The 57,671-nt window shown below is 38.1% G+C and carries 47 protein-coding genes, 29 tRNA genes, 2 rRNA genes, 1 riboswitch and 1 other annotated feature; of the genes, 58 read left to right on the forward strand and 20 right to left on the reverse strand.

Translation table 11 applies throughout. From position 1 onward, the window contains the following. Positions 1-377: 377 nt before the first annotated feature. From NKR20_RS02130 to NKR20_RS02285, 32 genes are all read left to right on the forward strand, one after another. Positions 378-3,295: ribosomal RNA gene (locus tag NKR20_RS02130) — 23S ribosomal RNA — on the forward strand. A gap of 132 nt (positions 3,296-3,427) precedes the next feature. Continuing rightward, a 5S ribosomal RNA gene (gene rrf / locus NKR20_RS02135) occupies positions 3,428-3,543 on the forward strand. Positions 3,544-3,556: 13 nt separating this feature from the next. Further along, positions 3,557-3,632 (forward strand) — tRNA-Val (locus NKR20_RS02140). Between the two features lie 5 nt (positions 3,633-3,637). Further along, positions 3,638-3,710: transfer RNA gene (locus tag NKR20_RS02145), tRNA-Thr, on the forward strand. Positions 3,711-3,718: 8 nt separating this feature from the next. Further along, a tRNA-Tyr gene (locus tag NKR20_RS02150) sits at positions 3,719-3,802 on the forward strand. Positions 3,803-3,815: 13 nt separating this feature from the next. After that, positions 3,816-3,889, forward strand: a tRNA-Trp gene (locus NKR20_RS02155). Positions 3,890-3,916: 27 nt separating this feature from the next. Further along, positions 3,917-3,992 (forward strand) — tRNA-His (locus NKR20_RS02160). 34 nt (positions 3,993-4,026) lie between these two features. Further along, a tRNA-Gln gene (locus NKR20_RS02165) sits at positions 4,027-4,101 on the forward strand. Between the two features lie 4 nt (positions 4,102-4,105). Beyond that, positions 4,106-4,182: transfer RNA gene (locus NKR20_RS02170), tRNA-Arg, on the forward strand. Between the two features lie 13 nt (positions 4,183-4,195). Then, positions 4,196-4,271, forward strand: a tRNA-Ala gene (locus NKR20_RS02175). A 173-nt stretch (positions 4,272-4,444) separates the two neighbouring features. Continuing rightward, positions 4,445-4,521: transfer RNA gene (locus NKR20_RS02180), tRNA-Met, on the forward strand. 3 nt (positions 4,522-4,524) lie between these two features. Next, positions 4,525-4,600: transfer RNA gene (locus NKR20_RS02185), tRNA-Asp, on the forward strand. Positions 4,601-4,605: 5 nt separating this feature from the next. After that, positions 4,606-4,679, forward strand: a tRNA-Gly gene (locus tag NKR20_RS02190). Between the two features lie 4 nt (positions 4,680-4,683). Continuing rightward, positions 4,684-4,760, forward strand: a tRNA-Ile gene (locus NKR20_RS02195). Between the two features lie 8 nt (positions 4,761-4,768). Further along, positions 4,769-4,843, forward strand: a tRNA-Asn gene (locus NKR20_RS02200). Between the two features lies 1 nt (position 4,844). Then, positions 4,845-4,916: transfer RNA gene (locus NKR20_RS02205), tRNA-Glu, on the forward strand. A 16-nt stretch (positions 4,917-4,932) separates the two neighbouring features. Continuing rightward, positions 4,933-5,008 (forward strand) — tRNA-Val (locus tag NKR20_RS02210). Between the two features lie 6 nt (positions 5,009-5,014). Next, positions 5,015-5,090: transfer RNA gene (locus tag NKR20_RS02215), tRNA-Thr, on the forward strand. A 7-nt stretch (positions 5,091-5,097) separates the two neighbouring features. After that, positions 5,098-5,172: transfer RNA gene (locus NKR20_RS02220), tRNA-Lys, on the forward strand. A gap of 10 nt (positions 5,173-5,182) precedes the next feature. Next, positions 5,183-5,267: transfer RNA gene (locus NKR20_RS02225), tRNA-Leu, on the forward strand. 29 nt (positions 5,268-5,296) lie between these two features. Further along, a tRNA-Gly gene (locus NKR20_RS02230) sits at positions 5,297-5,371 on the forward strand. 5 nt (positions 5,372-5,376) lie between these two features. Beyond that, a tRNA-Leu gene (locus NKR20_RS02235) sits at positions 5,377-5,465 on the forward strand. A gap of 61 nt (positions 5,466-5,526) precedes the next feature. Next, positions 5,527-5,603, forward strand: a tRNA-Pro gene (locus NKR20_RS02240). A gap of 28 nt (positions 5,604-5,631) precedes the next feature. Further along, positions 5,632-5,707: transfer RNA gene (locus NKR20_RS02245), tRNA-Ala, on the forward strand. A gap of 19 nt (positions 5,708-5,726) precedes the next feature. Next, positions 5,727-5,800, forward strand: a tRNA-Met gene (locus tag NKR20_RS02250). Positions 5,801-5,812: 12 nt separating this feature from the next. Then, positions 5,813-5,905 (forward strand) — tRNA-Ser (locus tag NKR20_RS02255). Between the two features lie 25 nt (positions 5,906-5,930). Then, a tRNA-Asp gene (locus NKR20_RS02260) sits at positions 5,931-6,006 on the forward strand. Between the two features lie 6 nt (positions 6,007-6,012). After that, positions 6,013-6,088 (forward strand) — tRNA-Phe (locus NKR20_RS02265). An 11-nt stretch (positions 6,089-6,099) separates the two neighbouring features. Next, positions 6,100-6,174 (forward strand) — tRNA-Asn (locus NKR20_RS02270). A 4-nt stretch (positions 6,175-6,178) separates the two neighbouring features. After that, a tRNA-Ser gene (locus NKR20_RS02275) sits at positions 6,179-6,269 on the forward strand. Between the two features lie 16 nt (positions 6,270-6,285). Beyond that, positions 6,286-6,357, forward strand: a tRNA-Glu gene (locus tag NKR20_RS02280). A gap of 461 nt (positions 6,358-6,818) precedes the next feature. Further along, the gene (locus NKR20_RS02285; protein WP_253423172.1) at positions 6,819-7,766 is read left to right on the forward strand and encodes an L-threonine 3-dehydrogenase; all 948 of its coding nucleotides are present in this window, start codon (positions 6,819-6,821) and stop codon (positions 7,764-7,766) included. A gap of 41 nt (positions 7,767-7,807) precedes the next feature. Here NKR20_RS02285 and trpB (NKR20_RS02290) read toward each other — a convergent pair whose 3' ends face one another. The 7 genes from trpB (NKR20_RS02290) to NKR20_RS02320 all read right to left on the reverse strand — a co-directional run bounded on the left by trpB (NKR20_RS02290) (position 7,808) and on the right by NKR20_RS02320 (position 14,426). Beyond that, positions 7,808-8,971, reverse strand: a complete 1,164-nt coding sequence (trpB, locus tag NKR20_RS02290) for a tryptophan synthase subunit beta (protein WP_253423174.1) — start codon at positions 8,969-8,971, stop codon at positions 7,808-7,810. A gap of 27 nt (positions 8,972-8,998) precedes the next feature. After that, complete coding sequence (trpA, locus tag NKR20_RS02295; RefSeq protein ID WP_253423176.1) at positions 8,999-9,781, reverse strand: tryptophan synthase subunit alpha; 783 nt, start codon at positions 9,779-9,781, stop codon at positions 8,999-9,001. Further along, positions 9,778-10,968, reverse strand: a complete 1,191-nt coding sequence (trpB, locus tag NKR20_RS02300; RefSeq protein ID WP_253423178.1) for a tryptophan synthase subunit beta — start codon at positions 10,966-10,968, stop codon at positions 9,778-9,780. Before trpB (NKR20_RS02300) ends, trpA begins: the two co-directional genes overlap by 4 nt. Next, positions 10,965-11,588, reverse strand: a complete 624-nt coding sequence (locus tag NKR20_RS02305; protein WP_253423180.1) for a phosphoribosylanthranilate isomerase — start codon at positions 11,586-11,588, stop codon at positions 10,965-10,967. Before NKR20_RS02305 ends, trpB (NKR20_RS02300) begins: the two co-directional genes overlap by 4 nt. Next, positions 11,588-12,385: an indole-3-glycerol phosphate synthase TrpC gene (gene trpC, locus NKR20_RS02310; RefSeq protein ID WP_253423182.1), complete on the reverse strand. Its 798-nt coding sequence runs from the start codon at positions 12,383-12,385 to the stop codon at positions 11,588-11,590. Before trpC ends, NKR20_RS02305 begins: the two co-directional genes overlap by 1 nt. Next, on the reverse strand, positions 12,386-13,420 hold the full coding sequence (trpD, locus tag NKR20_RS02315) for an anthranilate phosphoribosyltransferase (protein ID WP_253423185.1): 1,035 nt from the start codon (positions 13,418-13,420) through the stop codon (positions 12,386-12,388). Between the two features lie 96 nt (positions 13,421-13,516). Continuing rightward, positions 13,517-13,761: a binding site (T-box leader), on the reverse strand. A 182-nt stretch (positions 13,762-13,943) separates the two neighbouring features. After that, positions 13,944-14,426: a QueT transporter family protein gene (locus NKR20_RS02320; RefSeq protein WP_121215788.1), complete on the reverse strand. Its 483-nt coding sequence runs from the start codon at positions 14,424-14,426 to the stop codon at positions 13,944-13,946. 6 nt (positions 14,427-14,432) lie between these two features. Further along, a riboswitch (PreQ1 riboswitch) is annotated at positions 14,433-14,477 on the reverse strand. Between the two features lie 352 nt (positions 14,478-14,829). Between NKR20_RS02320 and NKR20_RS02325 the strand changes: the two genes are divergently transcribed. The 4 genes from NKR20_RS02325 (at position 14,830) to NKR20_RS02340 (ending at position 18,912) form a co-directional block, all read left to right on the forward strand. After that, complete coding sequence (locus NKR20_RS02325) at positions 14,830-15,840, forward strand: ABC transporter substrate-binding protein (RefSeq protein ID WP_253423187.1); 1,011 nt, start codon at positions 14,830-14,832, stop codon at positions 15,838-15,840. A gap of 28 nt (positions 15,841-15,868) precedes the next feature. After that, positions 15,869-16,900, forward strand: coding sequence for an ABC transporter permease (locus tag NKR20_RS02330; protein ID WP_121215790.1), 1,032 nt, complete (start codon positions 15,869-15,871; stop codon positions 16,898-16,900). Next, complete coding sequence (locus NKR20_RS02335; RefSeq protein WP_253423188.1) at positions 16,893-17,687, forward strand: ABC transporter ATP-binding protein; 795 nt, start codon at positions 16,893-16,895, stop codon at positions 17,685-17,687. The genes NKR20_RS02330 and NKR20_RS02335 overlap by 8 nt, the downstream gene beginning before the upstream one ends. Before the next feature lie 247 nt (positions 17,688-17,934). After that, a complete protein-coding gene (locus NKR20_RS02340; protein ID WP_253423190.1) occupies positions 17,935-18,912 on the forward strand; it encodes a nuclease-related domain-containing protein in 978 nt (325 codons plus the stop codon). A 95-nt stretch (positions 18,913-19,007) separates the two neighbouring features. Here NKR20_RS02340 and ilvA read toward each other — a convergent pair whose 3' ends face one another. Beyond that, positions 19,008-20,267, reverse strand: a complete 1,260-nt coding sequence (ilvA, locus tag NKR20_RS02345; protein WP_121215793.1) for a threonine ammonia-lyase IlvA — start codon at positions 20,265-20,267, stop codon at positions 19,008-19,010. 451 nt (positions 20,268-20,718) lie between these two features. Here ilvA and NKR20_RS02350 point away from each other — a divergent pair, with 451 nt between their 5' ends. Continuing rightward, the gene (locus tag NKR20_RS02350; protein ID WP_121216054.1) at positions 20,719-21,942 is read left to right on the forward strand and encodes an IS110 family RNA-guided transposase; all 1,224 of its coding nucleotides are present in this window, start codon (positions 20,719-20,721) and stop codon (positions 21,940-21,942) included. A 322-nt stretch (positions 21,943-22,264) separates the two neighbouring features. Here NKR20_RS02350 and NKR20_RS02355 read toward each other — a convergent pair whose 3' ends face one another. The 4 genes from NKR20_RS02355 to thiD all read right to left on the reverse strand — a co-directional run bounded on the left by NKR20_RS02355 (position 22,265) and on the right by thiD (position 25,918). Next, the gene (locus NKR20_RS02355; RefSeq protein WP_253423192.1) at positions 22,265-23,614 is read right to left on the reverse strand and encodes a YjiH family protein; all 1,350 of its coding nucleotides are present in this window, start codon (positions 23,612-23,614) and stop codon (positions 22,265-22,267) included. Between the two features lie 294 nt (positions 23,615-23,908). Further along, entirely contained in the window at positions 23,909-24,586 is a 678-nt protein-coding gene (gene bshB2 / locus NKR20_RS02360; RefSeq protein ID WP_253423194.1) for a bacillithiol biosynthesis deacetylase BshB2, read from the reverse strand. A 12-nt stretch (positions 24,587-24,598) separates the two neighbouring features. Beyond that, on the reverse strand, positions 24,599-24,949 hold the full coding sequence (locus tag NKR20_RS02365; RefSeq protein WP_121215495.1) for a YojF family protein: 351 nt from the start codon (positions 24,947-24,949) through the stop codon (positions 24,599-24,601). Between the two features lie 135 nt (positions 24,950-25,084). Next, entirely contained in the window at positions 25,085-25,918 is an 834-nt protein-coding gene (gene thiD, locus NKR20_RS02370; RefSeq protein WP_253423196.1) for a bifunctional hydroxymethylpyrimidine kinase/phosphomethylpyrimidine kinase, read from the reverse strand. A 181-nt stretch (positions 25,919-26,099) separates the two neighbouring features. Between thiD and NKR20_RS02375 the strand changes: the two genes are divergently transcribed. From NKR20_RS02375 to NKR20_RS02395, 4 genes are all read left to right on the forward strand, one after another. Then, on the forward strand, positions 26,100-26,774 hold the full coding sequence (locus NKR20_RS02375; RefSeq protein WP_253423198.1) for a uracil-DNA glycosylase: 675 nt from the start codon (positions 26,100-26,102) through the stop codon (positions 26,772-26,774). A gap of 263 nt (positions 26,775-27,037) precedes the next feature. After that, positions 27,038-27,337 carry a DUF5327 family protein gene (locus tag NKR20_RS02385; RefSeq protein WP_253423203.1) on the forward strand — a complete coding sequence of 100 codons (300 nt, stop codon included), beginning with the start codon at positions 27,038-27,040 and terminating at the stop codon, positions 27,335-27,337. A gap of 40 nt (positions 27,338-27,377) precedes the next feature. Continuing rightward, positions 27,378-27,749, forward strand: a complete 372-nt coding sequence (locus tag NKR20_RS02390) for a DUF423 domain-containing protein (protein ID WP_253423206.1) — start codon at positions 27,378-27,380, stop codon at positions 27,747-27,749. Between the two features lie 278 nt (positions 27,750-28,027). After that, a complete protein-coding gene (locus tag NKR20_RS02395; protein ID WP_121215489.1) occupies positions 28,028-29,206 on the forward strand; it encodes an amidohydrolase in 1,179 nt (392 codons plus the stop codon). A gap of 182 nt (positions 29,207-29,388) precedes the next feature. Here the strand turns inward: NKR20_RS02395 and NKR20_RS02400 are convergent, their stop codons facing one another. Next, entirely contained in the window at positions 29,389-29,844 is a 456-nt protein-coding gene (locus NKR20_RS02400) for a spore coat protein GerQ (protein WP_245987614.1), read from the reverse strand. Between the two features lie 399 nt (positions 29,845-30,243). Between NKR20_RS02400 and NKR20_RS02405 the strand changes: the two genes are divergently transcribed. Beyond that, a complete protein-coding gene (locus NKR20_RS02405) occupies positions 30,244-30,426 on the forward strand; it encodes a hypothetical protein (protein ID WP_121215488.1) in 183 nt (60 codons plus the stop codon). A 102-nt stretch (positions 30,427-30,528) separates the two neighbouring features. On the opposite strand, the gene hemQ is transcribed toward NKR20_RS02405, so the two are convergent. Beyond that, on the reverse strand, positions 30,529-31,284 hold the full coding sequence (hemQ, locus tag NKR20_RS02410) for a hydrogen peroxide-dependent heme synthase (RefSeq protein WP_121215487.1): 756 nt from the start codon (positions 31,282-31,284) through the stop codon (positions 30,529-30,531). Positions 31,285-31,499: 215 nt separating this feature from the next. Between hemQ and lipL the strand changes: the two genes are divergently transcribed. Then, positions 31,500-32,318, forward strand: a complete 819-nt coding sequence (gene lipL, locus NKR20_RS02415) for an octanoyl-[GcvH]:protein N-octanoyltransferase (protein ID WP_253423209.1) — start codon at positions 31,500-31,502, stop codon at positions 32,316-32,318. A gap of 17 nt (positions 32,319-32,335) precedes the next feature. Here lipL and NKR20_RS02420 read toward each other — a convergent pair whose 3' ends face one another. Next, on the reverse strand, positions 32,336-33,004 hold the full coding sequence (locus NKR20_RS02420) for an RsfA family transcriptional regulator (protein ID WP_121215485.1): 669 nt from the start codon (positions 33,002-33,004) through the stop codon (positions 32,336-32,338). 319 nt (positions 33,005-33,323) lie between these two features. Between NKR20_RS02420 and NKR20_RS02425 the strand changes: the two genes are divergently transcribed. Together NKR20_RS02425 and NKR20_RS02430 are read left to right on the forward strand one after the other, a co-directional pair. Further along, positions 33,324-33,551 carry a YuzB family protein gene (locus NKR20_RS02425; protein ID WP_097071633.1) on the forward strand — a complete coding sequence of 76 codons (228 nt, stop codon included), beginning with the start codon at positions 33,324-33,326 and terminating at the stop codon, positions 33,549-33,551. 192 nt (positions 33,552-33,743) lie between these two features. After that, entirely contained in the window at positions 33,744-34,994 is a 1,251-nt protein-coding gene (locus tag NKR20_RS02430) for an HD domain-containing protein (protein ID WP_121215484.1), read from the forward strand. Positions 34,995-35,515: 521 nt separating this feature from the next. Here the strand turns inward: NKR20_RS02430 and NKR20_RS02435 are convergent. After that, positions 35,516-35,701: a 2-hydroxymuconate tautomerase gene (locus NKR20_RS02435; RefSeq protein ID WP_253423212.1), complete on the reverse strand. Its 186-nt coding sequence runs from the start codon at positions 35,699-35,701 to the stop codon at positions 35,516-35,518. 69 nt (positions 35,702-35,770) lie between these two features. On the opposite strand from NKR20_RS02435, the gene NKR20_RS02440 reads away from it, so the two are divergent. Beyond that, the gene (locus tag NKR20_RS02440) at positions 35,771-36,289 is read left to right on the forward strand and encodes a YwhD family protein (protein WP_121215481.1); all 519 of its coding nucleotides are present in this window, start codon (positions 35,771-35,773) and stop codon (positions 36,287-36,289) included. Positions 36,290-36,920: 631 nt separating this feature from the next. Here the strand turns inward: NKR20_RS02440 and NKR20_RS02445 are convergent. Next, positions 36,921-38,978, reverse strand: a complete 2,058-nt coding sequence (locus NKR20_RS02445) for a transglycosylase domain-containing protein (protein WP_253423215.1) — start codon at positions 38,976-38,978, stop codon at positions 36,921-36,923. A 355-nt stretch (positions 38,979-39,333) separates the two neighbouring features. Between NKR20_RS02445 and speB the strand changes: the two genes are divergently transcribed. Beyond that, the gene (gene speB, locus NKR20_RS02450; RefSeq protein WP_121215478.1) at positions 39,334-40,206 is read left to right on the forward strand and encodes an agmatinase; all 873 of its coding nucleotides are present in this window, start codon (positions 39,334-39,336) and stop codon (positions 40,204-40,206) included. A gap of 24 nt (positions 40,207-40,230) precedes the next feature. On the opposite strand, the gene NKR20_RS02455 is transcribed toward speB, so the two are convergent. Next, positions 40,231-40,545, reverse strand: coding sequence for a hypothetical protein (locus NKR20_RS02455; protein ID WP_253423218.1), 315 nt, complete (start codon positions 40,543-40,545; stop codon positions 40,231-40,233). Between the two features lie 126 nt (positions 40,546-40,671). On the opposite strand from NKR20_RS02455, the gene NKR20_RS02460 reads away from it, so the two are divergent. The 9 genes from NKR20_RS02460 to NKR20_RS02500 all read left to right on the forward strand — a co-directional run bounded on the left by NKR20_RS02460 (position 40,672) and on the right by NKR20_RS02500 (position 51,628). Beyond that, positions 40,672-41,112, forward strand: a complete 441-nt coding sequence (locus NKR20_RS02460) for a YwiB family protein (protein WP_253423220.1) — start codon at positions 40,672-40,674, stop codon at positions 41,110-41,112. Then, the gene (argS, locus tag NKR20_RS02465; protein ID WP_253423223.1) at positions 41,112-42,779 is read left to right on the forward strand and encodes an arginine--tRNA ligase; all 1,668 of its coding nucleotides are present in this window, start codon (positions 41,112-41,114) and stop codon (positions 42,777-42,779) included. Before NKR20_RS02460 ends, argS begins: the two co-directional genes overlap by 1 nt. Before the next feature lie 158 nt (positions 42,780-42,937). Beyond that, positions 42,938-43,327: a MerR family transcriptional regulator gene (locus NKR20_RS02470; protein ID WP_121215475.1), complete on the forward strand. Its 390-nt coding sequence runs from the start codon at positions 42,938-42,940 to the stop codon at positions 43,325-43,327. Continuing rightward, a complete protein-coding gene (locus tag NKR20_RS02475) occupies positions 43,320-44,819 on the forward strand; it encodes a class I adenylate-forming enzyme family protein (RefSeq protein ID WP_253423227.1) in 1,500 nt (499 codons plus the stop codon). Before NKR20_RS02470 ends, NKR20_RS02475 begins: the two co-directional genes overlap by 8 nt. Beyond that, complete coding sequence (locus NKR20_RS02480; RefSeq protein WP_253423230.1) at positions 44,820-46,487, forward strand: acyl-CoA dehydrogenase family protein; 1,668 nt, start codon at positions 44,820-44,822, stop codon at positions 46,485-46,487. 744 nt (positions 46,488-47,231) lie between these two features. Next, entirely contained in the window at positions 47,232-48,425 is a 1,194-nt protein-coding gene (locus NKR20_RS02485; RefSeq protein WP_253423234.1) for an acyl-CoA dehydrogenase family protein, read from the forward strand. A 213-nt stretch (positions 48,426-48,638) separates the two neighbouring features. Further along, positions 48,639-49,589 carry a FecCD family ABC transporter permease gene (locus tag NKR20_RS02490; RefSeq protein ID WP_301285966.1) on the forward strand — a complete coding sequence of 317 codons (951 nt, stop codon included), beginning with the start codon at positions 48,639-48,641 and terminating at the stop codon, positions 49,587-49,589. A gap of 12 nt (positions 49,590-49,601) precedes the next feature. Beyond that, on the forward strand, positions 49,602-51,062 hold the full coding sequence (locus NKR20_RS02495; RefSeq protein ID WP_253423237.1) for an adenosylcobinamide amidohydrolase: 1,461 nt from the start codon (positions 49,602-49,604) through the stop codon (positions 51,060-51,062). A gap of 5 nt (positions 51,063-51,067) precedes the next feature. Further along, positions 51,068-51,628, forward strand: a complete 561-nt coding sequence (locus NKR20_RS02500) for a cob(I)yrinic acid a,c-diamide adenosyltransferase (RefSeq protein WP_253423239.1) — start codon at positions 51,068-51,070, stop codon at positions 51,626-51,628. A 364-nt stretch (positions 51,629-51,992) separates the two neighbouring features. Here the strand turns inward: NKR20_RS02500 and NKR20_RS02505 are convergent, their stop codons facing one another. Further along, positions 51,993-52,499, reverse strand: coding sequence for an HXXEE domain-containing protein (locus tag NKR20_RS02505; protein WP_121214076.1), 507 nt, complete (start codon positions 52,497-52,499; stop codon positions 51,993-51,995). Between the two features lie 253 nt (positions 52,500-52,752). Between NKR20_RS02505 and NKR20_RS02510 the strand changes: the two genes are divergently transcribed. Further along, on the forward strand, positions 52,753-54,897 hold the full coding sequence (locus NKR20_RS02510; protein ID WP_253423242.1) for a (Fe-S)-binding protein: 2,145 nt from the start codon (positions 52,753-52,755) through the stop codon (positions 54,895-54,897). Positions 54,898-54,938: 41 nt separating this feature from the next. Here the strand turns inward: NKR20_RS02510 and NKR20_RS02515 are convergent, their stop codons facing one another. Continuing rightward, positions 54,939-56,207 (reverse strand): hypothetical protein, encoded by a 1,269-nt coding sequence (locus NKR20_RS02515; protein WP_253423244.1) that lies wholly within the window; start codon positions 56,205-56,207, stop codon positions 54,939-54,941. 255 nt (positions 56,208-56,462) lie between these two features. On the opposite strand from NKR20_RS02515, the gene NKR20_RS02520 reads away from it, so the two are divergent. After that, positions 56,463-57,656, forward strand: a complete 1,194-nt coding sequence (locus NKR20_RS02520) for an acetyl-CoA C-acetyltransferase (RefSeq protein WP_253423247.1) — start codon at positions 56,463-56,465, stop codon at positions 57,654-57,656. Positions 57,657-57,671: the final 15 nt, after the last annotated feature.

Raw genomic sequence — 57,671 nt, forward strand, 5'->3', positions numbered from 1 at the left:
AAAACACCGCTTAGCTGAACCGGATACTGGAAGTCTTGAGTAGAAATGCTTGCATTTCGCACGAAAGACTGAAGTAGACGTGTCAGCTGGTGTTTGGAGCTAGACATTAATAGGACTTTCTTTATATTGTTCTTTGAAAACTGGATAAAACGACATTGATAGCAACAAACAAAATTCAAGCATTCAATATTTAGCTAACGCTAAATATGATTAGTCTCCGACGGATGTCACAGATTTTGAGAGGAGTTAATTTTATAAACATCTGCATAGCAGACATTTATAAAATTCAAAATCTGGACGGCAATTTTGTCGAGACAAAATTGATTGAGTGTAAGTTCTTAAAATCTTCTCTGTTTGAGAAGTGTAACTAACTTTTAGGTTAAGTTATTAAGGGCGCACGGTGAATGCCTTGGCACTAGGAGCCGATGAAGGACGGTACTAACACCGATATGCTTCGGGGAGCTGTAAGTAAGCTTTGATCCGGAGATTTCCGAATGGGGGAACCCACTGCTCGTAATGGAGCAGTATCTTGACGTGAATTCATAGCGTCATGATGGCACACCCAGGGAACTGAAACATCTAAGTACCTGGAGGAAGAGAAAGAAAATATTCGATTCCCTGAGTAGCGGCGAGCGAAACGGGAATAGCCCAAACCAAGAGGCTTGCCTCTTGGGGTTGTAGGACACTCTATATGGAGTTACAAAAGAATGGATTAGGCGAAGCGATTTGGAAAGATCCGCCATAGAAGGTAAAAGCCCTGTAATCGAAAGTCCATTCTCTCTTGAGTGTATCCTGAGTACGGCGGAACACGTGAAATTCCGTCGGAATCCGGGAGGACCATCTCCCAAGGCTAAATACTCCCTAGTGACCGATAGTGAACCAGTACCGTGAGGGAAAGGTGAAAAGCACCCCGGGAGGGGAGTGAAATAGAACCTGAAACCGTGTGCCTACAAGTAGTTAGAGCCCGTTAATGGGTGATAGCGTGCCTTTTGTAGAATGAACCGGCGAGTTACGATTACGTGCAAGGTTAAGTTGAGAAGACGGAGCCGCAGCGAAAGCGAGTCTGAATAGGGCGAAAGAGTACGTGGTCGTAGACCCGAAACCAGGTGATCTACCCATGTCCAGGGTGAAGGTGAGGTAACACTCACTGGAGGCCCGAACCCACGCACGTTGAAAAGTGCGGGGATGAGGTGTGGGTAGCGGAGAAATTCCAATCGAACTTGGAGATAGCTGGTTCTCTCCGAAATAGCTTTAGGGCTAGCCTCGTGATGAGAATACTGGAGGTAGAGCACTGTTTGGACTAGGGGGGCATCTCGCTTTACCGAATTCAGACAAACTCCGAATGCCAGATATTTATACACGGGAGTCAGACTGCGAGTGATAAGATCCGTAGTCAAAAGGGAAACAGCCCAGACCACCAGCTAAGGTCCCAAAGTAATCGTTAAGTGGAAAAGGATGTGGCGTTGCTTAGACAACCAGGATGTTGGCTTAGAAGCAGCCATCATTTAAAGAGTGCGTAATAGCTCACTGGTCGAGTGACGCTGCGCCGAAAATGTATCGGGGCTAAACGATTCACCGAAGCTGTGGATGTGCATCTAAGATGCACGTGGTAGGAGAGCGTTCTAAGGGCGTTGAAGTCAGACCGGAAGGACTGGTGGAGCGCTTAGAAGTGAGAATGCCGGTATGAGTAGCGAAAGATGGGTGAGAATCCCATCCACCGTATGACTAAGGTTTCCTGAGGAAGGCTCGTCCGCTCAGGGTTAGTCGGGACCTAAGTCGAGGCCGACAGGCGTAGACGATGGACAACAGGTTGATATTCCTGTACCACCTCCCCGCCGTTTGAGTAATGGGGGGACGCAGTAGGATAGGGTAAGCGTGCGATTGGTTGTGCACGCCCAAGCAGTAAGGCGTGGAAGTAGGCAAATCCGCTTCCTGTAACGTTGAGCTGTAATGGGGAGCTCTTTAAGAGCGAAGTACCTGATTTCACACTGCCAAGAAAAGCCTCTAGCGAGGCGGGAGGTGCCCGTACCGCAAACCGACACAGGTAGTCGAGGAGAGAATCCTAAGGTGTGCGAGAGAACTCTCGTTAAGGAACTCGGCAAAATGACCCCGTAACTTCGGGAGAAGGGGTGCTCTCGAAAGAGAGCCGCAGTGAATAGGCCCAGGCGACTGTTTAGCAAAAACACAGGTCTCTGCAAAACCGTAAGGTGACGTATAGGGGCTGACGCCTGCCCGGTGCTGGAAGGTTAAGAGGAGGGGTTAGCGTAAGCGAAGCTCTGAATTGAAGCCCCAGTAAACGGCGGCCGTAACTATAACGGTCCTAAGGTAGCGAAATTCCTTGTCGGGTAAGTTCCGACCCGCACGAAAGGCGTAACGATCTGGGCACTGTCTCAACGAGAGACTCGGTGAAATTATAGTACCTGTGAAGATGCAGGTTACCCGCGACAGGACGGAAAGACCCCGTGGAGCTTTACTGTAGCCTGATATTGAATTTTGGCACAACTTGTACAGGATAGGTAGGAGCCAGAGAACTCGGAGCGCCAGCTTCGAGGGAGGCGTCGGTGGGATACTACCCTGGTTGTGTTGAAATTCTAACCCGTACCCCTTATCGGGGTAGGAGACAGTGTCAGGTGGACAGTTTGACTGGGGCGGTCGCCTCCTAAAAGGTAACGGAGGCGCCCAAAGGTTCCCTCAGAATGGTTGGAAATCATTCGTAGAGTGTAAAGGCACAAGGGAGCTTGACTGCGAGACCTACAAGTCGAGCAGGGTCGAAAGACGGGCTTAGTGATCCGGTGGTTCCGCATGGAAGGGCCATCGCTCAACGGATAAAAGCTACCCCGGGGATAACAGGCTTATCTCCCCCAAGAGTCCACATCGACGGGGAGGTTTGGCACCTCGATGTCGGCTCATCGCATCCTGGGGCTGTAGTCGGTCCCAAGGGTTGGGCTGTTCGCCCATTAAAGCGGTACGCGAGCTGGGTTCAGAACGTCGTGAGACAGTTCGGTCCCTATCCGTCGTGGGCGTAGGAAATTTGAGAGGAGCTGTCCTTAGTACGAGAGGACCGGGATGGACATACCGCTGGTGTACCAGTTGTCTTGCCAAAGGCATCGCTGGGTAGCTATGTATGGACGGGATAAGTGCTGAAAGCATCTAAGCATGAAGCCCCCCTCAAGATGAGATTTCCCATTACGTAAGTAAGTAAGATCCCTCAAAGACGATGAGGTAGATAGGTTCGAGGTGGAAGTGTGGCGACACATGGAGCTGACGAATACTAATCGATCGAGGACTTAACCACTAACTTGAATGGTCGTTAGTCAATGTCTTTATCCAGTTTTGAGAGTACAAGCTCTCAAAAATGAAATAGGAACTTCGCCTAAGAGCGCAACATCCATGTTGCAACGGCGAAGCCAGTACATCCATGGACAAGTGAAGTGATGATGGCAAAGAGGTCACACCCGTTCCCATACCGAACACGGAAGTTAAGCTCTTTAGCGCCGATGGTAGTTGGGGGCTTCCCCCTGTGAGAGTAGGACGTCGCTTCGCTTGTTTCAAAAATGGAGGATTAGCTCAGCTGGGAGAGCACCTGCCTTACAAGCAGGGGGTCGGCGGTTCGAGCCCGTCATCCTCCACCATATATGCCGGTGTAGCTCAGTTGGTAGAGCAACTGACTTGTAATCAGTAGGTCGTGGGTTCGACTCCTATCGCCGGCATCCTTTCTGGAGGGGTAGCGAAGTGGCTAAACGCGGCGGACTGTAAATCCGCTCCTTCGGGTTCGGCGGTTCGAATCCGTCCCCCTCCACCATCTACTTTAAAGTAGGGGCATAGTTCAACGGTAGAATAGAGGTCTCCAAAACCTTTGGTGTGGGTTCGATTCCTACTGCCCCTGCCAATATCTGTTTGAACTTATTACACGATGGCGATTGTGGCGAAGTGGTTAACGCATCGGATTGTGGTTCCGACATTCGTGGGTTCGATTCCCATCAGTCGCCCCATTAAATTAAATTAAATTAAATAATTTTAAAATATTGGGGTATAGCCAAGCGGTAAGGCAACGGATTTTGATTCCGTCATGCCTAGGTTCGAATCCTAGTACCCCAGCCATTTAGCGCCCGTAGCTCAATTGGATAGAGCGTCTGACTACGGATCAGAAGGTTGTGGGTTCGACTCCTGCCGGGCGCGCCAAATATATTATTTTGGGGCCTTAGCTCAGCTGGGAGAGCGCCTGCCTTGCACGCAGGAGGTCAGCGGTTCGATCCCGCTAGGCTCCACCAATAAAAAAATTAAATAATATTATCGCGGGGTGGAGCACGAACGAATCAACTTCGTAGCGATGCTTCAGCGTAACGATTTCGCAAACATCTTGAATTCACTAAACGAAATCGTGACGGTTCAAATGAAAACTATATGCGTAATACAATATTTTAATTTTAGAATATAATATTTCCGCGGGGTGGAGCAGTTCGGTAGCTCGTCGGGCTCATAACCCGAAGGTCACAGGTTCAAATCCTGTCCCCGCAACCAAATGGTCCCGTGGTGTAGCGGTTAACATGCCTGCCTGTCACGCAGGAGATCGCCGGTTCGATCCCGGTCGGGACCGCCATTATTGCGGGTGTAGTTTAATGGTAAAACCTCAGCCTTCCAAGCTGATGTCGTGAGTTCGATTCTCATCACCCGCTCCAATTGGGGCCTATAGCTCAGCTGGTTAGAGCGCACGCCTGATAAGCGTGAGGTCGATGGTTCAAGTCCATTTAGGCCCACCATGTATTATTCCGAAGTAGCTCAGTGGTAGAGCAACCGGCTGTTAACCGGTTGGTCGTAGGTTCGAGTCCTACCTTCGGAGCCATGGCCCGTTGGTCAAGTGGTTAAGACACCGCCCTTTCACGGCGGTAACACGGGTTCGAATCCCGTACGGGTCATAAAATTTAATTCCCAGGAGGATTAGCTCAGCTGGGAGAGCACCTGCCTTACAAGCAGGGGGTCGGCGGTTCGAGCCCGTCATCCTCCACCATATTATGCCGGTGTAGCTCAGTTGGTAGAGCAACTGACTTGTAATCAGTAGGTCGTGGGTTCGACTCCTATCGCCGGCACCATTATTTAGAGCCATTAGCTCAGTGGTAGAGCATCTGACTTTTAATCAGAGGGTCGAAGGTTCAAGTCCTTCATGGCTCACCAGTTTTATATTGCGGGTGTGGCGGAATTGGCAGACGCACTAGACTTAGGATCTAGCGCCGCAAGGCGTGGGGGTTCGACTCCCTTCACCCGCACCATTTAATTAAATCATAAATTTTTAGCACATGCGGAAGTAGTTCAGTGGTAGAACACCACCTTGCCAAGGTGGGGGTCGCGGGTTCGAACCCCGTCTTCCGCTCCAAATGTGCCGGGGTGGCGGAACTGGCAGACGCACAGGACTTAAAATCCTGCGGTAGGTGACTACCGTACCGGTTCGATTCCGGTCCTCGGCACCATTAATTTGAGCGTTTGGCTACGGTTAAAGATATATGTGGTTTCTAACGCCCGGGAATTTTGCGGGAAGTAGCTCAGCTTGGTAGAGCACTTGGTTTGGGACCAAGGGGTCGCAGGTTCGAATCCTGTCTTCCCGACCATCCAATATCAATTTAGATGTTAAATAATGGGGCCTTAGCTCAGCTGGGAGAGCGCCTGCCTTGCACGCAGGAGGTCAGCGGTTCGATCCCGCTAGGCTCCACCAAAATTAGAATATACAATATGGCGGCGTAGCTCAGCTGGCTAGAGCGTACGGTTCATACCCGTAAGGTCGGGGGTTCGATCCCCTCTGCCGCCATTTATTAAAAGTGGAGGAATACCCAAGTCCGGCTGAAGGGATCGGTCTTGAAAACCGACAGGCGGGTTAAACCGCGCGGGGGTTCGAATCCCTCTTCCTCCGCCATCTTATTTAAATAGTTAGTAATAATGGTCCCGTGGTGTAGCGGTTAACATGCCTGCCTGTCACGCAGGAGATCGCCGGTTCGATCCCGGTCGGGACCGCCATAAAGTGGGTCGATAGCTCAGTTGGTAGAGCATTTGACTGAAGCTCAAAGTGTCGGCGGTTCGATTCCGTCTCGACCCACCATTTCTAAATATTCCGAAGTAGCTCAGTGGTAGAGCAACCGGCTGTTAACCGGTTGGTCGTAGGTTCGAGTCCTACCTTCGGAGCCATTTTGGGGAAGTACTCAAGAGGCTGAAGAGGCGCCCCTGCTAAGGGTGTAGGTCGGGTAACCGGCGCGAGGGTTCAAATCCCTCCTTCTCCGCCAGAAAGCATAATATTCTGGCCCGTTGGTCAAGTGGTTAAGACACCGCCCTTTCACGGCGGTAACACGGGTTCGAATCCCGTACGGGTCATAAAAGTAAAAACATGAAGGCTATATGAAAGTTCACTATGAACTCTCATATAGCCTTTTTTGTGTACCTAGAAACCTATGTAATTGTAACATTGATGAACTTACAATAACTACCGCTACTAATAAACTGCAGAAATACTTACTTATATAATAGCCTTTTCCTCTAAATTCACTTTATTGTTCGTTCAAAATTAATTCTGTTTAATAAATATTAACTAAAAGGAAATGGATGTCATTTTAAATGCATACATTCCTTGCTGAATAAGAAATATAAGCTATTACATCTAAAACTCCTATTGCATATGATAAGAGAAGGAAGCCCAAGTTTGTTAAAAAATTTTATTATATATTGTCTTTTTGTAAAGAACGGATTATAATGAAAATCATTAAAGATGTTGATATATCAACGATTTTGTGTATTTTTAGAATGGACAATTGTTTTTCATCAGAGGAGGCGACAACATGAAAAAAATAATGGTAACGGGTGCTTTAGGTCAGATTGGATCTGAGTTAGTTGTAAAGTTACGTGACATTTATGGAGAAGATAATGTTTTATCAACGGACATACGTAAGGATACGAATGTTGGAGGACCATTTGAAATTCTGGATGTAACAGATGCGGATCGTATGTATGAACTTGCGAAGCAGTTTGGTGCAGATACGCTTATCCATATGGCTGCTTTACTTTCTGCAACGGCAGAAAAAAATCCGTTATTTGCATGGAATCTCAATATGGGCGGTTTAATGAATGCATTAGAAGTATCGAGAGAATTAGATTTACAATTTTTCACACCAAGTTCAATTGGTGCCTTTGGACCGACAACTCCGAAAGATAACACGCCACAAGACACACTTCAACGTCCTACAACGATGTATGGAATCAATAAAGTTGCTGGGGAACTATTGTGCGACTATTATTATACTCGTTTTGGAGTTGATACAAGAGGCGTTCGTTTTCCAGGATTGATTTCATATGTGACGCCACCTGGTGGGGGAACGACCGATTATGCAGTAGATATCTATTATAAGGCAGTTGAAAATGGAAGTTATACATCTTATATTGCAGAAGGTACGTATATGGATATGATGTATATGCCAGATGCTCTGCAGGCGATAGTTGATTTAATGGAAGCAGATGGTTCAAAGTTAAAACATCGTAATGCATTTAATATTTCAGCTATGAGTTTCGAACCTTCTCAAATTGCTGATGAAATTCGAAAACATATTCCTTCATTTAAAATAAGATATGATGTGGATCCTGTTCGTCAAAAAATTGCAGATAGCTGGCCGAATGCAATTGATTCTTCAGCAGCGGTAGAAGAGTGGGGATTCAAAGCTGAGTATGATTTAGAGAAAATGACGATTGATATGTTAGATAAGCTAAAACAAAAATTTAGAAAAATATCATAAAAGTTGGCTAGGAGAAATTGAATTCTCCTAGCCTTATTTTATTATTTATTTAACATTTCAAATACTTGCTCTACATCTTTATCGCCACGCCCTGATACATTGACAATAATGCTGTCTTCAGGCGAAAGTGTTGGAGCAAACTTTAAAGCATATGCAACAGCATGAGAACTTTCTAGTGCTGGGATAATTCCTTCTACGCGAGAAAGTGTTTGGAAGGCATCAAGTACTTCTTCGTTTGTTACCGTTACATACTCACCACGACCCGTTGAATGTAAATGTGCATGTAAAGGACCAACACCTTGATAATCAAGACCTGCTGCGATTGAATTCGTTTCTAGCAAGTTGCCTTCTTCGTCTTGTAAAACATAGCTTTTGAAACCATGGAAGACAGCTGGGGAACCTTTTGATAGTGTAGCAGCGCCTGCGGGTTCAACACCGATTAAACGGACTTCTTGATCTTCTTTATAGTGGGCAAAGGCACCTGCAGCATTACTACCTCCACCAACAGCTGCAATAACAGCAGTAGGGAGTCTACCTTCCTTTTCTAAATGTTGAGCACGGCTCTCTTTACTAATAATTGATTGGAAATGTTCAACCATTTCTGGGTAAGGAGTAGGGCCAACAGCAGAACCAATTAAATAAAACGTATTTTTATAGTTTGCCACTAAGTCTGCGAAAGCCTCGTCTACAGCTTCTTTTAATAAACCTTGCCCTTTATCAACGGCAACAACTTTTGCACCTAAAAGCTCCATACGGAAAACGTTCAATGCTTGGCGTTTTGTATCTTTTGCCCCCATATAAATGGTACATTCCATTCCAAACATTGCACATGCTGTAGCAGTAGCAACACCGTGTTGACCAGCTCCAGTTTCCGCAATAACACGTTTTACACCCATACGTTTAGCTAATAAAATTTGACCTAACACGTTGTTAATTTTATGAGATCCAGTATGATTTAAATCTTCACGTTTTAGGTAGATTTTCGCGCCACCTAATTGTTTCGTTAAATTTTCAGCGAAGTATAGGGGATTTTCACGGCCAACGTATTCGCGTAGATAATATTCCAATTCCTCATTGAATTCTGGGTCGTTTTTATATTTTTCATATTGCTCACCAATGTACTCTAAAACTTGTTGTAAATCTTCTGGAACAAAGCTACCACCAAATTCTCCGTAATATCCATTTTTAATTGCTACTTGACTCATTTAGAAATCAACTCCTATATTCATTGATTATTTTACTGCAGCTACTTTTGAGGCTTTAACCAATTCTTTAATTGTTGCCCAATCATTAGCTACTAAACTATCAACAATTTTACTGCCGACAATAACACCACTAGAAAAGTCGCTAAAGCTTTTCACATGTTCTGGTGTTGAGATTCCAAATCCCGCTAACACAGGTGTATCTGTATATTCTTGAATTTTTTTGAAATGTTCTTCTAGTCTACTAGCAAAACTTGAGCGAGCGCCGGTAATTCCGTTAACAGTGACTGCATAAATAAAACCTTCACTTGCTTTCGTTAATCGTTCAATGCGTTCAGGAGTACTTGTTAAAGAAACTAGTTGTACAAGAGCAATGTCGTTAGCCTTTAAAGCAGTGTAGACAATATCTCTTTCTTCTAGAGGCATATCTGGAATAATGATGCCTTTTATACCTGCAAGCTTCGCATCTTCTGAAAATTTTTCAATCCCATAAGCTAAAATCGGATTTAAATAAGTCATTGCTACAAGAGGGACTTTGATATGCTCCGAAAAACTTGTTAACGTTTCGATTACTTTACGTAAAGTTGTACCGTTAGCTAAAGCTCGTTCACCAGCACGTTCAATAGTTGGTCCATCTGCTACAGGATCCGTAAAAGGAATACCCACTTCGATTGCCGTAACACCAAGTTCCTGTAGTTTTAAGATAGTAGGCTGTAATTTTTCTAATCCCCCGTCTCCCGCCATGATATAAGGAATAAATGCTTTATCACCTTTAGCAGTAGTGGAAAGGATAGCTTCTTTTAATTGACTCATGCTAGGTCACCTCCAAGGGCAGCAGAAATGGTATGAACATCTTTATCACCACGACCAGATAAGCAAATAACAAGAATTTCATCAGGTGACATCGTTTTTGCTAACTGTGATGCGTAATATACTGCGTGGGAACTTTCTAATGCAGGTAAAATTCCTTCAGTACGACAAAGCAATTTCACACCTTCTAGCGCTTGTTCATCTGTGACACTATCAAAAATAGCACGGCCCGTTTCATGGAGATGACAATGTTCTGGTCCAACACCTGGGTAGTCAAGTCCTGCCGAGATACTATGGGCTTCTGTTACAAACCCGTTTTCATCTTGTAATAAATACATAAAGGCACCATGAAGTACACCAGTTTGGCCTCCTTGAATGGCAGCAGCATGTTTTCCTGTTTCAATTCCTTGCCCAGCCGCTTCTACACCATATAAAGCAACTTCAGTATCTTGTACGAAAGGATAGAACATGCCAATTGAGTTACTGCCTCCACCAACACATGCAACAATTGCATTTGGAAGACGATTTTCAAGTTCAAGAATTTGAGCTTTTGTTTCATCTCCAATTACACGTTGGAAGTCACGAACAATAGTAGGGAAAGGATGTGGGCCAAGTGCAGAACCTAAAATATAGTGAGTGTCATCGATATTCGTAACCCAATGACGTAATGCTTCGTTTACTGCATCTTTTAATGTGGCAGAGCCTTTCTCAACAGCAACTACCTTTGTGCCGAGTAATTCCATTCGAAATACGTTTAATGCTTGGCGCTTTACATCTTCTGCCCCCATATAAACGATACATTCTAAGTTAAGAAGGGCACAAGCTGTAGCAGTAGCAACACCGTGTTGACCAGCCCCTGTTTCAGCAACAATTTTTTTCTTGCCCATACGTTTTGCTAATAGTGCCTGACCTAAAGCGTTGTTAATTTTGTGAGCACCTGTGTGATTTAAGTCTTCACGTTTTAAATAAATTTTTGCTCCACCACAAGCTTCTGTTAATCGTTCAGCAAAATAAAGGGGAGTTTCTCGACCAACGTAATTTTTTAAATAGTAACGAAGCTCCTGCTGAAAAGACTCATCATTTTTAAATTTGTCATAAGCTTCTTCTAATTCTTTTAATGCTGTCATTAATGTTTCAGGAACGAACTGACCTCCAAATCGGCCAAATCTACCTTTTACTTCTGTTGTCATCTGTTGTTCACTCCTTCTAATTTCGCTGCTTTAATAAATTGTTCAATTAAATTAGAATCTTTCACACCTTCACGTTCGACACCGCTTGAGACGTCCACGCCAAATGGTTGCACTTGTTCAATGGCACGCCCTACATTTTCACTATTTAAACCGCCTGCTAAAATGACGCGTTCTTTTGAGATAGAAAGCTTATCAAGTAAGGACCAATCGAAAACTTTACCACTGCCACCAGCGAAATCAGTACCTGGTGCATCGAATAAGTAGTAATCTACTTTATATTTACTTGCTTTTTCAACATCTTCATAAGTACGAATCGAAAGGGCCTTAATAGATGGGTAACCTAACTTAAAAATAAAATCAGGGTCCTCATTGCCATGGTATTGCACATAATCAAGTCCCACTACATCAACAGCTTCTCGTACTTGTTCCTCAGTCGGATTAACGAAAACACCGACTTTTTTTACATGAGAGGGAACAAGATTCGCAAGTTCTGCAGCTCGTTCAATTGATATTTGTCTTTTACTCGGTGCAAACATAAAACCGATCCATGTAGCACCAGCATCAACAGCAGATAGTACATGTTTTTCTTCTTTTAAACCGCAAATTTTCACCTTAACCATTACTTCACATCCTCTACGACAAAGGGAAGGGGAACTTGTAATGAAGTTAATGCTTCTTCTACATTTCCGCTTCGCATTAATGATTCACCAACTAATACACCGCGAGCACCCACTGCAGCAACTCTTTTGGCATCTTCTACATCCCAAATCCCACTTTCACTAATAAATGCAATGTCATTACGAGCATTAATTTTTTCTGCTAATTTTTCAGTTTGGGCAAGGTCAAGATTAAATGTTTTTAAATCGCGATTGTTAACCCCGATAATTTTTGGATTAATAGCAAATGCGCGGTCAAGTTCTTCATCGTTATGAACTTCCACTAAAACATCCAATCCTAAAGTGGTCGCATAATCATACAGAGCCTTTAGCTTATCATCAGGCAATGCAGCAACAATTAATAAAATCACCGATGCACCTGCTGCTTTTGCATAATCAATTTGGACTTCGTGAATGATAAAGTCTTTATTTAAAAGCGGGATATTTACGTTGTTTGCAATATCAGCTAAATCTTGAAATGATCCTTTAAAAAATTTATCTTCAGTTAAAACAGAAATACAAACAGCTCCTGCCTGTTCATACTTTTTCGCTTGTTCAACAGGGTTTGCTCCTTCATTGATTAATCCTTTAGAAGGAGAAGCACGTTTCATTTCAGAAATTACTTGTAACGTATCAGATTTACGTAAAGCGTCGTACAATGAAATGCGTGATATTGATGCCACATTAAAATTTGGTTCGTTTGCAAGTAGCTGTGGAATTAAGGTTTCTTTATATTCTAAGATTGTTTGTAAAATCGTCATTTACACTGCACGCTCCTTTAAAATCGATTGGCTAAATTCCACAATTGCTTCAAGTTTTTGAAGTGCTTTACCAGAGAAAATGCTTTCTCGAGCCATGTCGATTCCTTCTTTAACTGTAGCTGCCGTACCATAAGCGAAGAAACCAAGACCTGAATTAAGTAAAACGGCATCAAAATACGGACTTTGTTTTCCCTTTAATAAATCTCTTAAAATTACCGCGTTATCTTCTGGCGTACTGCCAACAAGTGCGCTTATTGGGGCAGGGGAGAGACCAAGATTTTCGATATTAAGTGAAAATGGTTTGATCTCACCATTTTCTAATAATGCAAGTTTATTTTCAGAACTTAGTGAAGCCTCATCCATCCCATTAGCACCTGATACTACAACTGCGCGTTCACGTCCTAATAAACGTAAAACTTTCGCGTAATCTTCTACTAAGTCAGGACGATTAATACCAACAAGTTGGGCTTTTAAATTAACTGGATTTGTAAGTGGACCAACCATATTAAAGATTGTTGGTTTTCCAATTTCTCTACGAATTTCACCGATGCGTTTTAGTTTCGGATGGACACCTGGTGCAAAGAGAAAGGCAATCCCTTGTTGTTTGATTAATTCAACAGATTCTGAGACCGTGAAATCATAATGAATGCCTAAAGCTTGTAATACGTCTGAGCTACCGGAATTACTGGATATTTTACGATTGCCGTGTTTTGCAACTTGCACATTATTTGCAGCAAGAACGAATGCTGATGTTGTACTAATATTAAAAGTTTTTAAACCATCTCCACCTGTTCCGCAGTTATCTAAATAACGACCTTCTGGAACTGGTACTTCCACCGCGTTTGCTTTCATCACAGTTGCTAGACCAGCAATTTCTTCAGCTGTTTCACCTTTTTCACTTAAAGCTAAAAGAAACGATTTAATTTCTTCTTTTGGAGTATTATCATCAAAAACGATTTCTGCAGCTTGAACCATTTCATCAAAAGATAAACTTTCTTTTGCATTTACTCGACTAGTGAATAATTGGATACCCATATTTTTGTCCTCCTATATTTTGGATTTAGCAGGTAAGGAATAAGGGTAGCTCTTAGAACAAATAAAAAAGTCCTCTACAAAGGGAAAATCCCATTTGTAGAGGACGATTTGCACCGCGTTGCCACCTCTGTTGAAGTAAAAATTACTTCCACCTTGGCGTGTATTTTCATGAATTGAATCACGAAAAACACTTCCTTGTAACGTAGGAAAGACGTCAACTAACAATGAAAGCTAGTTGCTCTCATAAGGCCCATTCACGCAATTGTCCGCACTAGTTTACACCAACCACTAGCTCTCTTTAGCGTCCAAAATGCGCTACTATTCTTATTCATCAATTTACTCTGCTATTCTCATCTAAACTCTGCTTTGCTCTGACGGTGGTCGCGCTCCCGCAACCTGCTACCGTATCCGAACAATTTGTTAATAGTATTCTAGACTTAACTTTTCACGATGTCAATGTTTTCAGAAAAGTTTTACAACGAAAATAAAAAACCGACAGACATAAAGTCTATCGGTTCTAACGTTAAATTAAATCTTTGAAATTTAAACGTTTATTTAAAAGGTGCATAATTGGCACACCAATAATTAGCACAACAAATTCACCCACAGCACATGTTAACCATGTCCATAAAAATGGTAATTCTAAAGCAAGATTTAATTCAAGGGCGATTATAAACATCGTCACTGTAAATAGAAATGAATTTATAACCATGCGGACTAAAGTATTTTTTACATACTTACAAATCAAAATGAAGATTGCAAGAGTGATAATAGAGTGTCCTACGCCAAAAATTAAATCATAGATGCCTAGTGGTGAGAATAAATTTGCGATAAATACGCCTATTACAACACCAAGCATGTAGCGTGGATTAAATGCTACTAAATGATTAAACATTTCAGATACACGGAATTGAATTTCCGTAAATCCAAATGGGGCAACTAGCATCGTTACTGCAATATAAAGAGCAGCAATAATCCCCGTTGTTGCTAAAAACTTTACTTTCATATTCACTTCTCCTTAGTTTTTTTTCGTGGGATGGTTTCGAACCACGGTGAATGAACACAAAGTAATATATTATAATAGATTGTCACATATGTCAAATTCCTATCAAATATAGTGTGAAATTTACCAATATAGAAAAATGTCGAAATATTGTCATAATGAATTACTTTTTTGATATAGTTAAATGCTAAAATAAACATTATAGTTTAGCGATTTAAAGCGATAAATTGGTATTATAGGGAAACTATTTGACTATTAAATCATTTCAGAAGATTGCCAAAGTTGGTTGACTATTAAATAAGTACAATGTAATATATCGATAAACTCTAATTTTTTCGAATTATTTAATAGATTCGAAAAATTTTAAAGGATTTTGTGAATAAAAAGTCGGGGGGAAAAAAGACACATGAAAAGTAATGTGAAAAAACTTTCATTCTTACTTTTTGGTCTAGTACTTTTACTAGCTGCGTGTGGTGGTAGCGAAAAATCTACTGACAATGCAGAACAAAGTACAGATACTGAAGGTACAGAAGAAGCAAAAACATTTAAAGTTGGTATTACACAAATCGTTGAGCACCCATCTTTAGACGCTGCAACTGACGGTTTCAAAAAAGCACTTGAAGACGCTGGTTTACAAGTAGAGTTTGTTGAAGAAAACGCTCAAAACGATCAAAGTATGAATACAACAATTGCACAAAACTTAGTAAATGAAGGTGTTGATTTAATTTTTGCAAACTCAACTCCATCAGCTCAAGCGGTAAAAGGTGCAACTTCTGATATTCCTATCATCTTCACATCTGTAACAGATGCTGTTGGTGCACAATTAATCGATTCTATGGAAGCTCCTGGTGGTAACGTAACAGGTACAGTAGACTTACATCCTGATACAATTGCAAACACAGTAGCATTCTTAAAAGATGAATTAGGTGCTAAAACTGTTGGTACTGTTTATAACACTGGTGAACAAAACTCAGTAGCTCAAGTAGATCAAGTTCGTGCTCTATTAGAAGAGGCTGGTTTAAAATTAGAAGAAGCAGCAGTTTCAACATCTGCTGAAGTAAAACAAGCTACAGAATCTTTAATCGGTAAAGTTGATTCTTTATACATTATCACTGATAACACGGTTGTTTCTGCCCTTGAATCAGTAGTTGAAGTTGCAGAAGCAAACAAATTACCATTAATGGTTGGAGAACTAGATTCAGTAAAACGTGGCGGTTTAGGTGCTTACGGTTTCGAATACTATGATATCGGTTATGAAGCTGGTCAAATGGCTGTGAAAATTTTAAATGGTGAAGCTACACCTGCAGAAATTCCATCAGCTTACCCAGCAAACTTAAAATTACTTATGAATAAGGCTACTGTTGAGAAATTAGGTCTTGAAGTGAAAGACTCTTGGAATGCAGAGTTATTTGAATAATAGAGTTAGTAAGGAGAGATGATTCATTATGTTTGCAGCATTGTTCGGTTCAGTTGAGCAAGGAATCATCTATGCAATTATGGCACTCGGGGTGTACCTAACATTCCGAGTGTTAGATTTTCCGGATTTAACGGTTGATGGCAGCTTTGTTACGGGAGCTTCTACAGCGGCAATGATGATCGCATTAGGTTATAACCCGATACTAGCTACATTAATGGCAATTGTTGCTGGATTTATTGCAGGATGTATGACTGGTCTTTTACACACGAAAGGTAAAATAAATCCACTCCTTTCAGGTATTTTAATGATGATTGCATTGTATTCAATCAATCTACGTATAATGGGGTTATCTGCAGAAAATGCAATTGTAAAACCAAATATTCCACTCATGAATACTGATACGATTTTTTCACAATTTCAAAGTTTTTGGAGTAATTTAGGCATTGATACAGCATTAACAAATTTCATTAAAAATACGTTAGGCTTCCAAACAGCTCCTTCTACTTGGGGAACAATTTTAGTAGTGCTTATTATTACACTTATCATCAAGTTTATTGCAGATTGGTTCTTAAAAACAGAAGTTGGTCTTGCAATCCGTGCAACAGGTGACAACAAACGAATGATTCGAAGCTTCTCAGCAAACACGGATTCGTTAATTGTGTTAGGTCTTGGAATTTCAAATGCCCTAGTTGCATTTTCTGGAGCTTTAATCGCTCAATATTCAAAATTTGCCGATGCAAATATGGGGATTGGGATGATCGTTATCGGTCTAGCATCTGTTATTATCGGTGAAGCTATTTTCGGAACAAAGACAATCTTCCGCACAACAATTGCAGTTATTGCAGGGGCTATTATTTACCGTATTATTTATGCGATAGCTCTTCGTATCGATTGGTTAGATACATCTGATATGAAATTAATCACTGCAGTAATTGTTATTTTAGCGTTAGTTCTTCCGCAGTTCATTGATAAACGACGTGAGAAGAGAAGAAAGCTAAAAAGACGGGCAGAACGTCTTGGAGAGCAAAACATGGCGCAAGGGGGGAATCACCTTGCTTAAATTGGAAGGTATTAATAAAATCTTTAATGAAGCAACACCCGATGAAAAGATTGCTTTAGACAATATTAATTTACATTTAGCACCTGGTGATTTTGTAACAATTATCGGGAGTAACGGTGCTGGAAAATCAACAATGATGAACATGATCTCAGGGGCGCTAACACCTGACTTTGGAACAGTATCCATTGATGGGAAAGATGTTACGAGACTTCCTGAGTATAAAAGATCTCATTACATTGGCCGCGTTTTCCAAGATCCAATGGCCGGTACTGCACCTTCAATGACAATTGAGGAAAACGTAGCGATTGCATACTCAAGAAATGCTAAACGTAGATTACGTTTTGGTTCAAATCGTGAACGCCGTGATTTCTTCAGAACATCTTTGGAAAAATTACATTTAAATTTAGAAAATCGTTTAAATGCGAAAGTAGGTATGCTTTCAGGTGGGGAAAGACAAGCGTTATCTCTACTAATGGCAACGTTTACAAAACCTGACATCTTACTGTTGGATGAACATACGGCTGCCCTAGACCCATCTCGTGCTGAATTAATTACAAATTTAACGAAGCAACTTGTTGAAGAAGGGAACTTAACAACTTTAATGGTTACCCACAACATGCAACAAGCAATTGATTTAGGAAACCGCCTTATAATGATGGATAAAGGTCAAATCATTCTATCAATTGATGAGGATAAAAAGCCATCATTAACAATCCCAGACCTAATGAACGAGTTCGAGAAAATCCGTGGTGAAAAAATGAACTCAGACCGAGCGTTGTTGGGATAATAGAATAATAGTGTCGCACCTCAGTTGTTAGGGAACTAACACTGGGGTTTTTTTATGCTAAATTTATTTTATGGAAGAAAGGAAATTGATTTGGGGAGTGTTGATATTGCTGGATTTCTTTGAGATAGCTATGTTTATCGAGCGAGTGAAAATTGGTTTTTAGAAAAGGGAATAGGGGCAAATCTGAATTTTGACATTTTGACCAAATAGAGCTTACTTAATAAAATTTGGACAAGGAGGGAGAGAGATGATTGTTTTACAAAGGGAAAAGCCTAATAATCTAATGTTATTAGAGAGTATTTTACGTAGATTACCATTGGAAGATTATGAGTATGAGCATTATAAAAATATCTATATAACCACTAAGCATGGATTTGAGGGTGAAGTTCGCGTTGACCGAGAATGGGGAGAAATCATCGTGCCTTCAAATCATTACTTATTTCATAACTATGAAACAGAAAATGAAGTGAATCATTCCCATCAAATTGATACTATATTTATTTGTAGGAATTTTATTTTACTATTAGAGATTAAAAATATTGGAGGGCAAATCGACTTTGACCAAAAGAAGCATCAATTTATTAGAACACGTTTAGATGGAACAAGAGAGGGCTTTTCTAATCCAATTAACCAAATTGAACGTCATGTCAGATTCTTTAAACGAATGATTTGGAACTGGAATATTGCTTTACCTGTTGAGTATGCGATTATCCTAGCTCAGCCTACAACAATTATTGGAGATGTACCATCGGAAATAGCGATTTTTCATGTAAGTGGACTACAAACTCATATCTATCATTTATTTTCGAAGTATAACTATAATCAAATTTCTGACCAAGAATTAGAATGCGTAAAAAAGAAGTTACTTGAAATGAGGAAGCCTAAAGAATGGGATGTAAATGTTGATCGCAATAAATTAAGAACTGGTGCACAGTGTAAACGGTGTCTCTATAAATTCGTAATGGAGTATAAACATGGACAATTTGTCTGTCCTGTTTGTAAAACCAAAACAAAGGAATCGTTATATGAGGCATTGCTTGATTATCGTAATTTACATGATGTTTGGATTTCAAATAGCGAGTTTAGAAATTATTTAAATATTGAGTCTCGGTATGCTGCAAAACGATTAATTATTGACTTGAAATTAGAGTATAGAGGTTTTAGAAAAGATAGAAAGTATAAGATTCCTAGAAATATTTTAGCTAAATTTGAAAAGCGCCCATAAACATTAGGACCGCCCGTAAATCATCAAAAGCCGCCCATAAACCCAAATAAATAAAAAAGCACCCGAAACCAACTCCGAGTGCGCTAAGCTAAATATTAAACCAATAATCCAAACAGCGTGCTGTCTTTGTTTACTTCCTTAAATTCAAAACCGTTAGTACGCATACGTTCGATTAATCCCTGATAATCTTCTGGTTTGCTAACCTCGATACCAACTAATGCAGGGCCAGATTCTTTGTTGTTTTTCTTAGTATATTCAAATGTTGTAATATCATCATTTGGACCAAGAACAACCGTTAAAAATTGGCGTAAAGCTCCTGCACGTTGTGGGAAGTTTACAATGAAGTAATAAAGTAACCCTTCGAATAATAAAGATTTTTCACGGATTTCTTGCATACGGCTGATATCATTGTTTCCTCCCGTAATAATTGCTACTGCAGTTTTCCCTTTAATTTCATCTTTATATAAATCAAGAGCGGCTACTGGAAGGGCACCAGATGGCTCAGCAACGATTGCGTGTTTATTATATAAATCAAGAATCGTTGTACTTACTTTGCCTTCTGGAACAAGAACGATATCGTCTAAATACGTACGGCAAATTTCATACGTAGTTTGTCCAACACATTGTACGGCTGTACCATCGCAGAATTTATCAATTTTCCCTAAAGTTGTAGGACCATCATTTTCAAAGGCTGCTTTCATACTTGCAGCACCAGCTGGCTCAACTCCGATTACCTTACTGTTAGGTGATAAGTTTTTTACATATGATGCAACGCCAGACATTAGACCGCCGCCACCAATACCACCAAATAAGAAATCAATTGGTGCTTCAACGTCATTCATAATTTCTACAGCAACTGTTCCTTGACCCGCAATGATATCTAAATCATCAAATGGATGGATAAAGATCATGTCGTGTTCTTCACAATAGTCCATAGCTGCAGCTGCAGAATCGTCAAATGTATCTCCAGCTAGAATAATCTCTACATTGTTTCGACCGAACATGCGAACTTGGTCTACTTTTTGTTTTGGTGTTGTTAAAGGCATAAAGATTGCACCTTTAATTCCTAAGTGAGCACATGCAAAGGCTACACCTTGTGCGTGATTTCCAGCACTTGCACAAACAACTCCACTAGTGCGAGCAGCGTCTTCTATTTTTTTTATTTTATAATAAGCACCGCGCAACTTAAATGAACGAACATGTTGTAAATCTTCACGTTTAATATAAATATTTGCACCGTACTTTTCAGATAAATAGTCATTTTTTTGAAGTGGTGTATGTACAACAACATCTTTTAATAGATGATGTGCAATTAAAATATTTTCCACTGCAAATGTTTTTGAGTCAACTTCCATTTTTTTGTTACCCCCGTACTATAGGTTTCAATTGGTAGAACTTTCAAAAAACTTTTTGTTTTGAAAGTTTTATTATATTTAAAATATTTTATAATTCTAACACAGATATCACGCTTTTTTCACAAATATTTATTGAATTCAAAAAATTTAATCGATGTAAACGCTTTATTGTGAACGAACTTTTAACTTTACATAATTGTGGAAGAAAAACATACTAACATTAGTAGTACAAACCAAGGCCATGGTTTGTGCTACTATTTTTTTATAGTAGAAGTGAAGGAAAGTCGAACAGCTCCAGGGACGTATGAGAGTCCGTAAAAAAAACCGGCTAACTTCACATCCTTATATGAATCAGTTTAGTATGTTGGGTCCAAGAGATCGTGTATAAGAAAGTGGAATCGATAAGGCAATGTGAGGACTTCTATGATTGGCTAAAAAGGAGAATAGAATGATGAATCATGTCATTGCGTTAGATGTGAGTAAAGGGAAAAGTTCGGTAGTTATGTATAATCAATATCGACAATGTGAATATGAAGGTGAACTAAATCATACCCGAGTTGATTTTGAACGATTACATAATCGTATTGAAGAAATAACGAAGTTTGATGGACAAGCACCTGAAATTGTCTTTGAAGCAACTGGTGTCTATTCGAAATCGGTAGAAGCATTTTTAAAAAATCATGGTTATACATATAGTCGGATGAACCCGCTTGAAGCGAACCTACAAATGGCAAAAATGCGACGTCATAAGACGGATGTAAGTGATGCACACGAATTAGCGAAAACACACTTTAAAATGGAGCGTGAAACGACATACGTTCAAGAGGATTATTATGAACAGATGCGAGCTCTCACACGTTATTACGATGAAGTGGATGAAGAAATAATTTTACTTAAAAGTCGGATGCATGCGATTTTGCATATGAGCTTCCCAGAGCTTGAAAAACTCATTACACCAAGTTCTGCTTTATTCTTAAATATCGTGCAGCTGTATCCACATCCAGCACTTGTATTAGCCCATTCAAAAACAGTAATTAAAAATCATTTAAAGGCAAATACAAAAAAGAACCTTTCACTTACTCGTGCAGAGAAAAAAGCAATTGAGCTAATCGAAGCAGCGCAAAATAGTTATCCAGCCATTAAACCGACAGATGTTCGATGTGATCAAGTAAAGGATTACGCCATACGGATTGCAGAATTGAAAGATAAAAAAGAAGCGCTTGTCCAACAGATGAAGACGTTATCAAAAGAACGTCAAGAATATCTTGTATTACGTTCTATTCCTGGTGTGGGCGATTCAACCGCTTGTCGTCTGATAGGTGAAATCGGTGATATTCGCCGTTTTAAAAATGCGAAACAATTAAATGCATACGCAGGAATTGATATTATGCGTTATCAATCTGGCAACACACAATATCGGGACCGAATCAATAAGCGTGGGAATAAACATTTGCGAAAAATTTTATATTTCATGATACAAGGGATGCTTATGTTAAAAGAAAAACCCAATCATTTTGCGGATTACTATTATAAATTAAAAAAGCAACCTCAGAGAAAGCCTCATAAGGTTGCGATGATAGCTTGTGTTAATAAATTTTTGAAAGTGACCTTTCAGTTATTAACACGAGGAATCCTATACGATTATGAGTCCGCACTACCAGCTCAGAAATCGTAATAAAACGTAATACAACTATATCATATAGACCTTTCGAAAAAAATAAAAATCGTTAGGTTTTTTCGGCATGAAAAAATTAGTTTTAGAAGGGAGGGGTACCCCTCCCTTCTAAAACTAATTCATTAAAATAAAAGAAATAACTTAAATATACTTGACTAATCGTAAGAAAAGGAGTTGTCTGAAAAGTCATTTTGAGACAACTCCTTTGCGACGAGGATAGTGGAAATTTATTTCGACTACCGCAGGAGCAATAATTCATAAGATATTTTTATCAAGAAAGAAAAGAGGTGTCCAAAAAATTATTACTTTTTGGACACCTCCTTTAGAAAATAATATGTGCAATTAAAGCAACAATCGGAATTGAAATGATTGTACGAATTAAGAAGATAATGAATAAATCCCAAATCTTTAACGGTAATTTCGTTCCTAAAATTAATCCACCCACTTCTGACATATAGATTAATTGTGTTACCGAAACGGTTGCGATAAAGAATCGAGTTAATTCTGATTCAATGCCAGATCCTAAAATAGAAGGTAATAACATATCAGCAAAACCAACGATCATCGTTTGAGCAGCTTCATCAGCGAAAGGAATTTGTAATACTGCTAAAATTGGCTCAAACGGCATACCTAAAATTTTGAAGAAACTAGTATACTCAGCAAGAACTAATGCGATTGTACCGAATGCCATAATAACAGGTGTAATGGCAAACCACATTTCTAAAACGTTTTTAAATCCAGAACCAATAACTTTACCTAAACTTTTATTGCTTTCTGCTTTAGTTAATGCGCTGTGTAATCCGTAAGAAAAAGTGTTGAATCCTTCTGGCACGTCTTCAAGCTGAGCATCAGGCTTTGTTCCGTTAAAATTTGTGTCGGCTTTTCCACGTAATGGGAAAATGCGCGGCATAATAAGAGCTAGGATAATACTAACTAAAATTACTGTTCCATAAAATTGTAAGAAGTATTTATTTAAATTAACTGTTTCAAGTACAACGAAACAGAATGTAATTGATACTACTGAGAATGTTGTGGCAATCGTTGCTGCCTCACGAGCCGTATAGTTTCCATCTTCATATTGTTTAGAAGTTAATAAAACCCCGATTGTTCCGTCTCCTACAAATGATGCTAAACAGTCAATAGCAGAGCGACCTGGAATTTTGAATAGGGGACGCATGATTTTTACCATCATAGAACCGAAAAACTCTAGTAGTCCGAAATCAGTTAGTAATGGAAGTAATAATCCAGCGAAAAGGAATAATGAGAACATCATTGTAACCAGTCCGCCATCTGGTGTAATTAAAAGTCCTGCTGTGTTGTCGCTAGTGAAGCTTTCAGGACCTACTTGGAATAAATACATAGCTGCGAAAATAACAGCTAAAATACGCATACTTGTCCAAAACCAATTTACACGGAATAAAGAATCCCAAAGTGTACGATCTTTTTTCTCTGGTACAAACTTAATAATTACTGCACCCACTGCAGCAATGATAAACACGATGAATGCAAACCAATGGATAATCGGTGCTACTTGTGCAGAAAGTGTATTTGCTAAAATGGCAATAGGTACCTTAATTCCGTTATCTGTATTAATTGGTGTGATAAATAAAAATATACCTACTAATGAAAGAACGATAAAAAGGAGCCATGTATAAGATGTGAATTTCTTCATGATGTTTTTACCTCTCTGTAATTTTTGTTTTGAATATTTATACACTATAAGGCCTCTATATACAATTGTAAATATGTTTTGGGAAAGTAAAATTATTCTGACTATTTGGGCTGTATACAAAATGAATAATAAGAATTCATAGCGGGAAAATTGCATACTTTCTTAATATAACATTGAGTGTCTGCGTTGAATATTTATTCATAGTTATGTATGGGTTGGTAATAGTTACTCGAAAAAATAGGGAGACTACAGTAATATAGTCTCCCTAATTTAATGAATAAATATTAATCCTAATTAGTCTTCAAAATGATATTGATAAAACTTTTCGTAGTGAAGCCAACTGTCACTCATTGGTCGGCCTTCTTCAACTCGTTTTGTGCTTTCTTCAATCATCCAAGCTGTCTGAGAGGCATGGGCTTGAAGTGCTTTTACCTTTTCTTGTTTTACACTGCTAACATCAATAACAACATTCGGCTCACCAATTTCGGCAACAGTGTTATTAGCAAATGCACAAGCATAAACAGTAGGACGATTTTCAGGTTTCATACGGCGAACTGCTTCCATTACTGCACGTGCCGTTGCTTCGTGATCAGGGTGAACAGCATAACCCGGGTAAAACGTAATAATTAGAGAAGGATTTAATTCATCGATTAAATCTGTTACCAGTTTCACCATTTTCTCATCGTCTTCAAATTCTACTGTTTTATCACGTAAGCCCATCATACGTAAATCCTCAATACCCATTACTTCACACGCATCTTTTAATTCTTTACGGCGAATTTCAGGTAATGATTCTCGCGTTGCAAATGGAGGGTTTCCAAGGTTTCGTCCCATTTCCCCTAAAGTTAAACAAGCGTATGTAACTGGGACTCCCGCATTTCTGTATAGACGAATTGTACCGGCTGATGAAAAAGCTTCATCGTCTGGGTGAGGGAAGACAACTAAAATTTGACGTTGTGGTTGTAAACTCATGTGTTTCACTCCTTAATAAGAAAATGGTGTTTCACTTATTTCAAGTGCAACAGCAAGTTTTCCTGTATAGTCTAACCCAGCCATAAGTAATCGACCTTGTTCATCCAATTCGTAGTGGGTAATTCCTTGTGCGTAGACCCAACCATGTTCCATCTTTAAACCAACACGATGTGGCGAATCTTCAATAATCTTTGCTAGTTCATAGCGAATTTTTGCATTTCGAATAAAAGCTCCTGCATTAAACACCTTCTCATCAAAATGAGTTGCATATGCTCCATTCGTAGTTTCTAGATGAATATAGACGTCTTTGTTCGCAAAAGAATTAAGCAACTTTTGGAGCTCATTCGTTTGTACTTCCTTCATCTTAATTCTCCTTTCACATCTATTTACTAATATTATAGTAAATAATGTAACTTTATGAAAAGAAAAAGAAAAATACCCGGTACACAAACGATTCTGAATATTGTGAATTGTTTGTGTACCGGGTACGTTTTATAGTTAAATTTTATTTATAATCACTTCTGGTGCACCAAGGCGAGGTTTTGCGCCGTGGTATACAGGACCCACGAATTCATTCAGTTTCCAGCCGTGTTTAATACCAGCTGCCACGAATTCTTTCGCTTCAAAGATAGCCTCTTTTACTGATAGTCCGTTTGCTAAGTTAGCTGTAATACTTGCTGCAAAAGTACATCCAGCACCGTGATTATAAGGTGTATCAACTTTCTCTGTTTCTAGTAAATAGAAGTCACTTCCATCGTAAAATAAATCTACTGCTTTATCCGTTTGAAGTGCGCGGCCACCTTTAATCACAACATTTTTAGCACCAAGAGCCACGATTTTTTCTGCTGCGACTTTTAGTTCTTCAATTGTTTTTGGTGTGCCAGTGCCTGCTAATTGACCAGCTTCAAATAGATTTGGAGTTGTTACAAGGGCGTTTGGTAGAAGATAAGTAATCATTGCATCTACAGTACCGGGATTTAGTACTTCATCTTCACCTTTACAAACCATTACAGGGTCAATTACAACATTTTGAACGCCCGATGCTTTAATTGCTTCGCCTGTTGTTTGAATGACTTCTTCTGTTGATAACATACCTGTTTTTAAGGCATCAATACCAGTTGAAAAGGCAGTTTTTAATTGAGCCTTTAATACATCGATTGGTAAAGTATGAACTCCGTGAGCCCAATTATTATCTGGATCCATCGTAGCAATCACAGTCACGGCTGCCATGCCATAAGTATTGTGCTCCTCAAAAGCTTTTAAATCTGCTTCTAAGCCAGCTCCTCCAGATGCGTCAGATCCTGCAATCGTTAATGTTTTTTTCAATGACATTTATATCGACTCCCTTAAATGAACTAAAGTATATTCAGTATAAGTTATATCTGACTGTGCTAAAATGGTCAGAATTATAAAATGATGTGTGGTCAGAGGTGTGAATCTTGCTTAAAATACATAAAATCTTCTATTGAAACGAATTGCACAATGAAGTACGGTGAAAGTGAGGTGAAACGATTTGAATACAGTATTTGATAATGACTGGCAAGATATCCTTGCAGAAGAATTTGAAAAAGATTATTTCATTAAATTGCAAAAATTTGTTGATGAAGAATATAACATAACAACAGTTTATCCACCAAGAGAGGATGTCATGAACGCCTTTACGACGACACCTTACTCTAAGGTGAAAGTGGTTCTGCTAGGGCAGGATCCATACCATGGTCCAGAGCAAGCCCATGGACTGTGTTTTTCAGTAAATAATGGTGTTCCTCTTCCTCCAAGTTTAAAAAATATATTTCAAGAACTTCAAAACGATATGGGTTGTCCAATACCAAAAGACGGGAATTTACTAAACTGGGCAAACCAAGGTGTGTTTTTATTAAATACAGTATTAACAGTAAGACAAGGTGAAGCAAATTCCCATAAAGGTATGGGGTGGGAAAAGTTTACCGATGCGGTTATCAAGAAACTTGCCGAAAGATCGCAGCCTATGATTTTTGTGTTGTGGGGTAAACCTGCACAATCAAAGAAAAAGATTATTGAACGAGTTGGTACACATCATTATATTTTGGAAGCCCCTCATCCAAGTCCATTAAGTGCATATCGAGGCTTTTTTGGAAGTAAACCATTTTCCAAAATTAACGGAAAATTAGTGGAATGGGGGCAACAGCCAATTGATTGGAGTTTATAGAAACCCAGACTTAATACCAAAAACACTTAACTTTTAACTTCACTTGAATCGTGTTACATTGTTATAGAAAGAGAGGGAGCAAACGTGACAGTGAGTTGCTTTAAATGTGCGCATTTTCGTGTGACTTGGGACCAAAATAACCCAAGAGGATGCGTTGCCTATCAGTTTAAATCAAAACAGCTTCCTTCCATAGTCGTCAAAAAGTCTTCAGGGTTGGATTGTATGCAATTTTCACCGAAACAAACACAGGAGGAACATAGATAATGATTTCTTACAAAGCACTTTTAAATGAAATCGAGTTACTTTTGGCTAATGTAAAAAATACAGAGGATGAACAACAAATTCGTGAACAATTAAGTGCTATTCGCGCTCTGTGTAATGTTGGACTAGCAAGCAATCAAAATTCGAAAACACAAACAAAAAGTTCCAGTTCACAGAGTCAACAGAATCAATCAAATTCTTCATCTAATCAAACACAAAACATCATAAATAGTGTTTCTTCGTTGAATGCCTCTAAGCTAAAAGAAGAGGATGCAAATGGCGATTCGATTTTCGATTTTTAATAATTTAAGACGTACATAATAGAAAGAGGTAAGTTTATTTATGAAAGGTTCAATCATATCAGGTGCCATTCATGGTTTATTAGCAGTGGCATTAGGTGCTTTTGGCGCCCATGCATTAAAAGAAGTACTAGATGACTACAGTGCAGGCATTTGGGATACAGCTGTACAGTACCAAATGTTCCATGCAACGGCTTTATTGATTATTGGGGTTTTAATCAAACTACTTGGACCAATTAAGCAACTTAAAATCGCCGCAATTTGTATGAATTTAGGAATATTATTCTTCTCTGGAAGCTTATTTATTTTAGCGATTTCAGGTATCGGTGTTCTTGGTGCAATCACACCAATCGGGGGAGTATTATTTATTTGCGGTTGGTTATTAATTATTATTTCTATCATGAAACTGAAATAAATTAGGCGTCTAAATATTCACTTTGAGCGCCTCCATTTGTGACTGTCGCTTCGCTTTCGTCACAGATAAATTGCAAACGAGGATGATGACGTCTTAATGTGATCACCGCAGAAGCAATAGTTTAATAAGTATAGGCAAAGGCTGTGCAGAAAATTTTATTTTTCAGCACAGCCCTTTTTTAAATTTTCAAATAATACTCATATTCTCTCTATATACTACTGTGAAAGTCATGGTAAAGTAAAATTAGAGAATTGTCGAAACGAAGAGGGGGTCATTGTATGAATGATTTATTTTCGGCATTAAATAAAAATTACGAAGAAATGGTTTCTATTCGCAGACATTTACATGAAAATCCTGAGCTATCTTTTGAAGAAGTATTGACGCCTAAGTTTATTGCAGATTACCACAGAAAGTTAGGTCTTGAAGCGCGTGAAGGAGTAGGGGGCCGAGGAGTTGTTGCAACATTAAAAGGTGCGAAACCCGGTAGAACGGTAGCATTACGCGCGGATTTTGATGCACTTGCGATACAAGAATTAAACGAGGTTCCATATAAATCAAAGGTCGATGGTGTGATGCATGCTTGTGGTCATGATGGTCATACAGCAACACTACTTGTCCTTGCGAAAGTACTTAACGAAATGCGATCTGATTTAACGGGAAATGTTGTTTTTATTCATCAATTTGCAGAAGAAATTACGCCCGGTGGAGCTAAGCCAATGATTGAGGATGGTTGTTTAGACGGAGTGGATGTTATTTTTGGTACTCATTTATGGGCACCTACACCATTGGGCGATATTTTAGTGCGCAATGGTCCGATAATGGCTGCGGCTGACATGTTTGAAATAACGATACATGGTAAAGGTGGCCATGGTGCTGAGCCACATAATTCCGTTGATTCAATTGTTATTGGCTCACAGTTTATTACACAATTACAAACCCTTGTTTCAAGAAGAGTTGATCCCCTTAAATCTGCTGTTGTGTCAGTAGGTCATTTCGAAGCAATTAATCCGTTTAATGTGATTGCCGAGAAAGTCGTAATAAAAGGAACGGTCCGAACGTTTGAAGAAAGTGTTCGTACATTACTGGAGAAAGAGATTGAACTACTTTTAAAAACGTTATGTGAAGGGGCACATGCAAGATTTGAGTATAAATTTTCTAGAGGTTATCCACCAGTAGTGAATCATAAAAAAGAAACTCAATTTATTGCCGATATCGCATGCTCAGTACCAGAAGTAACGAGTGTAAAAGAGTGTGCACCATTTATGATTGGGGAAGATTTTGCTTATTATTTAGAAAAAGTACCGGGTACATTTTTTATCACAGGAGCAAAAAATCCTTCATGGGAAACAGCATATCCACACCATCATGCACGCTTTGATTTTGATGAAAGAGCAATGTTAATTGCTGCAAAAACGATGGGTATGGCAACATTGAAATACTTAAAACATAGTAAGTAACCTCAAATAACAAGCGAAGAGATTAACAAGTAATACTGTAGCTTTAGAATGTAGTAAAATAGCGCAAGAATTACAAAGTGAATAAAAGTTTAATATTTTGCCCACTTAAACTAAAAAAAGTTTAGGTGGGTTTTTTTATAAAAAATGCCAGCATACTTAAGTGAAGCATGCTGGCAACTTTTTTAAGTCCCAAATGGAGGACGATAATTTATATAATTTAACTCTTCATCGAACTCAGCGAAGTCAAAATAAATCATTGGGAATAGATAATTATGATTTGTATCAAGTTCACGAATAATTGCATGGTCACGACCTGCTTCAACAACGACACCACGAACTCTTATTGTATTGCCATTGGCTGTATCTTGTTGCACATTTGCAGAAGGTACAGTAAAGAAGAATGTCGCAGGTTTTCCACGATTTAATCGTAGAATATTTTCGATGTACGATTCCTCACGTAATGTAGCGGCAGATGGACCTTGAGCTGGAATTCCACTAGGTGTTTGCCCGCCCATAGGAGTAGTAGTTTGTGTCATTGGGAAAGGTCTAGTTTGCGGTTGCCCGCTTTGAGTTTGCCCCATAGGATATTGTCCCATAGGATATTGCTGTTGATTTTGTTGACCCCAGTAATAATACAAGTATAAACATCCTTTCAATATAAATTTTACTTAAGCATCAATAAAGTGGATGATAAGTTTACACATCAGGACAATCCAAAAACATGTTGTGCGAGAGAGATCTTTCTAGCATGAAAGCAGGCCAGATAATATTAATGGCTTGCTACTGAATATGACACAAACCTCCTCATAAACATGTATATGCGCTTGTCATCATTTAAGAATAATTATTTATCAAAAAATCACCCATGCCACTAATGTATGTAACACAATACTTGTTGTTACAATTTGTATAAAAAATTAGTATTTTTAATACACTATATATATGAGGAAATTATTACTAAGTAAGTTTTAAGTTCACAGGGGATAAAAAACATGTAAGGGGAATCGGTGAAGAAATCTACCTGAGGGGTTGGTACGATGCAAATAGGCATTTGGATTGGAATTGTCATCAGCGCGATTATTTCTTTTGTGGTGGCAGGATTTTACGAGCAACCGGTGCATTGGTATTTGTTTGTCTTAATTGTGTTTATTGGCTTTTTTATTAATACCATCATCCTCATATTAAAAACAAAAGATGAAAAAGAGAAAAACGGTACGTAGAATATTTAACTGCTTCCAGATTTATTGGGGAAGCAGTTTTTTTATGAATGCAAAAAAAAGACATGAGTTCATTCCATATGAACTCATGTCAAGAAGAAGTCATTATTTATTTACAGAAAGGAACTTTAATAATTTTTCGTTATCAAGTACGTTTCCTACTAAGAACTCTCCAAATTCGCCATAGCGAGCTGATACTTCATCAAAGCGCATTTCGTAAACGATTTTTTTGAATTGTAGCATATCATCAGAGAATAATGTAACGCCCCATTCGTGGTCATCTAAGCCAACTGAACCAGTAATAATTTGTTTTACTTTTCCTGCATAGCTACGACCAATTAAACCGTGAGAACGCATTAATGCACGACGCTCGTCCATGCTTAACATATACCAGTTGTCATTTCCTTCGCGGCGTTTGTCCATTGGATAGAAGCAAACATAATTTGTACGAGGAAGCTCTGGGTATAGACGGGCACGAACATGTGGGTTTTGGTATGGATCTTCGTTTGACTCACCAGCTAAGTAGTTTGATAACTCAACGACAGAAACATAAGAATAAGTTGGAATTGTAAAATCTGCAATCGCTAATTTATTAAATTCCGCTTCTAATTCTTGTAGTTCTTCTGGTGTTTCGCGAAGAATCATTAACATAAAATCAGCTTTTTGCCCGATAATTGAGTAAAAAGCATGAGAGCCAGTTTTCGCTACATGAGTTTCATTTAATTTCTCTAAATATTGTACGAATTCATCGATTGCTTTTGATCGTTCCTCCTGAGATACTAACTTCCATGAAGTCCAGTCAATTGCGCGGAAATCGTGTAAACAGTACCAACCATCTAGGGTCATTGCTGCTTCATTCATTATAGTAACACTCCTTTAATTGATAATAATTCACAATTATCTTAGCATAAAATCTAAATAATTCCTTCTTTGAATGCTGGAATATGTCGAAATTCACCAATTTGACATTATAGTGTGTACAACTTTTACTATTAAAATAAGCAATGTGATAATTTGATTAAACATGATTTTCATGTATTCTTAAGTTAAATCGTTTTCTTTAAGGAGTAATTACTATGCATCCTTTATTGCAACAACCAACATGGCGTTTTATCGATCAATCGAACATCATGAGAAATCGTACACCCCTTGAATCCTTTGCGATGGATGATACACTTTGTGAAATCGTGGGGCAATTACGTTCGCCTGCTACAATTAGAACGTGGGTTCATGATGATACCGTCGTATTAGGTATACAAGACCATCGTTTACCTTATATACAAGAAGGCATTGAACTTTTACATACAAATGGCTACCAATCCATCGTACGTAATTCTGGTGGACTAGCTGTAGTATTAGACAGTGGTGTATTAAATATATCGATTATTCTTTCAGAGGAACCTGCATCTATCTCGATTAATGAAGGTTATGATGTGATGGTTGATTTAATAAAGAATCTTTTCCCAGAGGTAGCCGATAAAATTGAAGCTTATGAAATTATAGGATCCTATTGTCCAGGTTCATATGATTTAAGCATTGATGGAAAGAAGTTTGCAGGAATATCTCAACGTCGTTTAAGACAGGGAATTGCTGTTCAAATCTATTTATGTATTGAAGGCAGTGGAGTAACACGTGCAGAATTAATTAGAGATTTTTATAACATGAGTTTAAAAGATGTTGAGACTAAGTTTACTTATCCACAAGTTAACCCGTCAGTAATGGCAAGTTTGAGTGAACTATTAAACAAGTCGATAACTGTTCAAGATACTGTGTTCCGCTTGCAAAATCTTTTTAAAAACATAGAAGCAAATACTTTAAATGATGAAGAATTAGAACTTTATATGTTTTATTTACAACGAGTGTTAGAACGAAATAAAAAAATGCTTTCAAAATAGGAAAAACGTGAATGTGCTTAATGATGCACATCCACGTTTTCTTTTTCGATAGCGCCAGTTGTATAGTTCGCTACCAAGTTACCATTTTTCTCCATTTTAAATACTGGTGCAACACGTTGCTCATCTTCTTCTAGTGTTACTAATCTACGAGCCCGATTCATAATTTGTACGAATTGCTCGTAATCTTCTCGAATTTCTTTATTCTCTTGTTCTAGTCGTTTTAATTGAGCCTCTAATTCTTTTACCTTTTCAGTCGCAGTATTTGCGATATGGCGCCATTTTGTTGCTTCTGCATCATTGCCACCTTGATGTTGTAAACGTAATAGATACGCAATGACAATATCTAGATTAAGAGCTGATAACGGAATAGATTTTGCCTCTTCATTACTTTGATTATTAGCACCTGGTAGTAGATAAACAGGTTGAGAGCGACGTCTACCATTCATCCCTAATAATCTCATTCTTTCTTTTCTCTCTTTTTTAGCTTCTGCTAGTTCTTTTTCATAAAAACGGCGAACAACCGCATTCCATCTGAAACCACATGCTGCAGCTGTACGATTTAAGGCATCACCAGCTTCCTCAAAAGCATTTAACTGTGTACTACCTTCTTTCACATGACGTAAAACAGCTTCTGCTAATAGTTCATCATTTTCTTTTAACCAAGCATCTTGTCTAACTTTAACCATTGTAATTACCTCCTGTTTATAAAATAGTTTTTTTCTTATCTCAAAACCTAGAATGTCCAAGATGTACCAATTTTATTCATATATTTTTGCAGAAAAAAGGATTTTTATAGGAAGGTACATTTAAATGGAGTAATAGTCTTGAATATAGAAGTTTTATTTTTAACGTTAATGTTCAGACCTTTGACGGAAATGTTAGGTTTTGACTTGATGGGATAGGATTTAGTAAGATAAAATATCAATTGTGTTAAATGGGAATGATATATTTAAAATAGATTGTCTTGTCATGAAAAATAATTAAATAGAAAGGGTTGTTGACAAAATGGCAAACGAATTTAAAGTTTGCGATGAGTGTCAGGCCGTTAATTTAAAAACGTTAATTCCGAAATTGAAACAATTAGATCCAGATGCAACGATTGAAATTGGCTGTCATTCATATTGTGGTCCAGGACGTAAAAAGACATTTACATTTGTAAATGGTAGACCTGTTAATGCATTAACTGAAGAAGAGTTAATGGAAAAAGTAAAAGCAAAATTAAAAGATAAATAACATTTATATTCGACCACAGCAGAACAAAAAATATGAATTTTAAATCTAAGGAGTAGGGACTATCCAATTATGGAGAGTCTCTATTTTTTATGTGGAACGAGTGCAATTCGAGTTCTTTATGAGAATTTGATGTAATTATGTCTAAACCCACTTATAATAGAGTATAAGTGATATGGGAGTGAGGTGTGGACAGTGAGTAGTTACGCAAATGCTAAATTAATAGAAGAAAAAGTATTTAAGGATCCTGTGCACCGTTATATCCATGTACGCGATCAAGTAATTTGGGATTTAATTAGCACGAAGGAATTTCAAAGATTACGCCGTATTAAACAGCTTGGTACTTCTTATTTAGTGTTCCATGGAGCAGAACATAGTCGGTTTAATCATTCCCTTGGTGTTTATGAAATAGTACGTCGTATTGTGGATGATGTTTTTAGAGGACGTGCCGAGTGGGATGATAATGAACGACTAGTAGTTCTGTGCGCGGCTTTACTTCATGATTTAGGTCATGGTCCATTTTCTCATGCCTTTGAAAATGTATTCGACTTGGATCATGAAATGTATACAAGGGAAATTTTATTAGGTCATACAGAAGTGAATGAAGTTTTACGTAAAGTTTCTCCGGATTTTGCTGAAAGGGTCGCTTTAGTGATTGAGAAAAACTATACAAATACTTTAGCGGTAAGCTTGATTTCGAGTCAAATTGATGCGGATCGGATGGATTATCTACAACGAGATGCTTATTATACAGGTGTTAGTTATGGACACTTTGACATGGAGAGAATTTTAAGAGTTATCCGTCCAAGGCAAGGGCAAATTGTTTTCAAAGCAAGTGGAATGCATGCCATTGAAGATTACATTATGTCCCGCTATCAAATGTATCTTCAAATATATTTCCACCCCGTGTCTAGAAGTGCAGAGGCTGTTTTAAATCATGTATTAAAAAGGGCAAAGAAATTATATGAAGAGGGGTATCAATTTAAGTTTGAACCGACTCCTTTTATATCTTTCTTTGAAAATAAAGTCACGTTAAAAGATTATTTAGCCCTTGATGAAAATGTATTAATGGCTTACTTCCAGTTTTGGATGGAAGAAGAGGATTCGATTTTAAAAGATTTATGTAGGAGATTTGTCAATCGAGATTTATTTGCTCATGTCGATTTGAATCCTGAGGAAGAACCTGAGCGATTTGCTTGGTTAGTGGAGCAGGTGAGATCGATGGGGTTAGATCCAGAGTATTATATAAAACCAGACTCAACTTCTGATTTACCATATGATTTTTACCGTCCAGGGTCAAAATCAACAAAGAAACCGATTTATTTAGAAATGCCAAGTGGTGAGATAAGAGAGCTTTCTGAACAATCTCACATCGTATCTGCAATGGCGAATAATATTAAAGTTGATTATAAAGTGTATTATCCTAAGGAGATTATGTTTATTTAGGTTAAGGCGTGTTTTAAATTTACATTGTCTGCTTCACAGAGCACTCCAAATGTACGCACATTTGTGGAAGTAAAAAAGCCGACAATGCCACGCGATGTGACGAAATTGTCGGCTGATTTTTTCACGGCTGAGTGAATATGCTTTCGCTTTTCGAATTGTCTAGCTGCAGCGGCTAGGCTCTCGTGCCACTTCAACTGCTCCTGCGAAGGCAAAAAGCGCCTTCTTGTCGCAGTTTCCAGTGCGTGTCGAGCCCGAACGAGCCGCTTTCGCTTTTCGAATTGTCTAGCTGCAGCGGCTAGGCTCTCGCGCTACTTCAACTGCTCCTGCGAAGGCAAAAAGCGCCTTCTTGTTGCAGTTTCCAGTGCGTGTCGAGCCTGAACGAGCCGCTTCCGCTTTTCGGATTGTCTAGCTGCGAACAATAGCTCTTCGACAACTGGAAGAATCGCCTTCAAGGGTAAAAAGCCCCTTTTTGCCGATTCTTCCAGTTGTTGTCGGAGCTGAACGAGCGTTCTCCGCATTTCTTATTTATCAATAACGCGTACGCCGCCTGTTGCGTAATGATTTTTTGACATTTCTTCGATAATAATCGATACTGCTTCAGGTTTAGCATTTACTGTTTCAACAACTGCTGCTGTTACTTTTTCAACTAAAGCTTTCTTTTGTTCGTCTGTACGACCTTCTAATAATTTTACTGTTACGATTGGCATAATGTATCCTCCTTGGTGGATAATTGTAGTGTATATTCATTATAATAGGCATATACGGAGGGATTTACAATGGCTAATGAAGAAACTAAGAAGCAAAAATTGGGCTTTACTATAATTAAAAATGATCCAACAGATGGCCATAAGGGGTTTGGAATAGGTTCCTTATCGTTGGAGAATGTTTCACCAGTAATAATTGATATTCTAGAAAAAAATGCATTTATTGATATTGGGGCAATGCATGCGAAAAGTGAAGTTGAACGTGGTATAAAATTTACAACAGATCGCGCGGATTCTGAAGGTGGTAAACCATACTGGCTAGTTTGGGTTACAATAGATTTTAAAGAAGACGGTCCTTACTTTGCAGGAGTAACAGCATGTGAAATGGTTGTTAATCGCGAAAAGAGACGAGGCTACAAAATATTAGCTGATCATGTGAATAAAATGGATAAATCAATGAAGCGAAAAATCATCGTAGAACATATGGATGATACTTCTAAAAAAGTATTAGCAGAATTTCTGAAGTCTCATAATATTGAGATGTGGAATAATAGTAATGAACAATTAAGAAAAGATTTAGCGGTGGAATAAAGATTACAATTCTCAGTATTTTATACTAGAAAATTTACAAGTACATGTCAGTCAATAGTTTTTTAGTAAAATAAAATAGTAAAATTGAACAAAGTATGACATTTTTTTGTAGTATTTAATCCGATGTTGAAACTAACATTGAAAAAAAGTACACTAAATGTAGCTGACAATAGTGAGCTAGGACACTTGGCAAACCTAAGCTTGAGACTTATGCGGCATTTGTAAAATCCCAAGCCGAATGCCCCATGATTCTCATGCTTTTGCTTGCCATAAAAAAGCTTTCTCTTTTTACGGAAATTTCCGTTTAAGAGAAAGCTTTTTTATTAATAATGTTTTTCTTTTGTAAGAGGCCAGCGCGTGTCGAGCCTAAACGAGCCGCCTCCGCTTTTCGAATTGTCCAGCTGCGAACGCTAGCTCTTTCGGACACTTCAACTTCCTTCTACGCGTGTAAACACGCTTGTCGGAAGTCTCCAGTGCCGTCAAGAGCTGAACGAGCGTTCTCCGCTTTTCTATTTGTCTAGCTGCGAACGCTAGCTCCTCGACAACTTCAGAATCGCCTTCAAGTGCAAAAAGCGCCCTTTTGTCGATTCCTCTAGTTGTTGTCGGAGCTGAACGAGCGTTCTCCGCTTTTCTAATTAAACATACTTTTAAATGCCTCAAATGGGAATAGATCAAGGAAGTCATTCCAAGAGTCTTCATCGAAGAATTCGAAGGAAGAGCATTTTTCTTTTGGAATATCTTCTGTTTTTAAATACATAAGTCTTTGTTTTGGACAGGAGTCTGTTGCAAGTTTTCCTGTTTCGATATCGATTACAACACCTTCAACCCCTTTAGGAGGTGTGAAGTTTTCATTTGGTGTTCCTTTATTGATTGACTCCATAAAGTCTATCCAAACTTGTTTTGATGCTGCCATATCTTCTTGAACTGATAAAGTTTTCCCTTGGTCGTATCCATTCCATACACCAGCTGTGATACTTGGTGTGTAACCAATTAACCATTGATCACTTACTGTTGTTCCTGATTTTGCCGCATACGTATGAGTCATACGAGGGCGAAGGGATACACCGGTAGCAGGTGAATAATCGCTAAATACTGGATCGAAAATTCCAGTCATCATATCAGTTAATAAGAATGCATCCTTTTCAGAAATAACTTGTTCTGATTTAGTTTTTTTGTATTCGTATACTGTATTACCAGATGCATCTTTAATGGATAGAATCGTTGTTGCTTTTCTTTTTTGTCCATTAGCGGCAATCATATTGTATGCGTTCGTTAAATCATACAGTGAGGTCTCAATCGTACCAAGAGCAATGGATGGATTATCTGCATCTGTATAGTTAAGATCAAATCTCTTTAACATATCACGGTAATGCTCATATCCTATTTTCTCAAGAGTTTTTACCGCATAAATATTATCTGAAATCGCCAAAGCTTGAGCTAGTGACATCTCACCGTCTGCATATTTGCCATTTACATTTTGAGGCTTGTAAGTTGCTCTGCCATTATCATAGGTGAAGATTGTTTCTCCTACATCTAAATATGTTAATGGAGAGAACCCATTTTCTAATGCAGCTGCATAAAGAATTGGCTTAATAGATGATCCTGGTTGACGAACAGCCTGTGTTACTCGGTTAAATGAACTTTTTTCATAATCTCGTCCGCCAACTAATGCTGTCACATGCCCATTCTTAACATCCATGCTAACAAAGCCAACTTGTAATTCACTATCAGGCATATTGTCATTAACTGCTTCCTCTGCTGCTTTTTGATGAGCTTGGTTTAATGTTGTTTTGATAACCCATCCGCCTTCACGGATATTTCGGTTTTCTTCTGCAAGTATTTTTTCAGCTTCTTGCCATGCTGCATCTAAGAAGTAAGGTGCTACTGATTTAGTAGCTGCCCATTGTTCATTTTTCAACACAATTTCTTCTGAGTTCGCACGATTTTTTTCCTCATCTGAAATGTAATTTTGATCTTCCATTAATCCTAATATGACTTTTTGACGGTTTATTGCTTTTTCGTAGTCATTAATAGGAGAGTAGATGCTTGGTCCTTTTGGAATTCCAGCAAGTAGGGAAGATTCGGCTAATGTTAAATCACTAGCTGATTTTCCGAAGTAGTAGCGACTTGCTGCTTCCACTCCATACATCCCGTGACCATAGTTAACGGTATTTAAATAAGCTTCTAAAATTTCATTTTTATCATAGAAAACTTCTAGTCTATAAGCATAAAAAGCTTCGCGAATTTTTCTTGTCCATGTTTTATCTAAAGTTAAATAAAGGTTCCGAGCAAGTTGCATTGTAATCGTACTTGCACCTTCTGCTTTACTTTGTGTCTTTAAATCAGTTAATAAGGCACTAGCGATTCTTGAAAAGTCAAAGCCGTTATGTTTATAAAAATCTTTATCTTCAACTGCAACTGTGGCATCTAGTAGATAGGGTGAAACTTCATCAAGCTCTACCCAATATCTACGCTCGGCTGTAAAGAAATCACCAATTTTATTCCCATTACTATCTAAAAACACGGATGCTTTTGTTGCTGTTAGGGGTGGGGCACCAGCTATTTGAGCGTACAACCGCAATGCACCTAGCGACACGGCTACTGCACAAATAAAAGCAACAACCGAAAATGCACTATATTTCATCCATTTAAGCCGTTTCTTTTTTTTGTGATAGCTTTGTCTTTTCATCCGTATTTCACCTCGTTTTTTCATAGTAGTAGAAGTATAGACTTAACTTTACTCATTTAATCGGTTTTATACATAAAAAAACTGTTGCACTTTGTCTAAAAACATCTATACTTTTTTCCTGTATGTATAAACTATACGAAAAATGTCGAAAGAAGTTTCGGACTAGGATTTATACGAAATTTTCAGCTATTTCTCATCCCGTAAATGCTCTAATAGCTTTTGATGAAAGCAGTAAACGCCTCGCAATAAGGCAAAATTTAAAACTTTATGATGAAAAATAGCGGATTTTGTAAGAAGGTTCGTTAAAGTTATGGTAATGTCACAATATAGAAAATAAATTTAGTAGGTGAAAATAATGAGATTTGATGAAACTTATTCTGGTAACGTTTTTATTAAAAGTCATCCAAACTACGAAGAATCGAAAGCAGTTCTTTATGGGATGCCAATGGATTGGACAGTAAGTTATCGTCCAGGTTCACGTTTCGGCCCGGCTCGTATTCGTGAAGTTTCAATTGGTCTAGAAGAATATAGCCCATACTTAGATCGTGAATTAGATGATGTGAAGTTTTTTGATGCAGGTGACATTCCACTACCATTTGGTAATGCACAAAAATCTTTAGATGAAATTGAGAAGTTTGTAAAACGTGTATTAGACGATGGGAAAATTCCTGTTGGTATGGGTGGGGAACATTTAGTTTCATGGCCTGTAATGAAAGCTGTTTATGAAAAATATAACGATTTAGCAATTATTCATTTTGACGCACATACTGATTTACGTACTGAATATGAAGGGGAGCCACTTTCTCACTCAACACCAATTCGTAAAATTGCGGAACACATCGGTCCGAAAAATGTGTATTCATTTGGAATTCGCTCTGGTATGAAGGAAGAGTTTGAATGGGCTCGCGAAAACGGTATGCATATTTCAAAATTTGAGGTATTAGAACCTTTAAAGGAAATTTTACCAACATTAGCAGGACGTAATGTTTACGTGACAATCGATATCGATGTACTTGACCCAGCTCATGCACCAGGTACAGGAACAGTAGATTGCGGTGGTATTACATCAAAAGAATTACTAGCTTCTATCCATGCAATTGCTGGCAGTGATGTAAATGTAGTTGGTTTCGACTTAGTAGAAGTAGCTCCAATCTACGACCCAAGCGAAATGACTGCTAATACTGCTTCTAAACTTCTCCGAGAAATGATTTTAGGTTGGGTTAAATAAAACTTATTAATAGTTAGAAACGAATTATTCTGCACCGAAAGCGTTAGCGACAGGTGCAAATACTGCTTCTAAACTTCTTCGAGAGATGATTTTAGGATGGGTTAAATAAAACTTATTTGTAGTTAGAAACGAATTATTCTGCACCGAAAGCGTAGCGACAGGTGCAAATACAGTGTCTAAACTTCTCCGAGAAATGATTTTAGGTTGGGTTAAATAAAACTTATTAGTAGTTATAAACGAATTATTCTGCACCGAAAGCGTAGCGACAGGTGCAAATACAGCGTCTAAACTATTAAGAGAAATGATACTTGGTTGGGTGAAGTAATACCATTTATTCAATAAATCCAAAGGCAGCAGTGCTTTTGGATTTTTTATTATTTCAGTCGATTGTTGAACTTTAAAATGTCTTTAATATATAATATAAAGGTTATAGTTATAGTAAAGGTAGGCTGGAGTGACTACAATATGAATACGTTTGAAAAAAACGTGAAAATTAAATTAACATCTACCATTCGACCAACTGATGGAGAAACTGAAAACTATGAAATGTGGTTAAATGGCTCTTTCATTGAAAAGTCGGGTAAGGCTTATTTGCGCTATACAGAAGTGCATGAAGACCAGACAGTTAAAACAACAGTTAAGTTAGGTAGTGAACAAGCACTGATTTTACGAAATGGTGCTGTAAATATGCGGCTTCCATTTAGTCGTGACCATATAGAAAATGGGCATTACGAAACTCAAATGGGTACTTTGCCAATCAATACAAATACCCATTCATTAATACATGAAGAAAACAGTGAATTAAATGTAATTAGTGGCAAGTTTAAAGTTCAGTATGATCTCATTATTAGCGGTCAGCCTGTTGGGAAATATACGTTGGAAATTCAATATTCGGAGGGACAATAATGAACGCAGTAGAACAAGTGCAACAATCAATTAAAGCTGCCCTTGCATCAGCAGTTGAAAAATCAGGTTTAGTTGAAGAGGGAACTCAACTTAACATTCACCTAGAAACACCAAAAGATAAAGCAAACGGTGACTTTGCAACAAACTTAGCGATGCAATTAACAAAATTAGCAAAAAAACCACCTCGTGCAATTGCTGAAAGTATTTTAGAAAACCTTGTAACAGAAGGAACTGAAATTGAAAAAGTAGAAATTGCAGGACCAGGTTTTATTAATATTACAGTACGTAAAGACTTCCTTGCAGACGTTATTAAAGCAGTAAATGAACAAGGTGAAAACTACGGTCGTACAAATTCAGGAAATGGCGAGAAAGTACAAGTTGAGTTTGTTTCTGCAAATCCAACTGGTGATCTTCACTTAGGACATGCTCGTGGTGCAGCATTCGGTGACTCTTTATGTAACGTTCTTGACTTTGCTGGTTATGATGTTTCCCGCGAATATTACATTAACGATGCAGGGAACCAAATCAATAATCTTGCGTATTCATTAGAAGCACGCTACAAACAAGCGTTAGGCTTAGATGCGGAAATGCCAGAAGACGGTTACCATGGACAAGATATTATTGGTATTGCTGGAAAATTAGTAGAGCAATTTGGTAACTCAATTTTAGATAAATCTGATGAAGAGCGTTTCAACTTCTTCCGTGAACACGGTTTAAAATTAGAGTTAGAGAAATTAAAAAATGACTTAGAAAACTTCCGTGTAAAATTTGATGTTTGGTATTCAGAAACTTCTTTATATCAAAACGGAAAAATTGATGTTGCACTAAATAAATTAAAAGAAAATGGCCATGTGTTTGAAGAAGAGGGAGCAATCTGGTTCAGATCTACAACATTCGGTGATGATAAAGATCGCGTTTTAGTTAAATCTGACGGTTCATACACTTATTTAACTCCAGATATCGCATACCACGAAGATAAAATTGTACGTGGCTTCGAGAAATTAATTAACATTTGGGGAGCAGACCATCACGGATATATTCCACGTATGAAAGCTGCAATTCAAGCACTTGGTTATGACCGTGATAAATTAGAAGTTGAAGTAATTCAAATGGTTCAACTTTATAAAAACGGCGAGAAATATAAAATGAGTAAACGTACAGGTAATGCGGTAACGATGCGTGAACTTGTTGAAGAAGTAGGTTTAGATGCAGTACGTTACTACTTTGTAAAAACTGCTTGCGATTCACATATGGACTTTGACTTAGATTTAGCCGTATCTCAATCAAATGAAAACCCAGTATACTATGCACAATATGCACATGCTCGTATTTGCTCAATCCTTCGTTCAGCAGAAGAGCAAGGCTTTGCGGCATCATTAGAAAACTTAGACTTATTAACGGATGAAAAATCAGAAGATGTACTGAAAAAGGTTGGCTCTTTCCCACAAGTTGTGGCAGAAGCAGCAAAACATCGTACACCTCACCGTATTGCAAACTATATCCAAGAGTTAGCAGCTGCTTTCCACAGCTTCTACAATGCGGAAAAAGTTTTAAACCCAGATAACAAAGAACTAACAGAAGCACGTTTAGCATTAATCAATACAGTTCGCATAACATTAGCAAACGCATTACGTCTAATCGGAGTAGCAGCTCCGGAAAAAATGTAATATATAAAATTTTTAACCAGTCTCTAAAACAGGGACTGGTTTTTCTTTTGGTTTAATTCTAAAATTTCTACCCTACGTAGATAAAATTCTATAAATTTTAAAAATATTCTTGAAGTTTACGTTAACGTCAATGCTATACTGAGTGCAGAGGTGATGGGATGAAATCGATTCAGGAGGTTGCTAGTGAGTTTAAAGTTTCAACAAGAACTCTCAGATACTATGAAGAGATTGGTTTACTCAAGCCAGGTCGTTCCATTTCAAATCAACGAACCTTTTCAAAAAAGGAAACCGCAAAACTTAAACTCATTCTTCGTGGCAAAAAATACGGCTTCTCATTGGAAGAAATAAAGGAGATGGTGTTACTTTTTGACCTTGACCGTACCGGCATCCAGCAATTAGAACGTACCGTAGAGTATGGCGAGCAAAAAATGTTAGAAATTGATGAGAAAATTGCTGAGCTGACGCAAATCAAAAGTGAAATTCAACAACTGCATACGTTATTTAGTGAAAAATTAACGAAATTAAAGGGAGAGATGCTTGATGAATAGTTCAAATTTGTTAGCAAGAAATGCCCGTAAATATCCAAATCAAGAGGCGGTTATCTGTCATGGCCGAAGAGTCACTTATAAAACATTAGATGAACAAGTTACTCGTTTAAGTCATGCCTTACTTTCAAAAGGGATTAAGCAACAAGATAAAGTAATTCTCTTTATGCCGAATGTTTTGGAATTTGTCGTTAGTTATTTTGCAGTACAACGAATTGGTGCTATTGTGGTTCCAGTAAATGCGAAGTTTACTCTATCTGAAGTGGAGTATGTAGCAGAGCATGCAGAAGCGAAAGCAATACTTGCCCATGAAGCGATTTTTGCAGCGGTAGAAAGTATCTCAAATATCGAAATGAAAATTAAAACAGGTCAAGCGGTAGAGGGTTGGGAAAGCTATACAACGTTAATTGAAAACGCTAACAATACACCAATTGATTGTCAATTAAATGAAGATGATTTATCCACAATTCTTTACACTTCTGGAACGACAGGAAAACCTAAAGGCGTACTATTTAGTTACCGTAATATTTTAGCAGTAGCCCAAATGATTGCGATAGAAATGGAAGTGAAGCCAGAAAGCAGAATTCTTTTAATGATGCCATTAACGCATTCTGCACCACTTCACTTATTCTTAATGTCTAGTATGCTAGTTGGGGCAACAAGTGTACTTACTCCTACGTTTACCCCAGATTTATTAATAGATTCAGTGGAAAATGAAAGAACAACACATTTCTTTGGAGCACCAGTAGCGTATTTACTAACAGCCTCACATCCACGACTACAATCAGCAGATCTTTCCTCAATGAAATGGTGGGTGTATGGTGGAGCGCCTTTATCCGAAAGTGAAATTCGTCAAATTGAACAAGCCTTTAATGCAGAATTAACTTGCGTTTATGGTTTAACAGAAGCTGGTCCAAGTGGTTCACTTTTATTTGCTCATGAACATAAAGAAAAGGCGGGCAGTGTTGGTAAACGAGCACCGTTTGGAACAGAATTACGGATTGTAAATGAACTAGGTGAAGACGTGGCTATAGGTGAAATTGGCGAAATTGTTTTATACGGTGCAGGAAATATGGTTGGTTATTATAAAGAAGTTGAAGCTACCAAAGCAGCCTTTATTGATGGTTGGGTAAAGACGGGGGATTTAGCGCGGTTTGATGAGGATGGATATATATGGATTGTCGATCGTAAAAAGGATGTAATTATTTCAGGTGGAGTAAATATTTATCCAAAAGAAATAGAAGATCGTATTCTACAATTTGGAGGCATCTTTGAAGTAGCAGTTGTTGGTGTACCTCATGAGGAATGGGGAGAAACGGTGAAGGCTATTTACGCAGCTAAGACACAAATTGATGAACAAGAGTTAAAAGATTATCTAACTGAGCACTTAGCTAAATATAAAATTCCTAGACTCTTTGAACAAGTGGATGCACTACCTCGAAATGCATCTGGCAAGATATTAAAACATCAATTGAAAACGCAGGTGGTGAATTAAATGAAGGTATTACAATCCATCCCGAAAAAGGAAATGAACTTTTTCGAAAAAGACGACACATTGCATAAAATACTTGAACAGATGCTCGACTCGGAATTTTTAGACTATGCTCAGCGTGAATTACAAGATTTCGGTGCACTTGTTGCTGGTGAAATTGATGAGCGAGCTAAACACACGGACCGTGAAGGAGAACCTCGTTTAAAACGATACAATAAGTATGGGGAAGAAGTTTCAGAGATTTGGGTGAATGAAGGGTATAAAAAGACGATTCAACAAACCTATAACACTGGAATTGTCGGGTACGTTCATAAAGAGATTCCCCAACTAGGAAATAAGGGGAACTATGTTTATAGTTTTGCACAAGGATATCTACTATCTCAAGCGGAACCTGGTTTTTATTGTCCAGTCACGTTAACGATGGCAACCGCCTATTTATTGGACCATTATGCAGATGACTCATTAAAAGCACGGTTTTTACCCCATGTCTGTTCAACAGGAGAAGTAGAGTTATTCGAAGGGGCGACTTTTTTAACGGAACGTCAAGGTGGGTCAGATGTTGGGGCAAATGTTGTAGAAGCTCGTTTTGATGGTGAGAATTATCGATTGTACGGTGAAAAATATTTTGCTTCAAATGCGGGAATGTGTGGTGTCGCAATGGTGTTGGCTCGTATTGAAGGTGCAAAACCGGGCTCGAAAGGGTTAACTCTTTTTGCAGTACCTTGGAAAAAAGAGGACGGGTCTGTAAATGGTTTGCGTATTCGACGTTTAAAGGACAAACTTGGAGTTCGGGCAGTGCCTTCAGGGGAAGTGGAATTCGATGGCGCACTAGCTTATGTCGTAGGTGACCCAAACAAAGGGATATACTACATGTTAGAAGCGTTGAATTTATCGAGAATATGTAATGCTGTTGCTTCAGTAGGCATTATGAGACGTGCCTTTTTAGAAGCGAAGCAATATGTTTCGAACCGTTCTGCATTCGGTAATGTTTTGACCAACTATCCGATGATTCAAGATTCACTATCCAAGTTTGCAGCAAAAGTACACGTAGAGGTAGCGACTACTTTTGATTTAATTCAACTTTATGATGTTGTTTCTAGTGGTAAGGGTACAGAAAAGGAAACAATTTTAAACCGATTAAAGATTGCGATTGTGAAGAAGGAAACAGCAGAACAAGCAGTAAAGTTTGCTAGTGAAGCGATAGAACTTCATGGAGGTAATGGCTATATAGAAGATTTCGTCACACCGCGCTTACTAAGGGATGCACAAGTGTTAACAGTATGGGAAGGAACAGCAAATATTTTGGCGCTAGAAGTCATCCGATTAGTTAATAAACACAATGCTCACAAGTTATTTATTGAAGAAATGTCTAATCGTCTTCAAAAAGTATCAAATACTCAACTAAAAGATATTGTTGTTGATGAGGTAAATAAGCTCCAAGAACAACTAAATGTCTTTGTTACATTAAATGAAGACATGCAAACCTATGAAGCAAAAGAGATTGCTCGAAAAATGGCTTTAGTTTATGAAAGTGTAGTTGCAGTAGAGTGGGCAGATCAATACGGTGGAAAATATGAGAAGCTAGCTGAAATCTATATAGAGGATACATGGGCATTACGCAAAATAGGCGAACAGATGAAAACTGTGGAATATTTTAATGAGATATTTTAAGAATATTTGGGGTGTCCTAAAAGAAAAAAACTTTTAGGATGCCCTTTTTGATAATTAAACTTTATCAATTATTGCTCCTGCGGTGGTTGACACCATCCTTGTCGCAGAAAGAGAAATGCTCCTGCGGTGGTTGTCACCATCCTCGTCGCAGAAAGAGAAATGCTCCTGCGGTGGTTGACACCATCCTTGTCGCAGAAAGAGAAATGCTCCTGCGGTGGTTGACACCATCCTCGTCGCAGAAAGAGAAATGCTCCTGCGGTGGTTGACACCATCCTCGTCGCAGAAAGAGAAATGCTCCTGCGGTGGTTGACACCATCCTCGTCGCAGAAAGAGAAATGCTCCTGCGGTGGTTGACACCATCCTCGTCGCAGAAAGAGAAATGCTCCTGCGGTGGTTGACACCATCCTCGTCGCAGAAAGAGAAATGCTCCTGCGGTGGTTGACACCATCCTCGTCGCAGAAGAGAAATGCTCCTGCGGTGGTTGACACCATCCTCGTCGCAGAAGAGAAATGCTCCTGCGGTGGTTGACACCATCCTCGTCGCACAGTGTCAGTCTCAAAAATTACTTTTCAGACTGACACTTTTCTATGAGAAATTTTCAATTAAGTATTATAATTTTCATATAGTGCTTTGAAAACTTGAAATGTTGATTTAAAATTAAATCAGTTTATTTATTAACCTTCTTTTTTTAGTGGTTAAGTCGGGATTTTAGTAGATAATATTGAAAAGGAGGAGTATTTCCTCATGAAAGAATTATTTATAAAAACAGAACAACAGCGAGCTTGGCTAGAAAAGCTAGCTACATTAAAAGAGACGTTTAAAAGTAATGCGCAAGTAATTGATGAACAATCAAGCTTTCCCCATCATCATATTAATGCACTACGTGAAATCGGTTATACAAGATTAACTTTACCAAAGGAACTTGGTGGAGAAGGATTTAACGTCTATGAAGCGATTGCACTACAAGAAACCCTTGGAAGCTATGACGGAAGTACAGCGCTAGCAACGGCTTGGACACTTCTTACAGTTGGTGAACTATTCGAAAATAAATATTGGGAAGCCTCAAAATTAAGCGAGTTTGCTAAAAAAGTAGAGCAAGGTGCCATTATCAACCGTGCAGTAAGTGAAGTAGCAACAGGAAGCCCAATCCGAGGTGGACGTCCAGGAACTTCAGCTAAAAAGACTAATGGTAAGTGGATTATTAATGGTCGTAAAAGTTATATGACAGGTTCCCCAGAATTAGATTACTTCTTAACATCTGCTTGGATTGAAGAAGAGGAGAAAATTGGTTTCTTCTTGATTCATAAAGATACTAAAGGGTTATCGATTGATGAAACGTGGGACGTCATTGCAATGCGCGGTACAGGAAGTCATGATTTAGTGCTAGACAATGTTGTCGTTGATGAGTCTGATTTAGTAGAAATACCAAATTACACTACAGGGTTTAAACTAAATGGTTGGTTATTACTTATTCCAGCTACATACTTAGGAATTGCACAAGCTGCAAGAGATTACGCGCTTTCATTTGCTAACACACATTCTCCAAATAGTATACAAGGAACAATTGCATCTTTACCAAATGTTCAAAGTTTAATTGGTGAAATTGAATTAGAATTGGCAAACGCACGATTTGTATTGTACGGTGCTGCACAGAGTTATGTGGAATTAAAACAAAAGGAAGAAAATGGTCACGAGCTTTCGATAGAAGAAGGTACTATTATTGTAAATGCAGTAAACGTAGCAAAACATATTGTAACAAATGCGGGGCTTAAAGTTGTTGATAAAGCGATGCGTGTTGTAGGCGCGAAAAGTTTACAACGGTCGAATCCATTGCAACGATATTATCGTGATATTCGTGCAGGTTTACATAACCCACCAATGGATGACCTAACAATTAAAAAGTTAGCGGATTTCGCACTGCAACAAAATGAAAAATAGTGTTTAACAGTCCATTCCTGGGCTGTTTTTTTGTTAAAGGCAAATATCTTATAAGAAATAGCAAATAAGTCAATGGAAAAGGCAAATAACTCCTCCTAAAAAGCAAATAACTCAAGTAAATAAGCAAATAAAGTTTTCTTAAGGTAGGATATAATAAGTACATATTTGAGGTGGAATCATGTGAATAGATTAATAATTGCTTATATATCCTCAATGGTTGCCCTATTCGTTAGTATTTGGTTAGGGGTTTCGATTGGTTCGGTAGATGTACCGTTTTCAACATTTTGGGATGATACAAACGAGAGCCTTTATAACATACTTTGGACGATTCGTATGCCACGTGTTTTGTTAGCAGGTTTAGTGGGGGCTTCCCTTGCCATTGCTGGAGCAGCTTTTCAAGGGTTATTAAAAAATCCATTGGCAGATCCTTATACATTGGGCGTATCATCTGGTGCTTCCGTTGGGGCAGTAGCGACAATATTCTTCAGTATTTCCATTCCGTTCATTAGTAACTTTACGTTGCCGATTATTGGGATGGTGGGTGCGCTATTAACGATGGTTATTGTATTAACGTTTTCTCGATTAATTGATCGTTCAATGAAAATGGAGACGTTAATTCTTACGGGAGTTATTTTCAGTTCATTTTTAGGATCATGCATTTCCTTGATGATTGCATTAACGGGTGACCAGTTGCGCGAAATCATGAGTTGGCTTCTGGGAAGTGTATCTATGCGCGGGTGGCCTTTTGTCAAAATGATTGTGCCTTTCGTAGCGATTGGTTCGATTCTATTATGGTTATACCGTCGTGAATTAAATGCTATGATGTACGGCGATGAACGAGCTATGGCTCTAGGAGTGAATGTGAAGCGAAGCAAGTACGCAATTTTAATAGGTGGTTCAATGTTAACAGGGGCAGCTGTAGCGGTTTCGGGGACAATTGGCTTTGTTGGTTTAGTTGTACCTCATATGACAAGGATGATGTGGGGGACAGATCATCGGCATTTATTACCTTTATCATTTTTAAATGGTGCAAGTCTATTAATCATTTGTGATTTAGTATCCCGCACAATTATTGCACCAGCTGAAATTCCAATAGGGGTTATTACAGCATTTATTGGAGCACCGGTATTTTCGTATATATTTTATAAACAACGTCGGAAGTAAGGGGGAGTCGTATTGCTACAAGTCAAGAATATATGTGGAGGGTACGGCACTACCCCAATCCTGAAAGACATTTCTTTTCAAATAGAGCAGGGAACATTTTTAGGCATTCTAGGTCCGAATGGCTGTGGGAAATCTACATTATTAAAAATAATAAGTGGCATTCTAAAACCTTCATCAGGAAAAATATTAATAGATGATAAAGAGATAGAATCCTATTCAAATCGAGAACTAGCTAAAAAAATGACCGTTCTTCCTCAACTGCAGGGAACAATCTTTTCTAATACGGTTCGTGAAACGGTGTCGATTGGACGATATCCTCATCAAAAGGGATTTTTCTCGCAATGGTCAAAGGAAGATGAACAAGCTGTTAATCAGGCAATGTTGCAAACTGGTGTGAAACGGTATGAAAATTCATATTTGGAAAACTTATCTGGTGGAGAACGGCAACGTGTATTTATTGCCCAGGCTTTAGCGCAAAGTTCACAGTTAGTACTTCTAGATGAACCAACAAATCATCTTGATATTGCCCATCAGCAACAAATTCTCGACATGATTAGAAAAGAAGTAACAGAGCATGGCTTAACGGTTGTTTCAGTACTGCATGATATTAATTTAGCAGCATTGTACTGTGATGAATTATTACTGATGGAAAATGGACAAGTACGTGCATTTGGGAAACCACATGAAGTAGTTTTGGAAAAAGAAATTGAAGATGTTTATGATGCGCAAATTTCTTTACAAGCCCATCCAGTACAACCGAAACCGCAAATTACAATTTTGCCTGAAATTCAAGAACAATTGGAGGGCAAAAGAGTTACACGAAATCATTTACAAATCAAAAGTGAGTATGTTGAATTAAGGTCACCATTTCCATTAAGGGTGTTGTCATCTGCTGTTCATAATGCAGGACTTGGGTGGTACGAAAATTTCATCAATCGTACAGTTAAACCGGACTACAACATTGAGCATGTACAAGAAGAATTTATACAATTTTTAAATAAGGAAGGCTTATCGCCAACAAATACTGTTGGTATGATGACGGCTGTAGAATCAAGTAAAGCCATCATTAAACAATATAACGCCTCTTTTGGAGAAGTGATTGTCATTGTTACTGCTGGTATTGGTGGAGCTATTGATGTTTCGAAGACGTATGAACGGGAATTTCCAATAAGAGTTGGTACAATTAATATATGGGTTATTGTCAATGCAAAACTATCTGACGAAGCGTTTGTGCAGGCAATGATGACCGCAACCGAAGCAAAAGTAAAAGCATTACATTCTGAACAAGTAGTGGATGTTCAAACAAAAACAATCGCAACCGGTACACCAACAGATAGCTTGCTCATTGCAGCGACGCAAACCGGAGACTACATGCAATATGGTGGCCCAATTACACCAGTTGGGAAAATAGTTGGTCGCGGTGTATTTGAGGCGACGATTGAGGCAATTCGAAATTATAGAAAAGGGGATTGAGGAAGATGAAGCTATATACGAAAACAGGGGATAAGGGAAAAACAAGTTTAATGGGAGGACGTGTAAGTAAAGACGACTTACGCGTTGAAGCTTATGGGACAATTGATGAATTAAATTCATTCATCGGAAAAGCGGTAACAGAGCTAGATCCGCAGAAGTTTAAAGATATTTTAGCTGATCTAGAGACAATTCAAAACGAATTGTTTGATTGTGGTGGAGATTTAGCCAATGTCATGAAAGAGCGAAAATATAAACTACAAGAAGCATCAATTGAAGTGTTAGAAAAAAGAATTGATGCACTAACAGATGAAGTCCCACCATTAAAACGTTTTATTTTACCAGGAGGAACACCAGCTGCTGCAACGCTACACATTGCACGTACAGTAACACGCCGGGCAGAACGTCAAGTAGTATCTCTAATGAATGCAGAAGAGGATGTACCCGCTATTGTTCAAAAATATCTAAACCGTTTATCGGACTACTTCTTCGCTGTTGCAAGAGCTGTGAATTTTAGACTAGGTGTATCGGATGTTGAGTACATTCGTAGTGGGGATGTATTTAAATAAGAAACCTGTGGAAAAGGCAATCATGATTATTACTTCATGTTGCCTTTTCTTAAAACGTTGTTCTCCGTTTCGGCTGACGCTTTTCGCGGGCACGGCTTCAGCTAATTTTTTTCGCGTGGTCGCGAAAAAAATAGATCTTCCGCTCGTGCTGTTCCCGCAGAAGTCGCAGCCTCCACTATGAACAACTAATTTGGTTCTTAAATTTAGGACTATTAATAAAATTCTACTTTAAGTTGTTTCAAAACATCCCTCAACAACAATGTTTTTTCTCTTCATATAAAATTAAAAGACAAAACAACGGGATAACAGAAGTTTACAATCTCCTTGTTTTGTTTCAACCAAACTACTTCTGTTCCAAGCCCTTTTAAATTACCTTTTTCCCTAACCAATGGGCAAATAACAAAATTGGTGCAATTAAAATCGTAAATGGTAAACAAATAAAAATAGTCTTCCAATTTATAAGCTGGTTAGAAAATAGTTTGCAGTAAAGGATTATGCTATACGGAATGAGTATTACAATTGATGTCACAACTCCTGGTGTAATTGAGCGCAAAATAATCGATTGCCCAATATGCATAAAACTATGTAGAAAAAATACTAATGTCATAATTATAAACATATATAAATTATTAAATTGAACTGCTATAAAAGTAGAGCTTGCAACAAATAAAAACATAATAAGCACGGCTACTGCAAATTGTGCGGTTGTCATTGTAAATTGCTTCATTACTTGGTCTGCTAGTCGTTTCGGAAGTACTTTATAAATTTTTGATGAATTGTTTTTTATCCAACTTTCAACCATTATAATTTCTTCAAAGTCATGGAAAATAAATGCAATCACAAATAACCACATTAATGTCTCTATATCCATCAAATCACTCCAATCCTTATATTTCCATTTTACAATACTTAATGCTGTATAATCTTAAAAACGAACATTTTCCAGCTAAATTCACATTAATTGTAGAAAAATTTAGTGTCATAAATATACGAACGTTGACTGAATGTTCATTCATATTTTAAAATTGTTGTACAACTGAGAAATAATAACAGTTTGATACAAGTATCATATTTTTGAGTTCGTCAATTTTTTAAAGTGGTAACTTTCAAAGGGGGAGAGGGTTATGAATCCATTATTAATTGCAAACTGGGTATTCTTTATAGCTGTGATATTGTATGCTGTTGGATTATTTGTTTATTTATTAAAAACACGAGCAGCCTATGTAAAGCTAGGAAAGAAAGAACAATTTAATGATAGTGTGAAAGAGCGCCTAGAAAAAATTTGGGTTAATGTGTTTGGACAATCAAAACTCTTAAAAGACAAAAAAAGCGGAATTATCCACGTTTTATTTTTCTACGGATTTATCCTCGTTCAACTTGGCGCGATTGATTTCATTTGGAAAGGGTTAGCACCTGGATCTCATTTACCTTTTGGACCGCTTTATGTGGTATTTACTTTATTTGAAGAGATAGTTGCTGTTGTTATTTTAATTGCTGTATTTGCTGCCTTTTACCGACGCTATATTGAAAAACTTGTTCGTCTTAAACGAGGTTGGAAAAATGGGCTAGTTTTATTATTCATCGGTGGATTAATGGTAACAACATTAATTGGAAATGGTATGGGGATTTTATGGCATGAGCACGGCTTTACAGGAAGTGAACCAATTGCATCAAGTATTGCTACGATTTTTGGCTTCCTATCACCTAATGCAGCAACGGGAGTATTTTATGTAATGTGGTGGGCACACTTACTTATTTTACTAACATTCCTAGTTTATGTACCACAGTCAAAGCACTTCCACTTAATCACAGGGCCAGTAAACGTATATTTCCATCGGTTAGATCGTGCTGGTACGCTTAGACCGATTAATTTCGAGGCACTTGAAGAAATGGATGAAGAAGAGCCATCGTTTGGTGTGGGTAAAATTACAGATTTTACTCAAAAGCAACTTCTTGATTTATATGCCTGTGTTGAATGTGGTCGTTGTACAAATATGTGTCCCGCAACGGGTACAGGAAAAATGCTCTCACCAATGGATTTGATTGTGAAACTTCGTGATCATCTAACAAATACAGGTGCTGTAGTTACGAAGCAAAAGCCTTGGGTACCTGCATTTGCGTTCAGCAAGACTAAGGGCAATCAATTAGCAATGGCTGCAGGTGCAGAAGGAGCTGTAATAGAAGATATTTATAGCCCATCATTAATTGGTGAGGTAATAACAGAAGAAGAGATTTGGGCATGTACGACTTGTCGTAACTGTGAAGATCAATGTCCTGTAATGAATGAACATGTAGATAAAATTATTGACCTTCGTCGCTATTTAACGATGACAGAGGGAAAGGTAAATAGTGATGCACAACGCGCGATGAACAATATCGAACGTCAAGGTAATCCGTGGGGGCTAAACCGTAAAGAGAAAGAAAATTGGCGCGAACTTGACCCGAGTGTAAATATTCCAACTGTAAAAGAAGCCAAAAAGTCAGGTGAAGGATTTGAATATTTATTCTGGGTTGGTTCGATGGGTTCCTTTGATAGTCGTTCACAAAAAATTGCTTTATCCTTTGCAAGGTTAATGAATAAGGCAGGAGTTAAATTTGCAATTCTTGGGAATAAAGAGAAAAACTCTGGTGATACACCACGTCGCTTAGGAAATGAATTTTTATTCCAAGAACTAGCTACTGCGAATATTGATGAGTTTGAAAAAAATGAAGTAAAGAAAATCGTTACAATCGACCCGCACGCATATAACATTTTCAAAAATGAGTATAAAGATTTTGGGTGGGAAGGCGAAGTTTATCATCATACAGAATTACTGTATGAATTAATTAACGAAGGTCGCTTAACGTTGGATCACCGAGTAGAAGAAACAATTGTATTCCACGATTCTTGTTATTTAGGACGTTATAATGATGTCTACGATGCACCACGAGAAATTTTAAAAGCAATCCCAGGTGTAAACCTCGTTGAAATGGAAAGGAACCGTGAAACAGCAATGTGTTGTGGAGCAGGTGGTGGTTTAATGTGGATGGAAGAACATATCGGAAACCGTATTAACGTAGCTCGCACAGAACAAGCATTAGCAACAAGTGCATCTGTAATATCTTCAGGATGTCCATATTGCTTAACAATGTTATCTGATGGTACGAAAGCAAAAGAAGTGGACGATCAAGTAGGTACATTCGATATCGCAGAATTGTTAGAGCGTTCCGTTTTTGGAGAAGAGACAGTGGAAGAATCTCCTTCAAATGAAAATTCTATTTCTGAGTAAGGAAAAGACTAAGTCGCAATCGGCTTAGTCTTTTTACATGATTATTTAACTGAACTTAAATTAATTAACTTTGCAATCTTCTTACCAGATTTCGTTTCAATAACTAATGCATTGTCACCAATGGATACAGGAGTTTCAGTAGAAGTTACAACTGCTTTACCTGTTTTTAAATTCATGATCGTATTCGTTAAACTTAAACCATATCGTTCTTTTGTATCAAAAACATAATATGGGAAAATATCAGAAGTATATTGTAATTTATTTTTTGCATTATAAAAATGGATTTTACCATTTAAATACAGGCTGTATAGGTTGTTAGTTAACTTCCATACAAGTGGTGTATCATTCGTCACGATTGTTTCTTCTGTAAAGTTATCTAAATTAATAAAATGATAACTTCCATGCTCCTCAGATGCAGAATGGAAAATTAATTGATTGCCTATAAATATAGGTTCATTAAGAATTTCGTTTGAGATTGCTTCAGGTAGCTCCATGTAGTCTACTACTTTTCCTTTTGAATTGATCTTAACTAAACGTTGATTCCCTTCGCCTCTATTATTTTTTCGTAATAACGTATAAAAATGATTGTTATATTTCGTAATTACTAGGCTTGAAAAACTATAGCGAAAACCATTCTGTACATCTGGTATTGTATTTAGATCTACCTTTATTCGATACTTTGGTTGTTCTTGATACGTTAAATTTTCCATCGTAATAGTAGGTGATTCAGGATAATAAAGACTATATTTTTCTCCAGGAACTTTACTTTCTGGAATTTCAGTTAATCGTCCTTTACTATCTGCTGTCATATATACAAAATAGGCGTCTCTTTTGTTTGTACCCAATTCTTGAGTACTGCCACCAAATGCAAATATCTTTTGGTCAACTTTAGATTTGTTAATTTCGAAAGTAATAAATTTTAAATTTGAAGGTCTAGGTTTTGAATAAACTTCTTTAAAATTCTCATCATAAATCGTTGCTAATTTCATATGATGGTGAAGGATATATGCTTTACCATTTACATCAAAAAGAAAAAGCTTCCCACCAGACAATTTAGAAACCTGTTTAACTTTCTTCGTTTTATTATTAACTTTAAAAATTTCATATTGGTTTACATTATTTTTTCTTGTATATGTAGCTAGTAATGTTTCATTTTTTGATGTTGTTGCACCTTGTAATAGCATGGATTTGTTTCCTAGATTCTGTTGCCAAATGACTTCAGGAGAATTTGCTGAAGAATGGGGTAATGGAATAGTAAATATTAAGGCGATTGAGGTTAAAATTAATAGTATAAATTTCTTAATTTTCATCGTGATTTCACTCCTTTTATACTAATATAATAAATCTGCTTCCTATATTTTTCAATACAGTCTGAATCTTACTAATAATCTAGAAGTCAGAAAAATAGGAATTGAATAAAAAAGGAAGTTTCTGTACAATGGATATAAGCAGAAATTGGGAGTTAAAATGACTCCCATTTTTACTGAAGTGGGATTGAGCGAGCGTTCGGTCAATTAAAATAACAGAATAATAGATACTTAATATCACATAAAGGGGATGGGGATTTGAGTAAAACAGTTATTTTAGATGGAGCAAGAACACCATTTGGTAAATTTGGTGGTACGTTATCAAGTTTAACAGCAAGTGATCTTGGTGGAAAAGCGATTGCGGCAGCTTTAGAAAGAGCGCAAATTAAGCCAGAAGAAGTGAATGAAGTCATTATGGGAACTGTCCTACAAGCAGGGCAAGGCCAAATTCCTTCACGACAAGCTGCAACAAAAGCAGGGATTCCGTATTCAGTAAAAACAGAAACGATTAATAAAGTTTGTGCTTCGGGCATGAGAAGTGTCACTTTAGCCGACCAATTGATTCGCCTTGGGGAAGAAGAAGTGATTGTGGCTGGTGGAATGGAGTCCATGTCAAATGCTCCGTACTATTTACCAAAAGGACGTTGGGGTTTACGTATGGGGGATGCACAACTTGTTGATGGAATGATTTATGATGGCCTTTCATGTGCGTTCCATCCAGATCAAGTTCACATGGGGACATACGGTAACTCAACAGCAAGTGAATTTAACTTAACTCGCCAAGCGCAAGATGAATGGGCTGTTCGTAGTCACCAACTTGCTTTTAAAGCAATCGAAGAAGGTAAACTTGCAGAAGAAGTTGTTTCAGTGGAGATCAAAGGACGTAAAGGGGAAGTTTCACTTGTCGTTGAAGACGAAGCGCCTCGAAAAGATACAACTTTGGAAGCGTTGTCAAAGCTTCGTCCAGCATTTGATCGAGATGGGACAATAACTGCAGGAAATGCCCCAGGTGTAAATGATGGTGCATGTGCCCTTGTATTAATGAGTGAAGACAAGGCACAAAAAGAAGGTCGCACGCCTTTAGCAACAATTTTAGGTCATGCAGAAGTTGGCGTTGAACCAAAAGATTTCCCTCAAACACCAGGGATCGTTATTAATGAATTATTAAAGAAAACAGGTAAATCAGTTGAAGATATAGACTTATTTGAAATTAACGAAGCTTTTGCAGCAGTTGCTCTAGTAAGTAACCAAATTGCAGGAATAGATTCAGAGAAAGTAAACGTAAACGGTGGAGCAGTTGCACTAGGACATCCGATTGGTGCATCTGGCGCAAGAATTATTTTAACCCTTGCTTATGAGTTACGCCGTCGTGGTGGTGGTATTGGAATTGCTGCAATTTGTTCAGGTGGTGGCCAAGGGGATGCCATCATGATTGAAGTACCGAAAAATTAGTATATGAAATGTCAC

The sequence above is a fragment of the Ureibacillus endophyticus genome, assembly GCF_024159215.1.
In the GTDB taxonomy this organism is placed as follows: domain Bacteria; phylum Bacillota; class Bacilli; order Bacillales_A; family Planococcaceae; genus Ureibacillus; species Ureibacillus endophyticus.

Coding starts and splice junctions, on each gene's coding strand:
- NKR20_RS02285 (WP_253423172.1), top strand. CDS start 6,819: ATGAAAAAAATAATGGTAACGGGTGCTTTAGGTCAGATTGGATCTGAG.
- trpB (WP_253423174.1), bottom strand. CDS start 8,971: ATGAGTCAAGTAGCAATTAAAAATGGATATTACGGAGAATTTGGTGGT.
- trpA (WP_253423176.1), bottom strand. CDS start 9,781: ATGAGTCAATTAAAAGAAGCTATCCTTTCCACTACTGCTAAAGGTGAT.
- trpB (WP_253423178.1), bottom strand. CDS start 10,968: ATGACAACAGAAGTAAAAGGTAGATTTGGCCGATTTGGAGGTCAGTTC.
- NKR20_RS02305 (WP_253423180.1), bottom strand. CDS start 11,588: ATGGTTAAGGTGAAAATTTGCGGTTTAAAAGAAGAAAAACATGTACTA.
- trpC (WP_253423182.1), bottom strand. CDS start 12,385: ATGACGATTTTACAAACAATCTTAGAATATAAAGAAACCTTAATTCCA.
- trpD (WP_253423185.1), bottom strand. CDS start 13,420: ATGGGTATCCAATTATTCACTAGTCGAGTAAATGCAAAAGAAAGTTTA.
- NKR20_RS02320 (WP_121215788.1), bottom strand. CDS start 14,426: ATGAAAGTAAAGTTTTTAGCAACAACGGGGATTATTGCTGCTCTTTAT.
- NKR20_RS02325 (WP_253423187.1), top strand. CDS start 14,830: ATGAAAAGTAATGTGAAAAAACTTTCATTCTTACTTTTTGGTCTAGTA.
- NKR20_RS02330 (WP_121215790.1), top strand. CDS start 15,869: ATGTTTGCAGCATTGTTCGGTTCAGTTGAGCAAGGAATCATCTATGCA.
- NKR20_RS02340 (WP_253423190.1), top strand. CDS start 17,935: ATGATTGTTTTACAAAGGGAAAAGCCTAATAATCTAATGTTATTAGAG.
- ilvA (WP_121215793.1), bottom strand. CDS start 20,267: ATGGAAGTTGACTCAAAAACATTTGCAGTGGAAAATATTTTAATTGCA.
- NKR20_RS02350 (WP_121216054.1), top strand. CDS start 20,719: ATGAATCATGTCATTGCGTTAGATGTGAGTAAAGGGAAAAGTTCGGTA.
- NKR20_RS02355 (WP_253423192.1), bottom strand. CDS start 23,614: ATGAAGAAATTCACATCTTATACATGGCTCCTTTTTATCGTTCTTTCA.
- bshB2 (WP_253423194.1), bottom strand. CDS start 24,586: ATGAGTTTACAACCACAACGTCAAATTTTAGTTGTCTTCCCTCACCCA.
- NKR20_RS02365 (WP_121215495.1), bottom strand. CDS start 24,949: ATGAAGGAAGTACAAACGAATGAGCTCCAAAAGTTGCTTAATTCTTTT.
- thiD (WP_253423196.1), bottom strand. CDS start 25,918: ATGTCATTGAAAAAAACATTAACGATTGCAGGATCTGACGCATCTGGA.
- NKR20_RS02385 (WP_253423203.1), top strand. CDS start 27,038: ATGATTTCTTACAAAGCACTTTTAAATGAAATCGAGTTACTTTTGGCT.
- NKR20_RS02390 (WP_253423206.1), top strand. CDS start 27,378: ATGAAAGGTTCAATCATATCAGGTGCCATTCATGGTTTATTAGCAGTG.
- NKR20_RS02395 (WP_121215489.1), top strand. CDS start 28,028: ATGAATGATTTATTTTCGGCATTAAATAAAAATTACGAAGAAATGGTT.
- NKR20_RS02405 (WP_121215488.1), top strand. CDS start 30,244: ATGCAAATAGGCATTTGGATTGGAATTGTCATCAGCGCGATTATTTCT.
- hemQ (WP_121215487.1), bottom strand. CDS start 31,284: ATGAATGAAGCAGCAATGACCCTAGATGGTTGGTACTGTTTACACGAT.
- lipL (WP_253423209.1), top strand. CDS start 31,500: ATGCATCCTTTATTGCAACAACCAACATGGCGTTTTATCGATCAATCG.
- NKR20_RS02420 (WP_121215485.1), bottom strand. CDS start 33,004: ATGGTTAAAGTTAGACAAGATGCTTGGTTAAAAGAAAATGATGAACTA.
- NKR20_RS02425 (WP_097071633.1), top strand. CDS start 33,324: ATGGCAAACGAATTTAAAGTTTGCGATGAGTGTCAGGCCGTTAATTTA.
- NKR20_RS02435 (WP_253423212.1), bottom strand. CDS start 35,701: ATGCCAATCGTAACAGTAAAATTATTAGAAGGTCGTACAGACGAACAA.
- NKR20_RS02440 (WP_121215481.1), top strand. CDS start 35,771: ATGGCTAATGAAGAAACTAAGAAGCAAAAATTGGGCTTTACTATAATT.
- NKR20_RS02445 (WP_253423215.1), bottom strand. CDS start 38,978: ATGAAAAGACAAAGCTATCACAAAAAAAAGAAACGGCTTAAATGGATG.
- speB (WP_121215478.1), top strand. CDS start 39,334: ATGAGATTTGATGAAACTTATTCTGGTAACGTTTTTATTAAAAGTCAT.
- NKR20_RS02460 (WP_253423220.1), top strand. CDS start 40,672: ATGAATACGTTTGAAAAAAACGTGAAAATTAAATTAACATCTACCATT.
- argS (WP_253423223.1), top strand. CDS start 41,112: ATGAACGCAGTAGAACAAGTGCAACAATCAATTAAAGCTGCCCTTGCA.
- NKR20_RS02470 (WP_121215475.1), top strand. CDS start 42,938: ATGAAATCGATTCAGGAGGTTGCTAGTGAGTTTAAAGTTTCAACAAGA.
- NKR20_RS02475 (WP_253423227.1), top strand. CDS start 43,320: ATGAATAGTTCAAATTTGTTAGCAAGAAATGCCCGTAAATATCCAAAT.
- NKR20_RS02480 (WP_253423230.1), top strand. CDS start 44,820: ATGAAGGTATTACAATCCATCCCGAAAAAGGAAATGAACTTTTTCGAA.
- NKR20_RS02485 (WP_253423234.1), top strand. CDS start 47,232: ATGAAAGAATTATTTATAAAAACAGAACAACAGCGAGCTTGGCTAGAA.
- NKR20_RS02490 (WP_301285966.1), top strand. CDS start 48,639: ATGGTTGCCCTATTCGTTAGTATTTGGTTAGGGGTTTCGATTGGTTCG.
- NKR20_RS02500 (WP_253423239.1), top strand. CDS start 51,068: ATGAAGCTATATACGAAAACAGGGGATAAGGGAAAAACAAGTTTAATG.
- NKR20_RS02505 (WP_121214076.1), bottom strand. CDS start 52,499: ATGGATATAGAGACATTAATGTGGTTATTTGTGATTGCATTTATTTTC.
- NKR20_RS02510 (WP_253423242.1), top strand. CDS start 52,753: ATGAATCCATTATTAATTGCAAACTGGGTATTCTTTATAGCTGTGATA.
- NKR20_RS02515 (WP_253423244.1), bottom strand. CDS start 56,207: ATGAAAATTAAGAAATTTATACTATTAATTTTAACCTCAATCGCCTTA.